The organism is Flavobacterium chungnamense, assembly GCF_039539165.1.
GTDB lineage: Bacteria > Bacteroidota > Bacteroidia > Flavobacteriales > Flavobacteriaceae > Flavobacterium > Flavobacterium chungnamense.
In genome coordinates this window covers 57,384-115,054 of the sequence record NZ_BAABCS010000017.1, presented here as the reverse complement: position 1 = coordinate 115,054, position 57,671 = coordinate 57,384, and the positions used below count along the sequence as shown (strand labels likewise).

53 protein-coding genes and 1 pseudogene (1 of these 54 only partly in view) are annotated in these 57,671 nt (G+C 31.8%); 28 read left to right on the top strand and 26 right to left on the bottom strand.

What is annotated here, in order from left to right; genetic code table 11:
* The first annotated feature begins 62 nt into the window (after window positions 1–62).
* The 3 genes from prfA to ABD771_RS09520 all read left to right on the top strand — a co-directional run bounded on the left by prfA (window position 63) and on the right by ABD771_RS09520 (window position 2,858).
* Window positions 63–1,136, top strand: coding sequence for a peptide chain release factor 1 (prfA, locus tag ABD771_RS09530; protein WP_345093936.1), 1,074 nt, complete (start codon window positions 63–65; stop codon window positions 1,134–1,136).
* A gap of 121 nt (window positions 1,137–1,257) precedes the next feature.
* Window positions 1,258–2,079: an orotidine-5'-phosphate decarboxylase gene (gene pyrF / locus ABD771_RS09525; protein WP_345093934.1), complete on the top strand. Its 822-nt coding sequence runs from the start codon at window positions 1,258–1,260 to the stop codon at window positions 2,077–2,079.
* A complete protein-coding gene (locus tag ABD771_RS09520) occupies window positions 2,076–2,858 on the top strand; it encodes an alpha/beta fold hydrolase (RefSeq protein ID WP_345093932.1) in 783 nt (260 codons plus the stop codon). Before pyrF ends, ABD771_RS09520 begins: the two co-directional genes overlap by 4 nt.
* A gap of 193 nt (window positions 2,859–3,051) precedes the next feature.
* Here ABD771_RS09520 and ABD771_RS09515 read toward each other — a convergent pair whose 3' ends face one another.
* The gene (locus tag ABD771_RS09515) at window positions 3,052–3,705 is read right to left on the bottom strand and encodes a DUF4197 domain-containing protein (protein ID WP_345093930.1); all 654 of its coding nucleotides are present in this window, start codon (window positions 3,703–3,705) and stop codon (window positions 3,052–3,054) included.
* 291 nt (window positions 3,706–3,996) lie between these two features.
* On the opposite strand from ABD771_RS09515, the gene ABD771_RS09510 reads away from it, so the two are divergent.
* The 3 genes from ABD771_RS09510 (at window position 3,997) to ABD771_RS09500 (ending at window position 9,719) form a co-directional block, all read left to right on the top strand.
* Window positions 3,997–7,425, top strand: coding sequence for a methylmalonyl-CoA mutase family protein (locus ABD771_RS09510; protein ID WP_345093928.1), 3,429 nt, complete (start codon window positions 3,997–3,999; stop codon window positions 7,423–7,425).
* A 175-nt stretch (window positions 7,426–7,600) separates the two neighbouring features.
* Window positions 7,601–9,175, top strand: a complete 1,575-nt coding sequence (locus ABD771_RS09505; RefSeq protein ID WP_345093926.1) for a T9SS type A sorting domain-containing protein — start codon at window positions 7,601–7,603, stop codon at window positions 9,173–9,175.
* Between the two features lie 67 nt (window positions 9,176–9,242).
* Window positions 9,243–9,719 (top strand): GyrI-like domain-containing protein, encoded by a 477-nt coding sequence (locus ABD771_RS09500; protein WP_345093924.1) that lies wholly within the window; start codon window positions 9,243–9,245, stop codon window positions 9,717–9,719.
* Here ABD771_RS09500 and ABD771_RS09495 read toward each other — a convergent pair.
* Window positions 9,708–10,151, bottom strand: coding sequence for a hypothetical protein (locus ABD771_RS09495; protein ID WP_345093921.1), 444 nt, complete (start codon window positions 10,149–10,151; stop codon window positions 9,708–9,710). The genes ABD771_RS09500 and ABD771_RS09495 overlap by 12 nt on opposite strands.
* A 145-nt stretch (window positions 10,152–10,296) precedes the next feature.
* Here ABD771_RS09495 and ABD771_RS09490 point away from each other — a divergent pair, with 145 nt between their 5' ends.
* Complete coding sequence (locus tag ABD771_RS09490) at window positions 10,297–10,527, top strand: hypothetical protein (RefSeq protein ID WP_345093919.1); 231 nt, start codon at window positions 10,297–10,299, stop codon at window positions 10,525–10,527.
* Window positions 10,528–10,558: 31 nt separating this feature from the next.
* On the opposite strand, the gene ABD771_RS09485 is transcribed toward ABD771_RS09490, so the two are convergent.
* Genes ABD771_RS09485 through ABD771_RS09475 form a run of 3 tightly spaced genes read right to left on the bottom strand, consistent with a single transcriptional unit; the run spans window position 10,559 to window position 11,649 of the window.
* On the bottom strand, window positions 10,559–10,933 hold the full coding sequence (locus tag ABD771_RS09485) for a YchJ family protein (RefSeq protein ID WP_345093917.1): 375 nt from the start codon (window positions 10,931–10,933) through the stop codon (window positions 10,559–10,561).
* Window positions 10,934–10,939: 6 nt separating this feature from the next.
* Entirely contained in the window at window positions 10,940–11,080 is a 141-nt protein-coding gene (locus ABD771_RS09480) for a hypothetical protein (RefSeq protein WP_345093915.1), read from the bottom strand.
* A 2-nt stretch (window positions 11,081–11,082) separates the two neighbouring features.
* Window positions 11,083–11,649: a DUF1543 domain-containing protein gene (locus ABD771_RS09475; RefSeq protein ID WP_345093913.1), complete on the bottom strand. Its 567-nt coding sequence runs from the start codon at window positions 11,647–11,649 to the stop codon at window positions 11,083–11,085.
* Between the two features lie 90 nt (window positions 11,650–11,739).
* On the opposite strand from ABD771_RS09475, the gene ABD771_RS09470 reads away from it, so the two are divergent.
* Complete coding sequence (locus ABD771_RS09470) at window positions 11,740–12,249, top strand: hypothetical protein (RefSeq protein WP_345093911.1); 510 nt, start codon at window positions 11,740–11,742, stop codon at window positions 12,247–12,249.
* Between the two features lie 67 nt (window positions 12,250–12,316).
* On the opposite strand, the gene ABD771_RS09465 is transcribed toward ABD771_RS09470, so the two are convergent.
* The gene (locus ABD771_RS09465) at window positions 12,317–13,288 is read right to left on the bottom strand and encodes a TerC family protein (RefSeq protein WP_345093909.1); all 972 of its coding nucleotides are present in this window, start codon (window positions 13,286–13,288) and stop codon (window positions 12,317–12,319) included.
* Window positions 13,289–13,583: 295 nt separating this feature from the next.
* On the opposite strand from ABD771_RS09465, the gene ABD771_RS09460 reads away from it, so the two are divergent.
* On the top strand, window positions 13,584–15,773 hold the full coding sequence (locus ABD771_RS09460) for a glutamine synthetase III family protein (RefSeq protein WP_345093907.1): 2,190 nt from the start codon (window positions 13,584–13,586) through the stop codon (window positions 15,771–15,773).
* Window positions 15,774–15,840: 67 nt separating this feature from the next.
* On the opposite strand, the gene ABD771_RS09455 is transcribed toward ABD771_RS09460, so the two are convergent.
* Together ABD771_RS09455 and ABD771_RS09450 are read right to left on the bottom strand one after the other, a co-directional pair.
* A complete protein-coding gene (locus tag ABD771_RS09455) occupies window positions 15,841–16,971 on the bottom strand; it encodes a cadherin repeat domain-containing protein (protein WP_344817266.1) in 1,131 nt (376 codons plus the stop codon).
* Window positions 16,972–16,999: 28 nt separating this feature from the next.
* Window positions 17,000–17,452 (bottom strand): T9SS type A sorting domain-containing protein, encoded by a 453-nt coding sequence (locus tag ABD771_RS09450; protein ID WP_344817265.1) that lies wholly within the window; start codon window positions 17,450–17,452, stop codon window positions 17,000–17,002.
* 114 nt (window positions 17,453–17,566) lie between these two features.
* On the opposite strand from ABD771_RS09450, the gene ABD771_RS09445 reads away from it, so the two are divergent.
* The 3 genes from ABD771_RS09445 (at window position 17,567) to ABD771_RS09435 (ending at window position 20,472) form a co-directional block, all read left to right on the top strand.
* Window positions 17,567–18,421: an OmpA family protein gene (locus ABD771_RS09445; protein WP_344817264.1), complete on the top strand. Its 855-nt coding sequence runs from the start codon at window positions 17,567–17,569 to the stop codon at window positions 18,419–18,421.
* Window positions 18,422–18,425: 4 nt separating this feature from the next.
* Entirely contained in the window at window positions 18,426–19,217 is a 792-nt protein-coding gene (locus tag ABD771_RS09440; protein WP_345093904.1) for an OmpA family protein, read from the top strand.
* 76 nt (window positions 19,218–19,293) lie between these two features.
* Window positions 19,294–20,472, top strand: coding sequence for an AIR synthase related protein (locus tag ABD771_RS09435; RefSeq protein WP_345093902.1), 1,179 nt, complete (start codon window positions 19,294–19,296; stop codon window positions 20,470–20,472).
* 93 nt (window positions 20,473–20,565) lie between these two features.
* Here ABD771_RS09435 and ABD771_RS09430 read toward each other — a convergent pair whose 3' ends face one another.
* Entirely contained in the window at window positions 20,566–21,897 is a 1,332-nt protein-coding gene (locus tag ABD771_RS09430; protein ID WP_345093900.1) for a T9SS type A sorting domain-containing protein, read from the bottom strand.
* Window positions 21,898–21,939: 42 nt separating this feature from the next.
* Window positions 21,940–23,571, bottom strand: a complete 1,632-nt coding sequence (locus ABD771_RS09425) for a pectate lyase family protein (RefSeq protein WP_345093898.1) — start codon at window positions 23,569–23,571, stop codon at window positions 21,940–21,942.
* 297 nt (window positions 23,572–23,868) lie between these two features.
* On the opposite strand from ABD771_RS09425, the gene ABD771_RS09420 reads away from it, so the two are divergent.
* Window positions 23,869–24,297 (top strand): hypothetical protein, encoded by a 429-nt coding sequence (locus tag ABD771_RS09420; RefSeq protein WP_345093896.1) that lies wholly within the window; start codon window positions 23,869–23,871, stop codon window positions 24,295–24,297.
* Window positions 24,298–24,340: 43 nt separating this feature from the next.
* On the opposite strand, the gene bamJ is transcribed toward ABD771_RS09420, so the two are convergent.
* The 6 genes from bamJ to ABD771_RS09390 form a co-directional block, all read right to left on the bottom strand.
* On the bottom strand, window positions 24,341–25,399 hold the full coding sequence (gene bamJ, locus ABD771_RS09415; RefSeq protein WP_345093894.1) for a BamJ family beta-barrel-assembly machinery protein: 1,059 nt from the start codon (window positions 25,397–25,399) through the stop codon (window positions 24,341–24,343).
* A 193-nt stretch (window positions 25,400–25,592) separates the two neighbouring features.
* Entirely contained in the window at window positions 25,593–26,711 is a 1,119-nt protein-coding gene (locus tag ABD771_RS09410) for a peptidylprolyl isomerase (protein ID WP_345093892.1), read from the bottom strand.
* A gap of 11 nt (window positions 26,712–26,722) precedes the next feature.
* Window positions 26,723–27,277 (bottom strand): gliding motility-associated peptidyl-prolyl isomerase GldI, encoded by a 555-nt coding sequence (gene gldI, locus ABD771_RS09405; RefSeq protein ID WP_345093890.1) that lies wholly within the window; start codon window positions 27,275–27,277, stop codon window positions 26,723–26,725.
* A 61-nt stretch (window positions 27,278–27,338) separates the two neighbouring features.
* Window positions 27,339–28,094, bottom strand: coding sequence for a DHH family phosphoesterase (locus tag ABD771_RS09400; RefSeq protein WP_425556470.1), 756 nt, complete (start codon window positions 28,092–28,094; stop codon window positions 27,339–27,341).
* Between the two features lie 155 nt (window positions 28,095–28,249).
* Window positions 28,250–28,621, bottom strand: a complete 372-nt coding sequence (crcB, locus tag ABD771_RS09395; RefSeq protein ID WP_345093888.1) for a fluoride efflux transporter CrcB — start codon at window positions 28,619–28,621, stop codon at window positions 28,250–28,252.
* Window positions 28,621–29,298, bottom strand: coding sequence for a DUF805 domain-containing protein (locus ABD771_RS09390; protein WP_345093886.1), 678 nt, complete (start codon window positions 29,296–29,298; stop codon window positions 28,621–28,623). The genes crcB and ABD771_RS09390 overlap by 1 nt, the downstream gene beginning before the upstream one ends.
* Window positions 29,299–29,705: 407 nt before the next feature.
* Between ABD771_RS09390 and guaA the strand changes: the two genes are divergently transcribed.
* The 6 genes from guaA to yidC all read left to right on the top strand — a co-directional run bounded on the left by guaA (window position 29,706) and on the right by yidC (window position 37,637).
* A complete protein-coding gene (guaA, locus tag ABD771_RS09385; protein WP_345093883.1) occupies window positions 29,706–31,235 on the top strand; it encodes a glutamine-hydrolyzing GMP synthase in 1,530 nt (509 codons plus the stop codon).
* 44 nt (window positions 31,236–31,279) lie between these two features.
* On the top strand, window positions 31,280–33,178 hold the full coding sequence (locus tag ABD771_RS09380; RefSeq protein WP_345093881.1) for a PBP1 and LysM peptidoglycan-binding domain-containing protein: 1,899 nt from the start codon (window positions 31,280–31,282) through the stop codon (window positions 33,176–33,178).
* Window positions 33,178–33,585, top strand: coding sequence for an OsmC family protein (locus ABD771_RS09375; RefSeq protein WP_345093879.1), 408 nt, complete (start codon window positions 33,178–33,180; stop codon window positions 33,583–33,585). The genes ABD771_RS09380 and ABD771_RS09375 overlap by 1 nt, the downstream gene beginning before the upstream one ends.
* A 114-nt stretch (window positions 33,586–33,699) precedes the next feature.
* Window positions 33,700–33,936, top strand: a complete 237-nt coding sequence (locus tag ABD771_RS09370; RefSeq protein ID WP_344817248.1) for a DUF3820 family protein — start codon at window positions 33,700–33,702, stop codon at window positions 33,934–33,936.
* Between the two features lie 126 nt (window positions 33,937–34,062).
* On the top strand, window positions 34,063–35,673 hold the full coding sequence (gene pyrG / locus ABD771_RS09365; RefSeq protein WP_345093876.1) for a CTP synthase: 1,611 nt from the start codon (window positions 34,063–34,065) through the stop codon (window positions 35,671–35,673).
* A 71-nt stretch (window positions 35,674–35,744) separates the two neighbouring features.
* Window positions 35,745–37,637 carry a membrane protein insertase YidC gene (gene yidC, locus ABD771_RS09360; RefSeq protein WP_345093873.1) on the top strand — a complete coding sequence of 631 codons (1,893 nt, stop codon included), beginning with the start codon at window positions 35,745–35,747 and terminating at the stop codon, window positions 37,635–37,637.
* A 67-nt stretch (window positions 37,638–37,704) separates the two neighbouring features.
* Here the strand turns inward: yidC and ABD771_RS09355 are convergent, their stop codons facing one another.
* Both ABD771_RS09355 and ABD771_RS09350 read right to left on the bottom strand, forming a co-directional pair.
* Entirely contained in the window at window positions 37,705–38,664 is a 960-nt protein-coding gene (locus ABD771_RS09355; RefSeq protein WP_345093871.1) for a fasciclin domain-containing protein, read from the bottom strand.
* 284 nt (window positions 38,665–38,948) lie between these two features.
* Window positions 38,949–39,875, bottom strand: coding sequence for a fasciclin domain-containing protein (locus tag ABD771_RS09350; RefSeq protein ID WP_345093869.1), 927 nt, complete (start codon window positions 39,873–39,875; stop codon window positions 38,949–38,951).
* A gap of 200 nt (window positions 39,876–40,075) precedes the next feature.
* Here ABD771_RS09350 and ABD771_RS09345 point away from each other — a divergent pair, with 200 nt between their 5' ends.
* The 6 genes from ABD771_RS09345 to ABD771_RS09320 all read left to right on the top strand — a co-directional run bounded on the left by ABD771_RS09345 (window position 40,076) and on the right by ABD771_RS09320 (window position 47,389).
* Entirely contained in the window at window positions 40,076–40,786 is a 711-nt protein-coding gene (locus ABD771_RS09345) for a toxin-antitoxin system YwqK family antitoxin (protein ID WP_345093867.1), read from the top strand.
* Window positions 40,787–40,890: 104 nt separating this feature from the next.
* A complete protein-coding gene (mnmA, locus tag ABD771_RS09340) occupies window positions 40,891–42,078 on the top strand; it encodes a tRNA 2-thiouridine(34) synthase MnmA (protein WP_345093865.1) in 1,188 nt (395 codons plus the stop codon).
* Between the two features lie 26 nt (window positions 42,079–42,104).
* Complete coding sequence (locus ABD771_RS09335; RefSeq protein ID WP_345093863.1) at window positions 42,105–43,715, top strand: S8 family serine peptidase; 1,611 nt, start codon at window positions 42,105–42,107, stop codon at window positions 43,713–43,715.
* An 18-nt stretch (window positions 43,716–43,733) separates the two neighbouring features.
* Window positions 43,734–44,672 carry an NAD(P)H-dependent flavin oxidoreductase gene (locus ABD771_RS09330; RefSeq protein WP_345093861.1) on the top strand — a complete coding sequence of 313 codons (939 nt, stop codon included), beginning with the start codon at window positions 43,734–43,736 and terminating at the stop codon, window positions 44,670–44,672.
* Between the two features lie 113 nt (window positions 44,673–44,785).
* A complete protein-coding gene (pafA, locus tag ABD771_RS09325; protein ID WP_345093859.1) occupies window positions 44,786–46,411 on the top strand; it encodes an alkaline phosphatase PafA in 1,626 nt (541 codons plus the stop codon).
* Between the two features lie 69 nt (window positions 46,412–46,480).
* Window positions 46,481–47,389 (top strand): YitT family protein, encoded by a 909-nt coding sequence (locus ABD771_RS09320; protein WP_345093857.1) that lies wholly within the window; start codon window positions 46,481–46,483, stop codon window positions 47,387–47,389.
* A gap of 127 nt (window positions 47,390–47,516) precedes the next feature.
* Here ABD771_RS09320 and ABD771_RS09315 read toward each other — a convergent pair whose 3' ends face one another.
* The 3 genes from ABD771_RS09315 to lysA form a co-directional block, all read right to left on the bottom strand.
* Window positions 47,517–48,146 (bottom strand): hypothetical protein, encoded by a 630-nt coding sequence (locus ABD771_RS09315; RefSeq protein WP_345093855.1) that lies wholly within the window; start codon window positions 48,144–48,146, stop codon window positions 47,517–47,519.
* A gap of 261 nt (window positions 48,147–48,407) precedes the next feature.
* Window positions 48,408–49,247, bottom strand: coding sequence for an alpha/beta hydrolase family protein (locus ABD771_RS09310; RefSeq protein ID WP_345093853.1), 840 nt, complete (start codon window positions 49,245–49,247; stop codon window positions 48,408–48,410).
* 279 nt (window positions 49,248–49,526) lie between these two features.
* Window positions 49,527–50,732, bottom strand: coding sequence for a diaminopimelate decarboxylase (lysA, locus tag ABD771_RS09305; protein WP_345093851.1), 1,206 nt, complete (start codon window positions 50,730–50,732; stop codon window positions 49,527–49,529).
* A 278-nt stretch (window positions 50,733–51,010) separates the two neighbouring features.
* On the opposite strand from lysA, the gene sucC reads away from it, so the two are divergent.
* Window positions 51,011–52,204, top strand: a complete 1,194-nt coding sequence (gene sucC / locus ABD771_RS09300; protein WP_345093849.1) for an ADP-forming succinate--CoA ligase subunit beta — start codon at window positions 51,011–51,013, stop codon at window positions 52,202–52,204.
* A gap of 62 nt (window positions 52,205–52,266) precedes the next feature.
* Here sucC and ABD771_RS09295 read toward each other — a convergent pair whose 3' ends face one another.
* The 3 genes from ABD771_RS09295 to ABD771_RS09285 all read right to left on the bottom strand — a co-directional run bounded on the left by ABD771_RS09295 (window position 52,267) and on the right by ABD771_RS09285 (window position 53,867).
* A complete protein-coding gene (locus tag ABD771_RS09295) occupies window positions 52,267–52,473 on the bottom strand; it encodes a YgaP family membrane protein (RefSeq protein ID WP_345093847.1) in 207 nt (68 codons plus the stop codon).
* A gap of 84 nt (window positions 52,474–52,557) precedes the next feature.
* Window positions 52,558–52,998, bottom strand: a complete 441-nt coding sequence (locus ABD771_RS09290) for a DUF1456 family protein (protein ID WP_345093844.1) — start codon at window positions 52,996–52,998, stop codon at window positions 52,558–52,560.
* A 65-nt stretch (window positions 52,999–53,063) separates the two neighbouring features.
* Window positions 53,064–53,867 (bottom strand): alpha/beta hydrolase, encoded by an 804-nt coding sequence (locus ABD771_RS09285; RefSeq protein ID WP_345093842.1) that lies wholly within the window; start codon window positions 53,865–53,867, stop codon window positions 53,064–53,066.
* Between the two features lie 59 nt (window positions 53,868–53,926).
* Here ABD771_RS09285 and ABD771_RS09280 point away from each other — a divergent pair, with 59 nt between their 5' ends.
* The gene (locus tag ABD771_RS09280; protein WP_345093840.1) at window positions 53,927–54,328 is read left to right on the top strand and encodes a tellurite resistance TerB family protein; all 402 of its coding nucleotides are present in this window, start codon (window positions 53,927–53,929) and stop codon (window positions 54,326–54,328) included.
* Between the two features lie 568 nt (window positions 54,329–54,896).
* Here the strand turns inward: ABD771_RS09280 and ABD771_RS09275 are convergent.
* Complete coding sequence (locus tag ABD771_RS09275; RefSeq protein ID WP_345093838.1) at window positions 54,897–55,373, bottom strand: hypothetical protein; 477 nt, start codon at window positions 55,371–55,373, stop codon at window positions 54,897–54,899.
* 165 nt (window positions 55,374–55,538) lie between these two features.
* Between ABD771_RS09275 and ABD771_RS09270 the strand changes: the two are divergent.
* A pseudogene (locus tag ABD771_RS09270) lies at window positions 55,539–56,507 on the top strand (transposase); the annotation flags it as partial.
* A 94-nt stretch (window positions 56,508–56,601) separates the two neighbouring features.
* Here ABD771_RS09270 and ABD771_RS09265 read toward each other — a convergent pair.
* On the bottom strand, window positions 56,602–57,671 hold the 3' portion of the coding sequence (locus tag ABD771_RS09265; RefSeq protein WP_345093834.1) for an energy transducer TonB. It continues 142 nt past the right edge of the window; the window shows 1,070 of its 1,212 coding nt (coding positions 143–1,212); its start codon lies off the right edge, out of view; it ends in the stop codon at window positions 56,602–56,604.

Genomic DNA, 57,671 nt, shown 5'->3' with positions numbered 1-57,671 from the left:
AACTGAACACTGCCAACTGAACACTTTTTTTACTACTTTTGCACTCCAAAATACAGATTACAATGTTAGAAAGACTTCAATATGTAAAACAGCGTTTCGATGAAATTTCAGATTTGATTATTCAACCTGATGTTATTTCGGATCAAAAACGTTATGTGCAATTAAATCAAGAGTATAAAGGACTTAAAGATTTGATGGAAAAGCGCGAAGAATTGATAAATATTACTGGAAATATAGAAGAAGCCAACGAAATTCTTGCTGATGGTTCAGATGCAGAAATGGTTGAAATGGCCAAAATGCAATTGGACGAAGCTAAAGAACGTCTTCCTCAACTAGAAGAAGAAATCAAGTTTATGTTGATTCCTAAAGATGCCGAAGATGCTAAAAACGTTATGGTAGAGATTCGTGCTGGAACTGGTGGTGATGAGGCTTCTATTTTTGCAGGAGATTTATTTAGAATGTACACTAAATATTGTGAAACTCGCGGTTGGAGAACTTCAGTGGTTGATATGAACGAAGGAACTTCTGGTGGATTTAAAGAGGTGATTTTTGAAGTTACAGGTGAAGATGTTTATGGTACTTTAAAATTTGAAGCTGGAGTTCATCGTGTACAACGTGTTCCTCAAACAGAAACTCAAGGTCGTGTGCATACATCAGCTGCAACAGTAATGGTTTTACCTGAAGCTGAAGAATTTGATGTTCAAATTGACATGAATGAAGTTCGTGTTGATTTTTTCTGTTCTTCTGGACCTGGTGGGCAATCGGTAAATACTACCAAATCTGCGGTTCGTTTAACACACATTCCAACTGGATTAGTAGCACAATGTCAAGATCAAAAATCACAACATAAAAATAAAGATAAAGCTTTAGAGGTTTTACGTTCACGTTTATACGAACAAGAATTAGCCAAAAAACAAGCTGAAGATGCTGTAAAACGTACTTCGCAAGTTAGCTCTGGTGACCGTTCAGCAAAAATCAGGACATACAACTACTCTCAAGGTCGTGTAACTGACCACAGAATTGGTTTAGACGTTTTCGATATGGATGGCGTGATGAATGGTAAAATACAAAAATTTGTTGACGAATTGCAATTGGTTAACAATATGGAGAAACTGAAAGAATCTGAGGTTTTTTAATCAAAGAAATTAGAGAATAGAATAAAGAAAAAACAGGCTGAACAATTTATGTTTAGCTTTTTTTTTAACACATAGCGAACTTTGCAAAAAACTTTGCGAACTTTGCAATCAAACAACCACAATGACAACACAACACCTAATCGAACAAATTCAACTAAAAAAATCCTTTCTATGCATTGGTTTAGATGTTGATTTAACCAAAATTCCGCAACATTTACTAGAACTCGAAGATCCAATTTTTGAATTCAACAAAGCCATAATTGATGCGACTCATGATTTGTGCGTGTCCTACAAACCTAATACAGCTTTCTATGAAGCTTATGGAATAAAAGGTTGGCAGTCATTACAGAAAACTATTAATTATATCAACGAAAACCATCCTGAAATTTTCACAATTGCCGATGCAAAACGTGGTGATATAGGAAATACTTCATCAATGTATGCCAAAGCTTTTTTCGAGGATTTGAATTTCGATTCGGTTACCGTTGCACCTTATATGGGAAAAGATTCAGTGGAACCATTTCTAGCTTTTGAAAACAAACATACTATAATGTTGGCTTTAACATCAAATGAAGGTGCTTTTGATTTTCAGACATTAGAAACTAATGGGAAAGAGTTATATAAACAAGTTTTAGAAACTTCTAAAAGATGGAAAAACTCCGAAAATCTAATGTATGTTGTTGGAGCAACCAAAGCTGAATATTTCAAAGAAATTAGAAAAATAGTGCCAAGTAGTTTCCTTTTGGTTCCAGGAGTAGGAGCGCAAGGAGGAAATTTACAAGATGTTTGTAAATATGGAATGAATGATAATGTTGGACTTTTAATAAATTCTTCAAGAGCCATAATTTATGCTTCCAACGGAACTAATTTTGCTCAAAAAGCAAAAGATGAAGCCATAAAAGTGCAAAACGAAATGGAAGAGATTTTAAAAAACAGCTTTTGATTTCCTACACAATATATAAAAACGAAAATTCTAACCAATGGGTAACTTTTGTGCACGGCGCAGGAGGAAGCTCTTCTATTTGGTTTAAGCAAATTAGAGAATTTCAAAAGCATTTTAATGTTTTATTGTTGGATTTAAGAGGTCATGGCGATTCTAATTCACAAATTAAAAAAGCATTCAAACAAAAATATACTTTTAAATCCATTGCTAATGATGTATTAGAAGTTTTAGATTGTTTGCAAATAAAAGCATCTCATTTTGTCGGAATTTCACTGGGAACAATTGTAATTCGACAATTGGCAGAAATGCATCCGAAAAGAGTGAAAAGCATGATTATGGGAGGAGCGATTTTGAAAATGAATTTCCGCTCTCAAATATTAATGCGTTTGGGAAACATCTTTAAATATGTCTTGCCTTATCTGGTTTTGTATAAGTTTTTTGCTTTTGTGATTATGCCTAATAAAAACCACAAACAATCTCGATTACTATTCATAAACGAAGCCAAAAAGTTATACCAAAAAGAATTCATAAGATGGTTCAAACTCACCGCCGAAATAAATCCTGTTTTGAAATGGTTTCGACAACAAGAACTGAATATTCCAACTTTTTATGTCATGGGTGAAGAAGATTATATGTTTTTGCCATCAGTAAGAAAAGTTGTCGAAAAGCATTATAAATCTTCAAAGTTATTTGTAATTGAAAAATGTGGTCATGTAGTAAATGTCGAGCAATCAACTATCTTTAATAATCAAGTTATCGCATTTATTCAAAAGAACTAAAACAAACTTTGCAACTTTAGGACAAAAAAAATGCCAATGCTTTCACAAACATTGGCAATCTTTTTAACTAACCTAAACCAAACAAAATAATAAATCCTCATTTATTACTTTGCAAATATCTTACTATTTTAGCAATCTATATGTTAAGACAATGTTATACTTATGTTATTGATTATTAAAATAATAGCAATTATTATTTATTATCCTGCAAAGCAAAAACTTTTTTCAATAAATCAGAGGTTCTAGAGTTTAAATCTGTTCTAATATTCTTTTCTTCCACTGAAATCATTTTGAAAACACCTTCCATAGCTTTGTTAGTTGTATAGTCAGTTAAATCAGGATTTACTTTTTTAACTAATGGAATCGCATTGTATTTGGTAATAATATTAGCCCAAACTTTGTCAGCTCCAACTTTAGCAAATGAATTTTTAATCACAGGATTAAATTTTGCATACAAAGCTGTTGAAGTTGAACTTTGTAAGTAGGTTGTGGCTGCACTTTCATTTCCCATCAAAATGTTTTTAGCATCTGTAAAAGTCATTCCTTTTATGGCATCAACAAATATTGGAGTGGCTTGCTTTACAGCATCTTCTGCAGTTCTATTTATTGCTCTCAAACCATCATCGGCCAATTTTCCTAAACCAATTTTTCTTAATCCTGCATCTACTTTTTGTAATTCTTCAGGTAACAAAATTTTGACCATTTCGTTTTTATAAAATCCATCTACAGCAGTAAGTTTAGTTACTTGTTTATTGATTCCATTATTTAACGCTTCTTTCAATCCGCCTGCAATATCTACATTTACTTGTTCTAAGACGCCAGGTAGTTGATTGGCTATTTGTTGCATTTCTGCACAACTAGATAAGGTTAATCCAGCTAATAAAAGTAAAATTGTTTTTCTAATGGTGTTTTATTTTCTCATATAGGTTTACAAATATAGTGCCTCAAATGTTTATTTATTTTAAAATTAGGTTAATCCTATTTTTAAAATATTTTTTTAGTTTGTAAATCAGGTAATTGCTTAAAAATGTGTAGTCAAAATGATACAAAAATCTGTTGCTTTTTTTCTCTGTAATAAAATCGTATTAAAATTATTAAATTCGTAAATTGCACTCCTAAATTTGAATAAAAATTACAAATGGAACCACAAACTCCTTATATTCCTAAAAATAAAGTAAGAATTGTAACTGCAGCATCACTTTTTGATGGTCACGATGCAGCAATTAATATCATGAGAAGAATTATCCAAGCTACTGGTGTAGAGGTAATTCATCTGGGTCATGACAGAAGCGTCGAAGAAGTTGTAAATACAGCTATTCAAGAAGATGCTAATGCCATTGCAATGACTTCTTATCAAGGTGGTCACAATGAATATTTTAAATACATGTTCGATTTGCTTAAAGAAAAAGGAGCAGGACACATCAAGATTTTTGGTGGTGGTGGTGGAGTAATCCTTCCTTCTGAAATTTCTGAATTGCACGAATATGGTATAGAAAGAATTTATTCTCCAGATGATGGACGTGCCATGGGTTTACAAGGAATGATTAACGATTTAGTACATCGTTCTGATTATCCAATTGGGGATAAATTAAATGGCGAATTAGCTCATATTGAGGATAAAAATCCAACTGCAATTGCAAGATTAATTTCGGCAGCTGAAAATTTTCCAGAAATTGCAAAAACAGCTTTTGACGAAATTCACAAAAAAAATGAAACCAATAAAATACCTGTTCTTGGAATTACTGGAACTGGTGGCGCCGGAAAATCATCGTTAGTTGATGAATTAGTTAGAAGATTTTTAATTGATTTTCCTGAGAAAACTATCGGATTGATTTCTGTAGATCCTTCAAAACGTAAAACTGGTGGTGCGCTTTTAGGTGATAGAATTCGCATGAATGCTATCAATAATTCTAGAGTTTACATGCGTTCGTTGGCAACTCGTCAATCGAATTTGGCTTTGTCTAAATATGTGAACGAGGCAATCGAAGTTTTAAAAGCAGCTAAATACGATATCATCATTCTAGAAACTTCAGGAATTGGACAATCGGATACTGAAATTATGGATCATTCCGATGTTTCACTTTACGTAATGACGCCAGAATTTGGAGCAGCAACACAATTGGAAAAAATCGATATGTTAGATTTTGCTGATTTAGTAGCGTTAAATAAATTTGACAAACGTGGTGCATTAGACGCTATTCGTGATGTTAAAAAACAATACCAACGAAATCATAATTTGTGGGATGCAGATGTAGAAACGATGCCGATTTTCGGAACAATTGCTTCACAATTCAACGATCCAGGAATGAATACACTCTACAAATCTATCATGGATAAAATTGTAGAAAAAACAGGAGCCGATTTAAAATCGACTTTCGAAATTACGCGTGAAATGAGCGAGAAAATTTTCGTAATTCCACCTCACAGAACACGTTATTTATCCGAAATTGCAGAAAATAATAGAAAATACGACGAAACTGCACTTTCTCAAGTGGAAGTGGCTCAAAAATTATATGGAATTTACAAAACGATAGAAACTGTTTTTGGAAGCAAACCAAATTTGACAAAAGCAGGAATAGAAGAAACTATTTTACATTCTAAGGATGAAAGTAGAAATGAGTTTTTAAATCTTTTGGTTAAAGAATTCGATAGAGTAAAAATGAATCTTGACCCATACAATTGGGAAGTAATTCTAACTTGGGATGAAAAAGTAGCTAAATATAAAAATCCAATTTATAGCTTTAAAGTTCGTGATAAGGAAATTAAAATCGCAACGCACACTGAAAGCTTATCACATTCTCAAATTCCGAAAATTTCATTGCCTAAGTACCAAGCTTGGGGTGATATTTTGAAATGGAATTTACAAGAAAATGTTCCAGGAGAGTTTCCATTTGCATCAGGATTGTATCCATTTAAACGTGAAGGTGAAGATCCAAGCCGAATGTTTGCTGGTGAAGGCGGACCAGAACGTACCAATAAACGTTTTCATTATGTTTCTGCTGGATTACCTGCAAAACGTCTTTCTACAGCTTTTGACTCTGTAACTTTATATGGAAATGATCCCCATATTCGTCCTGATATTTATGGAAAAATTGGTAATGCCGGAGTTTCTATTTGTTGTTTAGATGATGCTAAAAAATTATATTCTGGTTTCGATTTAAGTCATCCGTTAACTTCGGTTTCGATGACAATCAATGGTCCGGCTCCAATGTTATTGGGATTTTTTATGAATGCTGCCATTGACCAAAACTGTGAAAAATACATTATCGAAAATAATCTTCAAACAGAAGTTGAAGAACGAATCAATGAAATTTACAAGAAAAAAGGTACAGCAAGACCAAAATACCAAGGTGCTTTACCAGAAGGAAATAATGGTTTAGGTTTAATGCTTTTAGGTGTAACTGGTGACCAAGTTTTGCCTTTGGAAGTTTATAATGATATCAAAATTAAAACTTTAGCTCAAGTTCGTGGAACAGTTCAAGCTGATATTTTGAAAGAAGATCAAGCACAGAACACTTGTATTTTCTCTACAGAATTTGCTTTAAGATTGATGGGTGATGTTCAAGAATATTTCATCAAGCAAAATGTTCGTAATTTCTACTCGGTTTCTATTTCGGGTTATCATATTGCAGAAGCTGGTGCGAATCCGATTTCACAATTGGCATTTACATTAGCAAATGGTTTCACTTACGTGGAATATTATTTAAGTCGTGGAATGAATATCAACGATTTCGGACCAAACTTATCATTCTTTTTCTCAAACGGAATTGATCCAGAATATGCTGTAATCGGTCGAGTTGCTAGAAAAATTTGGGCGAAAGCCATGAAAAACAAATATGGAGCCAACGAAAGAGCACAAATGTTGAAATACCATATTCAAACATCTGGACGTTCTTTACACGCACAAGAAATTGATTTTAATGATATTCGTACAACGTTACAAGCATTGTATGCGATTTATGATAACTGTAATTCATTACATACAAATGCCTATGATGAAGCGATTACAACACCAACAGAAGAATCAGTTCGTAGAGCAATGGCAATTCAGTTGATTATTAATAAAGAATTAGGTTTGGCGAAAAACGAAAACCCAATTCAAGGTTCGTTTATTATTGAAGAGTTAACCGATTTAGTGGAAGATGCCGTTTTACAAGAATTTGACCGAATCACAGAACGTGGAGGTGTTTTGGGTGCAATGGAAACTATGTACCAACGTTCTAAAATTCAAGAAGAAAGTTTGTATTACGAAACTTTAAAACACACTGGTGAATTCCCAATTATCGGAGTAAATACCTTCTTGAGTTCTAAAGGTTCTCCAACAGTAATTCCGGCAGAAGTAATTCGTGCTACTGAAGAAGAAAAACAATATCAAATCGATATGTTGAACAATCTTCATAAAACAAGTGGTGAAAAAGTTGCAGAACAAATCAATATCATTCAAGATGCAGCTATCAACAATCAAAACATTTTTGAAAAATTAATGGATGCTACAAAAGTTTGTTCATTAGGACAAATAACAAGTGCGTTGTTTGAAGTTGGTGGACAGTATAGACGCAATATGTAAGCGATTCATACAAATCTTAATAAAAAAGTGGCTATTAATTCGTAATTGAATTTAGTAGCCATTTTTTTTATGATATTTTGTTTAATTTGTTTTTAAAAAAGAGGTGTAAATATTTTTTTTTCATATAATTTGTTAAAAACTAGATAATAAATTAATTTTGAGCAAAACAAACAACATGAAAAAAAGTACTTTTATTTTATTTATTTTTATTTTTAATCAAATAGGATTTAGTCAAACTACCTATACATCTACAAATTTTGCTAATGCTGGTGATCAATTAATGGTCAGTACATCTACTCCAGCAGGTTTAACCTTAGATTATGTTCAAACAGGTACAAATATTAATTGGGATTATTCAGCATTAATTCCTGTTAGTCAAGAACCACTTATTTGGCAAAATCCCAATACTGCTGGATATAAAAATATATGGTGTTTATTAAATGGATATTTGTTTAATTGTAATTCTCAATTTAATAATAATTTTAATTTGGCTACCAAACTTACCAATGGATTGCAATTTCAAGGTTTAGGTTTTACAAATGTGATTGATCATTTGAATAAAACAACTGGTCAGTTAGCTAATAAAATGATTGGAGCTCAAATTACATTAAATGGAACTACAATTCCATTTGTTGCATCTTATCAAAGTCCTGATGTTTTATATCAATTTCCTATGAATTATAACGATTCCTATAGCAACCCAATTGCATTGAATGTTAATTTAAATAGTTTTGGAATTCCAATTCAATTAGGAATTAATGGTACTCGTTCAAATGTAGTTGAAGGTTGGGGAACATTAACAACACCTTTTGGAACCTATAATAATGTGTTAAAAATAAAATCTACTTTAGTTCAACAAATTACAATTACAACTCAAGCTGGTCCGCAAGTTGTAGATCAAACTACTGTTTCCTACGAATGGTTTGATCCAGCTTATAAAATAGCTGTCCTTCAAGCAACAGGAACAATAGTAGCAAATCAATGGGTTCCAAATTCAGTTACTTATTTTGATATCCAACGTTGTTTACAGCCTACTGCACTTTTTGTTCCTGCACCAATAACAGCCGATTTTAATCCGACAACAAATAATGCATCAATATCTTTTTTTAATAGTAGTATTAATTATGATACTTTAAGTTGGAATTTTGGTGATGGTTCACCTACAAGTTCACAAGAAAATCCTGTTCATAATTTTTCTTGTCCTGGTACTAATCAAGTAACATTAACTGTTACTAATCTATTTTGCAATCCTGATCAAGTAGATACATTTACAATTCCAATAGTAATTACCGATAGCCAAAATGCATTTACAACCAATGTTACTGTAACTGCTTCAACATTAACTGCCGATAGAACTCTTGCAGGAACAACCTATCAATGGTTAGATTGTGACAACAATAATGCTCCAATAAATGGAGCTACAAGTCAAGTATTTACGCCAACTCAAGATGGGAATTATGCAGTTCAATTAACTACCAATGGTTGTATAAATGTTTCTGATTGTTATCCGTTTTCAACATTAATGACTTCATATTTTAATTGGGAGAATGAAATTAAAGTTTACCCTAATCCAACCAATGGTCAAATTGTTATAAATGGTCAAGTTGATGTTCAATCTGTTGAAATTTATAATGTTTTAGGTGAATTAATTAATAATAAAGCCGATTTATCTGGTTTTTCAAGTGGGTTATATTTCCTAAAGATTAAAACATCCCAAGGAACGACTATTAAAAAAATAATAAAAGAATAAACTTTTTTATCCAAAATGGCATCTTTTAAAATCCAATAAATTGGAGAATTAAAAAATTTATTTAGTAATGAACCCAACCATAAAAACCTTCCCAACCACAAAATTCATAGGTAAAAACCTTTCGTTTACCTACGCGGATTATCGTGTTTTTGAATTATGGAGCAGTTTTATGCCACGACGAAAAGAAATTCAAAATACAATCGGTTCTGAATTATATAATATTCAAATCAATCCTGAGAATTTCGATTTTCAACCCAATACGCCTTTTGTAAAATGGGCAGCAGTAGCTGTTTCAACATTTGATTTTATTCCAGATGGAATGGAAACCTTGGAAGTTCAAGAAGGTTTATATGCCGTTTTTAATTATAAAGGTGATCAAAGCAATGTTGCTGCATTTTTCAACTCAATTTATAAAGAATGGTTGCCTAATTCTGATTATGAATTAGGCAATCATCCACAGTTTGAGGTTTTAGGTGAAAAATATAAAAATAACGATTCGGATTCTGAAGAAGAAATTTGGATTCCAGTTAAATTAAGAAATTGATATAATGGTATTTTCAATTGTTCCAATTGTTATTTTTTCTCCAATTGTTTTTTCTTTAATTGAGTTATAAATAGGTGCTTCTTCGGAAATTGCAATTACATTTTTGCCATTCAACTTAAATTGTTGAAGTGAGATTCCAATAAAAATGTACAAATCTTCAGTTTCTATTAAGCTTCCCAATTCAATTTTAGTTGTTTCTTTATTTTTATAGGTTTCTAAAAAGTCTAAATTGTTTTTGGCTTGAACTAGAATTTGCTCGTAGCGTAATTGCATTTCTTTAGCTTCATCTTGATGTGAAAAATCTTCAGGATCGATACTATCATTTTCGTCAATATCGGAAGCGTTTTTATATTTTGAAACAGAATTTTCTATAGTACTTATAACAACGTTTTGCTCGTTGATGATGCTTTTAATAATTTCATTTTTGTTCATAGTAATCTCTTTTATATTTATACAAAGTTATAGCTTAATGAACGATTGATTTATAACCAAAATCATTGTTTAATTAGAAAAAAAGTGGTAAATATTTTAAAAATTAATATATTGTAAGCCTATTAACCAAAAAAAACTATAAACAATGAAAAATTTCGGAGGTTTTCTGGCATTGCTTGGTATTGCAGCAATAGTTATGAATTATTTGGACAGAGTGCCAAGATTGTTAATGTGGATTTATAAATGGGGTGATGATACAGCTTGGGCAATTAAAATTGGCTTAGTAGTAATTGGAGGCGCAATGTATTTATTTGGACCAAAAGACGAAGAGGATGCTCCAGAAGAAGCTAGTCCAAAAGAACCAACAGAGGAATAAAAAAAAACCGAAGCTTTTGTCTTCGGTTTTTTTATTGAAAGGTTCCATCAACATAAAACCAATTTCCATTTTCAAAAGTAAATGTTGAGTGTTCATAATGGATTTGAGCTTTCAATTCGTAATCTAGATAATATGCTTTAAAAGTAACTGTGGTTTCGGTGGAAGCTAAAACTTCTAATTTTATCCATTGGTTACTTTTACTCCAAGCTAGAATATCAGATTTTTTATGAAATTTTCTTGTGCTTGAATGTGTTGTTGCAACTAAATAATCGGCTTCACCTGTTGCAAAAGCTGAATACCTTGAACGCATTAATACTTCTGCCGATGCAGGTTTTTGAATTCCTTTGATGTAAATTTTACAACAATATTCAAAAGTATCAGAACTTCCACAATAACAATTCTTCATAGAAGACTATTCTTTTTGCTCGTTAAATTTTCGTACCATTGCTTTAAGTTTTTCTTCACGAGCTACTTTTTTTGCTTTGGCTTTGTCTTGTGCCTTATGAAGTTTGTCGTTATGCGCTTTGATGTTTTTATCTGTATTTCTGCTCATAATTAAACAATTTTATCAATTTTTAAATAGCCAATATGTAAAGTATCTTCTTTTAAATCAGTCTCTTTTTTAGAGATTGAAATATCAAAATTATCCTTAAAAATTGGAGACAATATTTCTTTTACATTAAACGCATCATCAATGTCAATTCCGAATTTATCATCAATGTGAGATGTTGCTCCTTTAAAAGTGCAATGTTTATAGAAAGTAGTTGCCTTTGCTTTTTTAGAGGCTTCTGCTAATGTCTCGCCAACAGCTAAGACTTTATAATGATATTCTTCAAATTCATTTTCTTTATAACCACCAAGATTGATAAAAAATAAATTATCAGTAGAAGCAATTGCTTTTCCTTTTGGAAGAATTTCAATTTGAAAATTATCCACATTAGTAACTTCTCTCCAGGCGTCTATATGAATTCTACCTTTTGCTTCTGGCCAAAATGCCTTCATATTTGGAATTAATTCTTTTAATGATGTTCCAATTCCAAAAAAAATATCGTGCTGCTCTGTGTAGCGTCCTTCTGGTCTGCAGCCAAGCATTACCATATAAAGTTTGTATTCATTTTTCATACTCCAAAGGTACAATTTTTTATAAAAAGAATTTTTTGGCACAACAATTGAATAGGATTAAATATCATTAATCATTAAAACCAAAATATCATGAGAAAAATTACTTTATTATTAGCATTTATCGGGATGATAAGTCTAAGCAGTTGTACCGTTAACGAGGTGAGAGATACACCAGTTGATAATGATACTATAAGTGAAGTTTTTGAAGTTACACGTTCATTTACGGCTTCAAATAATTATTACAATTTCATTGTTTTACCTCATAGTACTTACAGTTCTGATATGATTTTAATGTACCGATTGACAAGTACTTCTGGTCCTGATGTATGGAAAATGCAACCAGAAACCTATTTCTTTAATGACGGAACATTAGATTTTGGTTACGATTTTAATTTCACGCAAAATGATATTGAATTATTCATGCACGGAAATGATTTAGGAACAGTTTCAAATAACTTTAGAATAAATCAAGTGTTTAGAATCGTTATCATTCCAGGTTTTTTTGGAAAAAGTGCTTCTAATACTATTGACTTGAATGATTACAATGCTGTTGTAAAAGCATTTAAAATAAATGATACTAAAGTTAAAGTATTAAAATAAAATAGATTTGGTTAGTCTATAGTTTGTTTGTTTGGACAGAGGTTGTGAGAAATTGCAACCTCTTTTTTTATTCTTCGTCTCTAGATGCTTTGTGTTCTTCAACATCTTTTGCTTTGTGTAGCGAATATAAAACACCAGCTATTAAAGCTAACGCAATAAAGGCAAGTGAAGCCCATTCTGGTAAATGAATATAATCGTGGGCAATCATTTTTATACCAACAAAGGTCAAAATTGCAATTAAACTGTATTCTAGATAAGCAAATTTTTCTAACATATTTGCTAAGAAAAAATACATAGAACGTAAACCAAGGATAGCAAAAATATTAGAACTAAAAACAATAAATGGATCAGAGGTAATTGCTAAAATAGCAGGAACACTATCTACAGCAAACAAAACATCCATAACTTCAATAATTATCAAAGCAACAAATAATGGTGTTGCAGCTCTTCCTTTATCAGTTTGCATAAAAAACTTCTCCTTATCATGTTCGGAAGTTATGGGCATTATTTTGCCTAATGTTTTGTATACAAATGAATCTTTTGGTTCAAAATCATCCTCTTCTTTCGAAAAAAACATTTTTACTGCGGTAAATATTAAGAATGCACCAAATAAATAGGTTGTCCAAGTAAATTTATTGATAATAATAACTCCAAACGAAATCATTAAACCTCTAAAAATAATCGCACCAAGAATTCCCCAAAATAAAACTCTATGTTGATATTTCTGAGGAATTTTAAACGAAGCAAATATTACAGCAATAACAAATATGTTATCAACACTTAAAGAAAGTTCAATTAAATATCCTGTTATGAATTTTAATACAGCACCAGTTTGAGTTAAATCAGTTGGATTTTTTATATAATCCGTACCATATAACCAATAGATTACTCCTGAAAACAAAAAGGAAACGGTTACCCAAATAGCAGTCCATTTACTAGCTTCTTTTGTGCTAATAATGTGTGGCGTTTTATTAAAAACACCCAAATCTAAAGCTAAAATTATAAAAACTAGTGCGAAGAATAATATCCAAACAATCATAATCAATTATGAATTAAAAATTACTAACTAAAAACTAAATAGTTTCAATTTCTACAAAGATAACTTTCCAAAAATCAATATCAAAATTCAATGTCAAACTTCAACTAAAAAAAAATTAAGAGTAAATATTTTAAAATCAAAAAATGAAATTTTGACATTGTAATTGAAATTACAATTGAATTTTGATATTTTAATGATTTTACCCCTAAAAAAATAGGGTATATTTATTTTTTAATCAAAATAGTATTATATTTGCATCAAAATACTAGGGTATAACTTTTAAAATTTAATTTTTATGTCAACTTTACGTTTCCAAGCATTAAAAGATGCATCAGGCAGAAAGCCAGTAAAATTTGAAGAAGCAGGAAGAAAATCAGCTCTTTTTGGTTCAAATGTGTTCAATGATAAAGCAATGAAGCAATATTTAACTTCAGATGCTTACAAAGGAGTGAAAGATGCTGTACAGCATGGAACTAAAATTGACAGAAAATTAGCCGATTATATCGCAATGGGTATGAAAGAATGGGCTTTAAATAAAGGCGTAACTCATTATACACACTGGTTTCAACCATTAACAGGAACAACTGCCGAGAAACATGATGCTTTTTTTGAAACTTCTTACGATGGTTCTGATGCTGTTGAAAAATTTGGTGGCGGACAATTAGTGCAACAAGAGCCAGATGCTTCTTCTTTTCCAAATGGTGGAATTAGAAACACCTTCGAAGCTCGTGGATATACAGCTTGGGATCCAACTTCTCCAGCATTTATTTTTGGAACAACATTATGTATCCCAACAGTTTTCATCTCTTATACTGGTGAAGCTTTAGATTATAAAACACCACTTTTACGCGCATTAAATGCTGTTGATGAAGCAGCAACTGAGGTTTGTAAATATTTTGATAAAAATGTTAAAAAAGTAACGGCAACTTTAGGTTGGGAACAAGAATATTTCTTGGTAGATGCTTCTTTAGCAAATTCTCGTCCTGATTTAGTAATGACCGGAAGAACATTACTTGGACATACTTCTGCAAAAGGACAACAATTAGACGACCATTATTTTGGATCGATTCCTTCTCGCGCTCTTAATTACATGAGAGAGTTGGAAGAAGAATGTATGTTGTTAGGAATTCCAGTAAAAACTCGTCACAATGAAGTGGCTCCAAATCAATTTGAATTAGCTCCAATTTTTGAAGAAACTAATTTAGCTGTTGACCACAACTCTTTATTGATGGATGTGATGTCTAAAGTTGGTGAACGTCATGATTTTAAAGTGCTATTTCACGAAAAACCTTTCAAAGGCGTAAACGGTTCTGGAAAACATAATAACTGGTCGTTGGCAACAGATACTGGAGTAAATTTACTTTCTCCTAGTAAAACACCTATGAGTAATTTACAATTCTTATCGTTTTTTATCAATACAATCAAAGCGGTAAATGAATATGAAGAATTACTTCGTGCAGCTATTGCTACTGCAAGTAATGACCATAGATTAGGTGCAAATGAAGCGCCACCGGCAATTATCTCTGTTTTCATTGGAGAACAATTGACAAAAGTTTTAGCTGAATTAGAAGGTGTTTCAAAAGGAAAATTATCTCCAGAAGAAAAAACCGATTTAAAACTAAATGTTGTAGGTAAAATTCCAGACGTAATGTTGGATAATACTGATAGAAATAGAACATCTCCATTTGCTTTCACAGGAAATAAATTTGAATTTAGAGCCGTAGGTTCTTCTGCAAACTGTGCTAACGCGATGACAACTTTGAATTCTATCGTTGCAAAACAATTGAAAGAGTTCAAAAAAGAAGTAGATGCTTTAATTGAAACTAAAGATTTAAAGAAAGACGAAGCAATTTTCAATGTATTAAGAGAATACATCAAAGAAACTAAAAACATCCTTTTTGAAGGTGATGGATATAGTGATGCTTGGGAAAAAGAAGCTAAAAAACGAGGTTTAAGTAATCACAAAACTACTCCAGCGGCTTTGAAAGCTAAAGTTTCTAAAAAAGCATTGGATTTATTTAAAGACTTAAACGTAATGAACCACGTTGAGGTAGAAGCACGTTACGAAATCGAATTGGAAGAATACACTAAAAAAATTCAAATTGAAGGAAGAGTTTTAGGTGATATCGCAAGAAATCACGTGATTCCAACAGCTATTCGTTACCAAAATACGTTAATTGAAAATGTTCGTGGTTTAAAAGAAATCTTCGGAAAAGATTTTGAGAAAATTGCAAAAGAACAAATCTCTTTAATCAAAGAAATTTCGGCTCACATTGAAGGAATTAACTCAAATGTTGAAGCTATGACAGAAGCTCGTAAAAAAGCAAATGCTTTAACCGATGCTCAAAAAATGGCAGAAATGTACTGCGATAAAGTAAAACCATATTTCGAAGTTATCAGAGAACACTGTGATAAATTAGAACTTTTAGTTGATGACGAAGTTTGGACGTTGACTAAATACAGAGAGTTATTGTTTACGAGGTAGAGTTTAAAACTTAAAAAAATCCCATTTCACTTTATACGAAATGGGATTTTTTGTTAGTTAAAAATTTTTATAATTGGGTTATTGTATAGGTTCCAGAACCATTAAAATTTAAGATTAAATCTATTCTATAATTTTTTGGAATTGAATTCGCTCCTGGAAAATTTATTACCGATGATGAAGCAGCTAAATCTAGAGTTCCATCATTAAATTGATCTCCCATAAGTTCAGAACCAGACGCGAAAGGTATTGGTACATCAAAATAAAAACTACCATTTTGATTGGTTATACCATTAAAAAAATAGGATATTGTATTGGTTGCTACATTGTAGGATATTTGAGAAGGGTTTACAAAAGAGCCTTGGATACTTATTTGTGGTACTCCATCAGATATAAAAAAAGTGTAATCTGATATATTATGTGGTGATTGTTCATCTCCTAAACCAACAAGATAAAACCCACTTGAAGCTACAGTATAAGAATTTCCATTAGGCGTTAAATTTAATGATCCGTTTAACCCAAGTACTTGTGCAGAAGAATTATTAGCAGGTAAAAATTTTAATTGTGTTCCTGCAGTTAAATATTTGTAACCATAAAATATAGAGCCTAAATAGGTGCTGATTTGAAATTGAAGTGCATTAGACGCATTAAAACTATTAAAACTGCCATACATGTAAAGTGAGTTTGGGCCAGTTCCTGAGGCTGAGGAAGTTGGCAACGATAACTGCCCACTATCATTAACGGTTAATTGATATGGCGTTCCATTTGGCGAAACCAAAGTAATACCTTCACCAGGTGAAGTTATTAAACTGTCTGCTGCAAGTGCATAAGGTACACTCAAAAGTTGCGTAGTTCCAACTAAAACATAACTTGTTCCGCCTGCAACATCCATTTCAACTTTTAAAAATTTTGCATTTGCAGACCAATTTATCGTATTAAAAGTTCCAGTTGTAGGTGTTCCTTGTCCAATTACTAAATTGAAAAGCCCTTGAGCATTAGTGGTTTTGGTGTGAGTTTCGGTATATAAAACTGTTCCAGTTGCTGAATTATTTAAAATAGATAATCGTATCCCAACATTTGAACTAACAACTGGATTTCCTGAGTTATTTAAGGCAATTGCTTGATAAGAAATTCCTTGTGGTACTTGTGCAAATATTGCTGTAGAAATTAAAAAAATATAAAGGCTAATTATTCTTTTCATACTTGTTTTGATTTTAAAATTGTTTTTTCTAACGTTTGATTATTTTGAAGGAGTTGAATTTTTTATTTGAAAATTGAATCAAGTAGATACCACTTGATAATTTATTTAAATCTAAAGAATTATTATTTTCAATCTTACTTTCCAAAACTAATTGTCCAGTAGTATTGTAAATTGATACATTTTCGTTCAAAAGATTTTCAGAAGTCTTAAAATAAATTGTTGCAATAGTTGGATTAGGATAAACCACAATATTTTCCGAAATTTCAAATTGCGAAACTTCTAATTGTTGTTGATTTACTTGTGTTAAAATCCCTATTAACCCAGAGTTGGATTGATTTTGAGTAGGAACAATAACGATTTCCCCAACTGATAGAGAAGTATTTGATGCAATTAAACTACCTGAGTTAACAGATTGTATTAAAGTTTGTGATTTACAAATAGTTGTAATAAACACAAAAAGTAAAAATAATTTATTTTTCATTTTTTCATTTTTTTCCAAATTAGTAATTTTTTTTTCAAAATTAGTAAAAATTATTATTCCATTAAGATAGATAGCTAAAATAAAATAAATATTCTGTATTTTCGTTTCATGAATATGAAGAAACTTTTACTCTACACTCTGTTTTTAGTTTTTTTTCAAAATGCTAAAGCTCAATTACAATTTGTTGTTTATTTTGACAACAACAAATTTCAACTGAATAAAACTGAACAGGCAAAATTAGATAAATGGATACTAGAAAATAAAACCTCTAAAATTTTATCAATTACTGGTTCTACTGATGAAGTTGGTTCGTCAGGATTTAATGATACGCTTTCTCAAAAACGTGTCAACTCTATTTATTCTAAAGTGAATGGGAAGATAAAAATAAGAGAAGATTTTAAAAGTATTTCTCTTGGCGAAAAAGGAGCAACTTCTCCAAATAAAGCTGAAAATAGAAAAGCAATAATTCATTATATTCTTGAAAAAGACTTAGCTCGAGAAAACGAAATATTAGGAATTAAACCCAAAGTTGTGGTCGAAGAGGAAATTATTCCAATAGAGGAAGAAAACATGAATTTTCCGGAAGGAGCAACTTTAGAGGATAAGATTGAACTTTCTACCAAAGGAACCTTAATCCGATTGGAAGATATTAATTTTCATGTCAATACATTTGCTATAATTCCATCGTCTAAAAAATCTATCGATGAATTAATTTATGTTTTAAAAAAATATCCAAAGCTAAAAATTGAAATTCAAGGACATATTTGTTGTGTAAATAAAGACGCAAGAAATCTTTCTCTAGACAGAGCGCGTCAAGTAAAACGAATCTTAATGTCGGAAGGAATTGACGATAAAAGAGTGAAAGTAAAAGGATTTGGAGTATCAAAACCTAAGTTTGCTATTCCAGAGAAAAGTGAATTTGAAGCTGCTCGAAACAGAAGAGTTGAGATAATGATTTTAGACAAATAATCTTATGAGAAAATATCTATTTCTTATTGTTTTCTTTACCTTTTTTGCTCAAGCACAAGAGAAACTCAACGTGTATTTTGATTTTGACAAATACAATTTGAATGACGAAGCTATCAGAAAAATTAACTCTTGGATTGCAGAAGGAAAAAACTATCAAGTAACCAAACTTTATGGTTTTTGCGATTGGAAAGGATCGAATTCCTACAATGATACGCTGGCTTTAAAAAGAGTAAATGAAGTCTATAATTTTTTGAAAGAAAGTGATATTGAAGTCAAAAAAGATATAGAAATTCGTGGTTTTGGAGAAGATTTTGAACAGTCAAAAAATCAAGGAGAGAATAGGAGAGTTACCATCATTTTTCAAGAAAAAAAGGAAATTATTGTAGCAGATAAAAAGCCAGAAATTCCAAAAGAACCTCTTAAAGACAAAGTGAAATCAGCCAAAAAAGGCGATTTGATTAAATTAGATAATATTTATTTCTATAATAATTCGGCTAAAGTAGTGCCCAAATCGGAACCAGTTTTATACGAATTACTTTGTATTATGGTCGATAATCCTAAGTTGGTGATTGAAATTCATGGACATATTTGTTGTAAGTCGCCAACACAAGAAGATCCAATTTCTTCGGCTCGTGCAAAAGCGGTTTACAATTATTTGATTCGAAATAAAATTGATAGAAAGCGAATGACTTTCAAAGGATATGGTGTTTCAAGACCTATTTATCCAATTCCAGAGAAAAATGCTTTAGAAGAAGACGAAAATCGTAGAGTTGAAATTCTAATTGTTGAAAATTAAATATAAAAATTCTCCTCCGAAATCGGCTTTCTGCAATCTTTGAATTATCTTTGCCCAACAACGCAACAACTACACAATGAGTTCTGATAATAGCCAACGCTACGCCATGCGCGGAGTTTCTGCCTCTAAAGAAGATGTGCACAACGCCATCAAAAACATAGATAAAGGATTATTCCCAAAAGCATTTTGCAAAATTGTTCCCGATTATTTAACCAACGACGAAGACTATTGTTTGATAATGCACGCCGATGGTGCTGGAACAAAATCCTCTTTGGCTTATATGTATTGGAAAGAAACTGGCGATATTTCGGTTTGGAAAGGCATTGCTCAAGATGCTTTAATCATGAACATTGACGATTTACTTTGCGTAGGAGCAACCGACAATATTTTACTTTCATCAACTATAGGAAGAAATAAAAACTTGATTCCGGCTGAGGTGATTTCAGCAATTATCAACGGAACGGAAGAATTGATTCAGGAGTTAAAATCGTTTGGTGTAACCATTCATTCTACTGGTGGAGAAACAGCTGATGTTGGTGATTTGGTAAGAACGATAATCGTTGATTCAACAGTTACGGCTCGAATGAAACGCAGAAAAGTTATTGATAATGCCAATATAAAACCTGGCGATGTAATTGTTGGAATGGCAAGTTTTGGTCAAGCCAACTATGAGAAAAGTTACAATGGCGGAATGGGAAGCAACGGATTGACTTCGGCGCGACATGATGTTTTTGCAAACTATTTGGCAGACAAATTTCCAGAGAGTTTTGACAGTTCTGTTCCAAAAGATTTGGTTTATTCAGGTAACATAAAATTGACTGATGCAGTTGAAAATTCACCAATTGATGCCGGAAAATTAGTGCTTTCACCAACTCGTACGTACGCACCAATTATCAAAGCTATTTTAGATAAATATACTTCAAGTGACATTCACGGAATGGTGCATTGTTCTGGCGGAGCACAAACTAAAGTATTGCATTTTGTAGAAAATGTTCATGTTATCAAAGATAATTTATTTCCAGTGCCACCATTATTTCAATTGATTCAAGAGCAATCTAAAACCGATTGGAAGGAAATGTACCAAGTGTTCAACTGTGGTCACCGTATGGAAGTTTACGTTCCTCAAGAAATTGCCAACGATATTATAGCTATTTCAAAATCTTTTGGTATTGAAGCTCAAATTGTAGGTAGAGTAGAAGCAAGCGAAACTAAAAAACTAACAATCGAAAGTGAGTTTGGGAAGTTTGAGTATTAGTTATTTGTAAGAATGGAAATTAATACGCAAAGTCAGGAGAAATTTGTGAAACATTTATAAAATAGAAATCTTTGCATAGCTTGGTGGCAGTGTTTATTTTTTTACGATTTTGTAGTTGTATATTCTATTATCGGAACTTATTTTTAAGATATAAATTCCAGTTTCAAAATTCTCCATATTCATTTTAGAAAAGTTATTATTCTCTTCTAATATAATTTTGCCAGTTATGTCTGTTAAAGTAATTTTGTCAATTGTACTATTTGAGCTATTTTCAATAATCAAAATTTCATTTGTTGGATTTGGATAAATTACAATTTTACTCGATGTATTTACTTCTTCAATATTTAAAAATGCTGAACAATTTAATTGAGTAGGAATAGTAGTTCCCTGTATAGAGCTACCAAGGCCAAGTTGTCCATAATCATTTCCGCCTTGTCCCCATAACGTTCCATCGGTTTTCATAGCAAAAAAATGTGCCTCGCCAGAATCAATCCAATTCCAATCGGTATCAGTGCCAATTTGATAAAAGCCTGTTGCTGAACTCATCCATAATGTTCCATCAGTTCTAATAGCTATTGTCGAATAATAACCTGTTGCAACTTTTGACCAATTATTTGCTGTTCCTATTTGAGTTGGTGTTGTTATATAAGGTACTGTGGAGGGTAAGCCTTGCACATTATTCAAATTAGAACCCCAACCCCAAAGAGTTCCATCAGTTTTTATTGCAAATGAATGTTTGAATAGAAAACCTGTCGCTAAATATAACCAATTATTATCTGTGCCAATTTGAACAAAATTAAATCTATTGGTATTTGTACCATCACCAAGTTGTCGTTTGTCATTTAAGCCACAAGCCCAAAGAGTTCCATTTGTCTTTATAGCTAATGTAAAATTTGAACCTGCGACAACTTTCATCCAGTCAGTTTCTGAACTTATTTGAATAGGAGTTAACTGTACGCTTGCGGCTCCTAAATTTAATTGACCAAATACATTAGAACCCCAACCCCAAAGAGTTCCATTAGTTTTTAATGCTATAGTTCCTGCTCCTGCTGTTACAAAATCCCAGTTATTATCTGTCCCAACTTGAGTAAGAACATAAGCATTACCTTGTATTCCAGTTCCTAACCTTCCACCTGTTCCATCTCCACATGCCCAAAGTGTTCCGTTATTTTTAATTACAAATGATGCACTACTTTGTGCAAAAATTTCTGACCAATCTGTTGCATTTCCAATTCTTTGAGGAGTATATGAATTTAAAGTTGAACCTGAACCCAACTCACCAGCATCATTACTACCCCAAGACCAAAGTGAACCGTCAGTTTTTAGTGCTAATGAATGTTGATAATGTGTTGAAACAGATTGGAAACATTGACCATTTAAAAACAATGAAAATAAAGATATGAATATTGATAGAATAGTTTTCATAATTTTTTCTGTAAAGTTAGTAAATAAATGATTAGCAATATATTAAATTACTTCTCTCATTATTGAAACGAGTTGATAGGTTTCATAAATTGAGGGAGAAATAATATTATCAATTTTAACAAATGTTACTATTTGTCCGTTATCAATTGAAAACGAATTATCTGTGTTTGGAGTCACAAAAAAGATATTATCCGTATTTACGAACGTAATCTTTCCTTGGTCTGCTCTAATAGTTAGATATTCTCCTGCATTTATTGAAGATTTGATTATTTTGATTGGTGTTTTGGACGTATTTACAAATAACAATTTGTGTCCGGAGCAGTCAATAGAATTATCGATTGCATTTACATCTATAATTTGCATTATGCCGAAAGTTCTACCTAATTTATTGACTGAAAATGTATTTCCTAGCGCAGAAACTCCGCCAATGGTGTTGTTATAAGCAATTATAAAAACAGCATTTTCATCTAAGAACACACCATTTGGGTCAGTAACAACAACAAAATTATTATTTACGTTAACAAATGAATTTGAAACATTTACACATTGCCCATCTTTTATATTATTTGGAGCATTTAATGATCCAAAACCAGCGGCATTGGCAAATCTATTGTTTACAACATTTATACTTTTTGAAGGTTGAAAACCACTTTGCGATGATATTTGATTGCTTTTTACTGATATCGCAACTCCCAATTGTTCAAACCAGCAATTATCTATAGTAATGTTTTCTGCCCATTCTATTACAAATCCATAATCAGCATATTGGCATGTGCAGTTTATAAATGAAATCACAGCTGGATTATATTCTTTCACGTTTCTTATCAAAATATTGACCCCTCTTTTAAATGTATAAACATCATTATTATCTCTTATTGGATTACCATCAAATTCACAATTCAAGAAAGTTAGTTGACCATTTTGACCAGTTATTCGCAATGAATTATTAAATTCACTAAAATTAAAAACTCGAACATTTTCAAAAACATTAAATTGGTGAGGAAGCAATCCTTCTGAAAATTCTCGTCCGCCTTCAAGAAAAATACCATGACCAAAAAAACCAAATATAACAATGTCACTAATTTTAGAGTTTTGTAACCCACCCAAAAAAGGTGGTCCTAATGGGAAATCTGACTTAAAATGAAAAGCACCTCTTTGGGATTTTTGACCAGACAGATATAAGTTTGATATGTTTATGATAACTAAACCTCTTTCCATTTCAAACATATATTCATTTTCAGTACCTTGTGTTGCATAAAGAATAGTTGATGTAATAGATTCTCCTAAAATAGTTATGCTATTTTTTAAAATAATATTTGAAATAACATAGCTACCATTAGGAATAAAAACAGTTGAACCTTTGAGAGTTGGATTGATTTTACTGTTTAAACTAGCAAAATCTATAGCATTTTGTAAATTTATTGTATAATCATTTCCAAAGCCAAATGCACCAAAGTAAAGAACATTAATAAAACCATCATATTGTCTAATCCAACGACCATCATTATTGGGAATACCATTTACAATAGATTGTATAATTGTTCCATTATTGTCGGTGCTATAAATACCAATAGTTGGGTTTGTGGAAGTGAAAATATCTAATGTTCTCCAAATAAATATTCCGCCACCACCATCACCCGAGCTAGAATGACCTTTTACATATCTAATTTCCACTCCATCATTTAATAAACCTGATCCTCCTACAATTGTTTTAATTCTAGTAAATTTGTTACCTCAGTCATAATTTTAATTTTAAAGATTGAACGTTGTTTTTTGGTGTTTCCATGGGTTACTAAAAGTGTTTAATTTTTAGTCAACCTATTTTAGGACGATACGTTTTGTGACATTGCCACCAACTCATAAATAGTCGCTATAAAAGTAAAAAACCCCACAACTACTTCCGTAAAAATACCAAAACTTCTTTAACTTCTTAAAAAAACTTTGCGACCTTTGTGGTTAAATACAAATGAGATGAAACTAAACCCAAAAAACGGAATTGATACTTTGCTTTTCGGAATGAAGCAGCAAGATGTAACAGCACTTTATGGCGCTCCAGATAAGAAGTTTGAAGACGATGATAACAACACAATCTTTTTGTACAACCAACATAAACTGCGTTTAACGTTCTATGAAGATGAAGATTTTCGTTTGGGTTATATTATCACTTCCAATGAAAATGCAACCTTGTTAGACAAAAAAGTAATAGGATGTAATGTAAAAAGTCTAATTGCTGATTTGCCTTTCAAATCTTGGGAGAAAGAAGATTTCGATTCTACAGAAAATCATTTTAATGAAAGCAATTGGCTCACATTACAATCGGAATATGATGTAATACTTCGTATAGAACTTGGAGCCATCATCAATGACAAAGACGAATTTGATTGGAAATTTAAAAAGTAAAAGCAATAAAAAACCCTCAATAAATGAGGGTTTTTGTATTTTGTTAGTTATTGATTTTTAGTAATTCTACTTCAAAAATCAAATCGGTTTTTGGAGGAATAACACCACCAGCACCTCTTTCACCATAAGCTAATTTATAAGGAATAAAAAACTTGTATTTAGCACCTTCTTTCATCAATTGAACACCTTCTGTCCAACCAGGAATAACTTGGTTCAATCCAAAATCAATTGGTTGACCTCTTTGAACACTACTGTCAAAAACTTTTCCATCAAGGAAAGTTCCAGTATAATGTACTTTTACATTACTTGTAGCCGTTGGGTTTGCACCAGTTCCTTCTTTAATAACAATATATTTTATTCCGCTTGCTGTAGTTTTTCCTTTTTCGTCAAATTCTTTTAAAAGTAAAGCATTGGCAGCAGCTCTTTCAGCAGCTTCTTTTGCTTCTTCAGCCGCTTTATTGGTAAAATATTCTTCAAATACTTTAGGAGCATCAAACTTTAAAGCTTCATCACCTTTTCTTACGATAGTCATTTTTGTAATAACATCGTTTTGCTCAATAGCATTCACAACTTCCATTCCAGATACAATTGAACCAAAAACCGTGTGAACTCCATTTAAATGTGGTGTTTCTTTGTGTGTAATGAAGAATTGCGAACCATTAGTTTTTGGTCCAGAATTAGCCATAGAAAGAATTCCTCCTTTGTCATGTTTTAAATCGGTAAATTCATCTTTAAAAGCATATCCAGGTCCACCAGTACCATTTCCAAGAGGATCACCACCTTGTATCATGAAATCTTTAATTACTCTGTGGAATTTCAATCCATCATAGAATTTTTTTCCTTTGTAAGTTTCAGAAACCTTTGGATTAGTACCTTCCGCCAAAGAAATAAAGTTAGCAACGGTTACTGGAGTTTTTTTGTACTCTAATCGAAGTACAATTTTACCTTTAGTAGTTTCAATCTCTGCAAAAATTCCATCATTAGGATTGGTAGCTTTAGCTATTACTTCAGTCGTAGCTTTTTTAGCAGTTTTCTTCTTTTTAGTTTGAGCATTCGAAATTGTTAATCCTAAAAAGAATAACAACATGATTTTAAATTTCATTTTCATTGTTCTAGTTTTAATCGGTTTTAATTGAAGTGGTTTATACTTTTTTGATTGAAGCGAAAAATTAGGGTTTTTGTTTCAGATTTTAGCTTTTTTTTATTGCATAGTTGGACTACGGAATTAAAAAAAGATGAAATATGGGATAAAAATACAATTTTGTAGCCAATTGAAAAAAGTTTAAACAACTTCATTATAGTTTTTCTAATATTTCGACTTCAAAAATAATATTTGCGTTCGGTGGAATTACATCTCCAGCACCATTTTCTCCATAACCTAAATTAGAAGGAATAAATAAAATGGCTTTATCTCCAATATTTAATAACGACAATCCTTCTTCAAATCCCGGAATAGCAGCACCTTTAGAACCACATTGAAATGGCAATGGACTATAACCATTTTGTGAAGCCCGTTGCGGATCTAATTTTCCAAAAGCATTTGCTATTTCGGCTGAACTGGTATCAAATAATGTTCCATTCTCTAAAAATCCGGCATAATTTACATATATTTCAGAGCCAGCAATTGGTTTCTTACCTGTTCCTTTTTTTAATATTGCATACTGTAAGCCTGAAGGTAATTTTGTTGAAGCTGCTTTTTGTTCTGCAAAAAAGGCAATTTTATCAGTAACAGATTTTTTAAGTGCTGCTGCATCAATAGCGGCTTGCTTTTTCAGTTGTTCAGATTCTACTTTAAAGTAATCACTGAAAACTTTTACAGCATCAAACTTTTTAGCAGCTTCTCCTTTGCGTATGATTTTTACAGAATTTATAGCATCGTTTTGAACTACAGTATTCACGACTTCCATTCCGTTTTCTACAACATGACCAAAAATAGTGTGTTTTCCATCCAACCAAGGAGTTTCTTTGATAGTGATAAAAAATTGGCTGCTATTTGTTGCAGGACCAGAATTAGCCATTGCCAATAAACCACCTTTATTGAATTTTAAATCGGTAATTTCATCTTTAAATTTGTAACCGCAATCACCAGAACCATTCCCAAGTGGATCGCCACCCTGAATCATAAAGTCTTCGGCATCACCATTACATTTAGAGATAACTCTGTGAAATAATAAATTGTCATATAATGGTTTGTCTTTCAAATTTTCTGAAACAAACGAATTGGTTCCTTCTGCTAAAGTCACAAAATTAGCTACAGTAATAGGCGTTTTTTCATATTCCAATGCCACTAAAATAGTTCCTTTTGAAGTTTCAATTTCTGCGTATAATCCGTCTTTTAAGTTGGTGTGTTCGTCTTTACATCCTACAAAAAACGTTGTAATAACTGCTAATAGTAAAATTATTCTCTTTTTCATTTCTGTTTAATCTATTGTTTGTTTTCGGGTTTAAAATCGTTTAAAGTTACAGTGCATATTAATGGTTCGTTGGTTCCAATTCTTCTCTCATCACCATGATAGCCAAAAGCTAAATGTGATGGAAATAAAAAAGTTACCTTTTCGTTTTTGTGCATTTGTTTTATTCCAAGACGCAAACCAGACATGATGTTTTGTTTGTCAACAATATAGGTTTGTGGTTTAAGCTCAAGTTGCGAATAAATAATATTTCCTGAAATGTCTTTAATCTCATAATCAAAAAAAGCAACGTCACCTTTCTTTGGACGCAAAGTATCAACATCATTTTTCACTTCATAATGGTACCAATATCCTTTTTGGGAAGTCAAATACTTAATTTGAGGATTGCTTTTGATAATAGAATCGATCTGCTTTTCTTCACCTTTAATCAATTTTTTATTGCGTTCCACAGATTCATTCATGAAAGCTCCAGAATTTCTTGAAATTGGCATTCTTGCTTGTTGCTCTTTACAACCAATTAAGGTTAAAAGAACAAAGATAAAAACAACGCTGATTTTTATATTTCTCATAATTTATAGTTCAATTTTAGAAATGATTTGTTCAAATTTCTTTATTGTATTTGCTAATGAATCATACGATTTTCCTCCAGCCGCATNGTTCGATGAAAATTACTGCAAAAACGATACCTTTTATACTCAAGCCATAATTTACGATGCCTTCAGTATCACCTTTTACATAGTTGAATTCGTCTAATTCCTTTTGAGATAACGAAATATATGAAGTTTTCTTATCGAAAAGCACTTTCATATTTTGCAAAGCTCTTCCCAATAATTGCAATCTATCATAGGAATTATTATCGAAAAGTAAATTCGGAATTTCTGTATTTTCAACACCTAGATCGATAAATTCAGCAACAATTCGGTGCGTAGTTCCTGTTGTTTTTGGAAACTTAAATCCGCCAGAATCCGTTAGAATTCCTGTATAAAGACAAGTTGCAATGGTTTTATCGATTAGGGCTTTTTGATTCAAATCCCCAATAAAATTATAAATCATTTCACAAGTAGAACCAAATGAAGTGTCTGAATAAGTGAAAGTTGCATATGAATCAGGCAATTGATGATGGTCAATCATTATCATTGGAGCAGAAAGTTTGCTTAAAACTTGCTCCATTTCTCCAGTTCTGTGCAAAGCATTGAAGTCTAAAGTGAAAACCAGTTCAACTTCATTAAGAATTTGTGTGCAATTTGTTCTATCATTTTCATAAACCAAAACTGTTTCTGAAGATGGTAACCATGCCAAAAATTCAGGAAATTCATTGGGTGCAATTACTACTGGTTGATGGTTTAATTTTAATAAAAAATGATATAAACCAAGCGTCGAACCCATGGCATCACCATCAGGACTTCGGTGTGGAATAATTGCAATTTTCTTTGGAGAAGCCAGTAATTCTTGAATGGCTAAAATGTCTTTTTCGTTCATAGGTTGCGAAAATACTAAAAATTAACACAATCACTATACAGATTAACACAGAATTTAAAGTTTTATTTAGAAACAAAAAGTCCTAACCAAACCGCAAAAAGCCCTAACAAAACACTTAAAGCAATATAACCAAAAGCTAACAAGGAATTATTGTTTTGAAATAAAGTATAATTTTCAAAACCAAAGGTGGAAAAAGTAGTATAACCACCACAAAATCCAGTGATTAAAAACCATTTTAAATTGCTATTAGCCAAGTTGTTTTTCTCTAAAATTCCAATCAAAATTCCAATTAAAAAACAACCTAAAACATTGGTAATAAATGTTGCCAAAGGAAAATGATTTGCCCAATATTTATTGACAAAAACAGATGTTAAGTAGCGTAAAACACTACCAATGGCACCACCAATAGCAATATAAAGAATTGTTTTAATCATTAAAATTGAAAATCATTAGAACTTAGCATGAAGGATTTAATAAATTCGTAAAATCCATATAACATATAGCCTACCGAACAAATAAGTAGTATAATTTTCCATTTGTAGTTTCTAACGGATAAGGACAAGATAATAGGTATAAACATCCATATAAAATTACTGAACACATTAAAATATTTATAGATCGGATTTTCATAAAACCTTTCTGAAGAACTTACAATGAAAGTCCAAATAATTTTACTAGTAAAAATCCAAAGTAAAAACGATATAAGAATAGTTGATGAGGTTTTGCTATCTAAAATGAAATCAGCAATATCAGAATTTACAGGTTTATCACCATAATCGTTTTCTTCTTCTTCACTTTCTGTACAATATAATGCAATAAGATATAGACCAGCTAAAGGAATTAATCCTAAAAATAAATAACTACCGCTTTTACCAACGTCATGTAATCGTCTTACGGCCATTGAAAGTGAAGGAATGATGCTAAAAAGGAAATAAAGAATATAAAAAGGACCAATTAAATGTCCATCAAAATTAATTTTAAAGGATAAATCAATGCAAAAGAAAAATAAAGCAAACGTCAAGTTAAACAAACTGAACATCCAGTATTCTGTGCGACTGGCACGATCATCAAAGTTGGCGTAATTTCTAATTGCGTGTAAATACCATTTCATAGTTTAGGTTTTTGGTTGTTTTCAAAAGTAGTAAAACAGGAAGAATTAGTAATAAAAAATGTAATTTAATTTTTTTAAAGGTTATTTAACTAGTTCCATTTAATACTAAATAATTAGTTCTAGTTTCCTTCGTAGTTTGTTCGTGGTTGTGGTACCCTATGTTTTTATTAAAATAGCTTGTATTAACAAAAAATAAACCTTTTCTCGAACAAAGTACGAACAAAGTACGAACAAAGTACGAACAAAATAGGAAGGAAGTAATAGTTAGAGTACTCTCAAGTATGGAAACGGTATAGTAACAGTATATCAACGGTTAGGTTGTGGTACCCCAATTGTTATTATCAAAAACTTCAAACTTTTTCCACTTTCCACTTTTTATTTTCTACTAAAAAATAGTACTTTTGCACATGCAACACAACGTACTTATTTTAGATTTCGGCTCGCAATACACACAACTTATTGCACGCCGCGTTCGCGAATTAAATATATTCTGCGAAATTTTCCCTTACAACAATTTTCCAACTGATTTATCGTCTTACAAAGCGGTTATTCTTGGCGGAAGCCCTTACTCGGTGCGCTCAGAAGATGCTTTGCAAATCGATTTGTCCGAAATTAGAGGTAAATTACCTTTGCTTGCCGTGTGTTATGGCGCGCAATATTTAGCTCATTTTTCAGGTGGAGAAGTAGCTGCTTCCAATATCAGAGAATATGGAAGAGCCAATTTATCCTATATAAAGGAAGACGAAGTTTTCTTTGAAAATGTAAACCTCAATTCACAAGTTTGGATGAGCCACAGTGACACCATTAAACACTTACCAACCAACGGTGTCAAACTAGCAAGTACCAACGACGTTGAAAATGCAGCTTACAAAATTGAAGGCGAGACTACTTACGCCATTCAGTTTCACCCTGAAGTTTATCATTCAACTGATGGTAAACAAATGCTGGAGAATTTCTTAGTAAAAATCGCAGAAGTTCCTCAAAATTTTACTCCAAATGCTTTTGTAGATGATTGCGTTAAAGATTTACAAGAAAAAGTTGGAAATGATAAAGTAGTTTTAGGACTTTCTGGCGGAGTAGATTCTACCGTAGCAGCAGTTTTATTGAACAAAGCTATTGGTAAAAATCTATATTGTATTTTCGTTAATAATGGTTTGTTGCGTAAAAATGAATTCGAAAACGTTCTTCACCAATACAAAGACATGGGATTAAATGTCAAAGGCGTTGATGCTTCGGCACGTTTTTTGGAAGCATTGGCTGGAGTTGATGATCCAGAAACAAAACGTAAAATCATAGGAAATGCTTTTATAGAAGTTTTTGATGATGAAGCGCACAAAATAGAAGATGTAACCTGGTTAGCACAAGGAACGATTTATCCTGATGTAATAGAATCGGTTTCGGTAAAAGGTCCAAGTGCAACAATTAAATCACATCACAATGTTGGCGGTTTACCCGATTTTATGAAATTGAAAATTGTAGAACCACTTCGAATGTTATTTAAAGATGAAGTGAGAAGAGTTGGAGCCACTTTAGGAATCGATCCTGAATTATTAGGAAGACATCCTTTTCCAGGTCCAGGATTATCGATTAGAATATTAGGCGATATTACACCAGAAAAAGTGCGTATCTTGCAAGAAGTTGATGCAGTGTTTATTAACGGATTAAAAGAACACGGATTGTACGATAAAGTATGGCAAGCAGGAGCAATTTTGCTTCCAGTTAATAGTGTAGGAGTAATGGGTGATGAGCGTACTTACGAGAAAGTAGTAGCACTTCGAGCAGTAGAATCTACCGACGGAATGACCGCTGATTGGGTACATTTACCATATGAGTTTTTGATGAAAATCTCTAACGAAATCATCAATAAAGTGAAAGGTGTGAATAGAGTTGTTTATGATATTAGCTCAAAACCACCAGCAACTATTGAATGGGAGTAAGAAAGTTGGCAGTCTCAGTCTGAATTTGAAATAAATTAAAAGATATGTTTAAAAAAGGTATTTACATTGTAGTATTGATGTTTGCGACTTCTGTTTTAGCACAGAATTATACTAAGCACAAAGTGGCTAAAGGAGAGACCATTACTCAAATTGCACAAAAGTACAAAGTGACACCTTACGACATCTATAAGTTAAATCCAGATTCGCAAAGCGGAATTCAACCAGATGCTATTTTACTTATTCCTAAAAGTATTGAAAAAGAGGTAAAAAATGATGAAGTAAAAACAGCATCTGCTAAGATTCATGAAGTGCAACCCAAGGAAACATTGTATAGTATTTCAAAAGAATATAAAGTTTCAATTGAAGAATTGGAAGAAGAAAATCCTTTTCTAAAAACTGATGGATTGCAACCAGGACAAAAATTAACAATTCCATCAGAGTTCAAATTTGTTATTCATAAAGCAAAAATTAGGACTACTCATGAGGTAGTTGCAGGTGATACAAAATATAGTATTTCCAAAAAATACGGAATTTCAGTAGAAGAACTTGAAAAGCAAAATCCAGAGATAAAAGACAATCTTCCTGTTGGTTTCAAATTGAAAATAAACAGCAGTGAGAAAGCTGTTACAACTGCTGATGTTGTAAAACCAAAAACAGAAGCTTATCAAGGAAATACTTTAGAATATACTGTAAAATCAGGCGAGACAATGTACAGTCTTACCAAACTTTTAGGATTATCTGAAGCTTCATTAATCGGATTAAATCCAAGTTTGAAAGAAGGTGTTAAAGAAGGAATGATTTTAAAAGTTCCAGCAACTCTTTCATTTTCTAAAGAAACTAAAAACAGTTTGAAAGACTTGACAAAATCTATTTCCAATCAAAAAAGAAAAGAATTAGTCTTGTTTTTACCATTCAATGCTTCTAAAATTCAAAACGATACAGTTACTTCAATTTCTGAACGATTGAAAAAGGATAAATTTCTAAACATGACTTTAGATTTTTATGCAGGAGCTTTAATGGCAATAGATTCTGCCAAAGTTCTCGGAATGAATTTGGATATTAAGATTTACGATTCTCAAGAAACTAAAAATTCAACTAGTGCTCTTTCGGTTATTTCTAATAATGATTTTTCATCAACAGATGCAGTAATTGGTCCGTTCTATCAAGTAAATGTTGAAAAAGTAGCTGATGCTCTAGAGAACAAAAACATTCCTGTAATTTCACCATTGTCAAGAGACGAAGGAAAATCATATAAGAACTTGTTTCAATCAATGCCTCATGCCGACGCAGTTAAAGGTGCAATGTTCAGCTACATGCAATCCAAAAACGGAAATATAATCGCAGTAATCGATCCTAAAAAAACTTCAATAAAAGAGTATATTCAAGATTTTCAAAAAGATGTTAAGGTAGTTGGAGTTACTGACAAAGGAGGATTTGTAGCCGATAGTATCAAAAAGCATTTTGTAAAAGACAGAATAAATTATGTTGTAATGGCTTCAGAAAAAACCGGAACTATTTTTACAACAACATCTGCAATGTCAAGCGTTATGAAAGACTATCAAGTGCAATTGGTAATTTTAGAACCCAACGAAACTCTTGATTTTGAAGAAATTGCTTTGTCTCGATTGACAAAATTAAAAATGGCTTATCCTTCAGCAACAAAAGACAACGATTCTGATGAAGCACAAAAATTTGAGAGAGCTTTTAAAAAGAAAAATAAAATACTTCCAAATCAGTACGCTGTTCGTGGTTTTGATTTAACTTTTGATACAATGTTGCGATTAGCACAAGACAAACCTTTTGAAGAATCCATCAATGATGATGCTACCGAACAAGTAGAAAGTAAGTTTGATTACGCTAAGAAAATTTCAGGCGGTTACACTAATAATGGTATTTATATTCTTTATTACGACGAAGACTTAACAATAAAACAAGTACAATAATGGCAACTTCCAAAGTAACTTATTTAGGAGATTTACGAACTTCTTCCATTCATTTTCAATCAGGCTCTGAGATTATGTCAGATGCGCCAATTGATAATAATGGAAAAGGTGAAGCATTTTCTCCAACAGACACCGTTGCCAATGGTTTAGCCAGTTGCATGTTTACCGTTATGGGAATAAAAGCACGCGATTTAGAGATAGATTTTTCAAATTCAACAGCAGAAGTAACCAAAATCATGGGAACCGAACCAAGAAGAATCACAGAAATTCACGTTACTTTCAATATGAATTTAATTGCTGACGATAAAACCAAAACCGTACTAGAAAGAACAGCAATGACTTGTCCAGTTTTTTATAGTTTGCATCCAGATATTAAGAAGGAAATTGTTTTTAATTGGAAAAAATAAGATGTAAGACCGCTTTGCTGAAAGAAACAAGACCACTTCGTTACTAGAATGATTTTATCTTTGCTCTTTTTTATCTTTGCTCTTTTTTTTCTTTCTTTCTTCTTTTCTCTAAAAATGGACGACCAACAAAAATCTCTAATCAAGCTAGCTCACACCAAAATGCCTTTCGGTAAATACGAAGGCAAATACCTTATTGACTTACCAGAGTATTATTTAGTTTGGATTCACAACAATCGTTTACCAAATGGTCAGCTTGGCGAACAACTCAAACTCGTTTACGAACTCAAATTAAACGGTTTAGAAGAGCTAATTCGCAATATTAAAAAGCAATATCCGAAGACAGATCGTTAGATTATTTGATTACTAGATTTTAGGATTTTTTTCTAACAATCCAATAATCTAAAAGTCTAATAATCCATTTTAAATTCTTATTTTTGCATCGTTTTTTACAACAACACAACTACAACAAACAATAAAATGAATCAAACGAAATACATTTTTGTTACTGGCGGTGTGACTTCTTCTTTAGGGAAAGGAATTATTGCGGCATCTTTAGCAAAATTATTACAAGCACGAGGTTACCGAACAACCATTCAAAAATTTGATCCTTATCTAAATGTCGATCCAGGGACTATGAATCCTTATGAGCATGGCGAATGTTATGTTACAGATGATGGAGCCGAAACCGATTTAGATTTAGGTCACTACGAACGATTTTTAAACGTTCCAACATCACAGGCAAATAATGTAACTACAGGAAGAGTTTATCTTTCAGTTATTGAAAAAGAACGTCGTGGTGAGTTTTTAGGAAAAACAGTTCAAGTTGTTCCTCATATCACCAATGAGATTAAAGAACGCATGCAATTGTTAGGAAATTCAGGTGATTTTGATATTGTAATAACTGAAATTGGTGGTACAGTTGGTGATATTGAATCATTACCTTATATCGAATCGGTTCGTCAATTGGTATGGGAATTGGGAGAAAGTAACGGAATTGTAATACACCTAACGCTTGTTCCATATTTGGCTGCAGCAGGTGAATTGAAAACAAAACCAACACAGCACTCAGTAAAAACATTGATGGAAAGCGGTATCAAAGCTGACATTTTAGTTTGTAGAACCGAACACGAATTGTCTGATGAGATTCGTCAAAAATTAGCTTTGTTTTGTAATGTAAAACGCGAAGCAGTTATTCAATCCATCGACGCTTCAACAATATATGAAGTGCCTTTGTTGATGCTTGAAGAAGGTTTGGATGTTGTGGCTCTAAAAAAATTAGATTTACCTCAAAAAAATACTCCAGATTTAGAAAATTGGAACACCTTTTTACACCGATTAAAAAATCCAAAACATACGATTAATGTTGGTTTGATTGGAAAGTATGTAGAATTGCAAGATTCTTATAAATCGATTTTGGAAGCATTTATTCATGCTGGTGCATCTAATGAAACTAAAGTAAACATTATCAGTATTCATTCAGAATATATTGACAGTGAAAATATCGCCGAAAAACTAAAAGGAATCGATGGAATTCTTGTGGCTCCAGGTTTTGGAGAAAGAGGAGTCGAAGGAAAAATTGAAGCTGTTCGTTACGCACGTGAAAATAATTTACCATTTTTCGGAATCTGTTTAGGTATGCAAATGGCTGTTATAGAGTATTCTAGAACTATTTTAGGATTAGTCGATGCCAATTCAACTGAAATGAATCCAAACACAACCAATCCAGTAATCGATTTGATGGAAGAACAAAAGACCATCACCGACAAAGGAGGAACAATGCGTTTAGGTTCATGGAAATGCGATTTGAAAGAAAACACTTTGGCACATCAAATTTATGGTAAAACACAAATTTCAGAACGTCATCGTCATAGATATGAGTACAATAATAAGTATGCAGCCGAACTAGAAAATGCAGGTTTAATAAGCTCCGGAATCAATCCAGACACAGGTTTGGTTGAAATTGTAGAGATTAAAAATCATCCATTTTTCATCGGTGTGCAATACCATCCAGAGTACAAAAGTACTGTTGCCAATCCACAGCCAATTTTTGTTAGCTTTGTGGCCGCAATGGTAAAGAATAAAAAATAATTTTCAGAATAATTTGAAAATTGGAAACAAAACAGTCAAAACAACGACTGATGTATAAATTATAAAGAGTAATGGAAGAAAAGAAGTTTGACAAAAATTCGATTATTGGTTTCGCCTTAATCTTCGGGATTATTATGTGGATGATGTACAATAGTCAAAAAACATCACAAGAAGAACAAGCTCAAAAAAGCAAGCAAGAAAAAATCGATAAAGCTAAAAAAGCTAAGGAAGTTACTACAAAACAAGTTTTACAAACAGTTGTAGACACTACAGTTAATGATACAGTTAAACTTCAAAAATTAGCTGGTGCTTTAGGAAGTTTTGCTTATTCAGCAACATTGCCATCAGCAAAAGAAAATTTCACTACTATTGAAAACGAATTAGTGACTTTAAAAATCGCTAATAAAGGTGGATATATTGCTGAAGCAGTTCTAAAAAACTACAAGAAATTTGAAAAGAATTCAGGACAATTAGTTGAATTAATCAAAAATAATAACGCTAATTTCAATCTTGAACTTCAAACTAAAGACAATCGAGTTCTAAACACTAAAGATTTATTCTTCGAACCAACTTTAACTAAAAACGGAAAAGATCAAATCCTTTCTATGAAGTTAAAATCAGGAGCAAATGAGTTTTTAGAATACAAATATGTGTTAAAAGCTAACGATTATATGTTAGATTTTGACGTTCGTACTCAAGGATTAAGCAAGGTTTTAAACACTTCAAAAGCGGCTGATTTGCAATGGGATTTGAAAGCCTATCGAAATGAGAAAAGTGTTTCTTACGAAAATCAATATACAGAACTCTATTTTGAAAATGATCAAAAAGTGGATTATTTGGGACGTGGAAAACAAGAAGATGAAGTTGCAGAAAAAGCTACTTTCATAGCTTACAAGCAACATTTTTTTAGTTCTATTTTACTATCTCAAGCACCAATTGCTAATGTAAAAGTTAGTTCTACAGATTTAGTTAACGATGCTAAAATTGATACTGTTTTTACAAAACAATTTAAAACTACTTTGCCATTGGCATTTAAAAATGGCGAGTTAGATTACAAAATGAATTGGTATTATGGTCCAACGGATTATAAGTTGTTGAATAAATATGATAAAAATATTGAAGATATTGTTCCACTTGGTTGGGGTATTTTTGGTTGGATAAACAAACTAATTTTCATTCCGCTTTTCGGATTTTTGAGTTCGTTTATGGGATTAGGAATTGCTATTATTGTATTTACAATCATTATCAAGATTGCAATGTCGCCAATTACTTTCAAGTCGTTTTTGTCACAAGCTAAGATGAAAGTTTTGCGTCCAGAAATTACTGAATTGGGAGAAAAATTCGCAAAAGACCCAATGAAGAAACAACAAGAAACAATGAAATTGTACAATAAAGCTGGAGTAAATCCAATGGCTGGTTGTATACCAGCATTAATTCAGTTACCTTTTATGTATGCTTCATTCCAGTTTTTTCCATCAGCAATTGAGTTAAGACAAAAAGGATTCTTATGGGCAGACGATTTATCATCATTTGACCAAATATTCAAGTTGCCATTCAATATTCCTTTGTATGGTGATCACGTGAGTTTGTTTCCAATTTTGGCTGCAATAGCTATTTTCTTCTATATGAAAATGACTTCAGGTGATCAAGCTATGGCGCAACCGCAACAAGAGGGTATGCCAGATATGGGTAAAATTATGAAAATCATGATTTATGTTTCTCCTGTAATGATGTTGATTTTCTTCAATACTTATGGTTCAGGATTGAGTTTATATAACTTTATTTCTAACTTAATTACTATTGGAATTATGTTAGTTATCAAAAAATACTTTATCGATAGCGATAAAATTCATGCTAAAATTCAAGAGAATAAAACTAAACCAAAAACAGAAAGTAAGTTCCAAAAGAAAATGAGAGAAATGATGGAACAAGCCGAAGAACAAAAGAAATTAAATAAGAAATAAAAGTTTTTTATAAAGCAAATAAAGCCGTTTCAATTGAGACGGCTTTATTGTTTTTGTATGCAGATTATTAAGGTACACTATTTGGTAAAAGTACTTTGTTTACCGCGTGAATAACACCATTTGCACATTGTACATCAGTTAAAACAATATTCGTTTGTCTGTTTTGCTCATCTGTAATAACTGTTCCTGATACTGTGAACGTTCCTGATTCAAAAGTTGTTACCGGTGTTGTAGGAATCGCATTTGATAAAACATTTGCACCTGCCACTACATGATATGTTAAAACTGCTGTTTTTTTGGCACTACTTAAACCTCCATACAAAGTTGTTGTAGCTGTATCAAAAGCACTATTTAAAGGAGCAAATACTGTAAACGGTGAACTTACAGTTCCACTTAAAGTTGGAATTAGATTTTGATCAGTTAATAACTGTGCAAGAGTACTAAAATTTGAATTAGCAGTAGCATGAGTCACAATAGTTGGTAATGTAATTACTGCATTAACTTTATGGATAACTCCATTTGTAGCAATAATATCAAATGTTGAACCAGCTGTTGTTGTGATTACTGATGATACACCATTCAATCTCACACCAGATGTAGTATTAACATACATACTTAAAGTGTTTGTTGTTGATGCAGTTCCTTTTGCTAAAGTTTTGATGTAAGAATTATTTGTTAATCCAGTAGACTGAACTGAACCACTTACAACATGATTTAACAAAATTTGTTTAAGTCCTGGAATATCTGCAACTGGTAAATTATCAATTACTGAAGCAGTATACCCAGCATTAATAAAAGCTTGATCGGTTGGGGCAAAAACGGTGAATGGTCCAGCGCCTTGTAACGTTGTAGCTAAATCAGCTTTTTTAAGCGCTTTTACTAGTAATGTTAAATCACTGGCTTTAGAAGCAATACCTGTAATTGTATTGTCTACTGTTGGTTGTGGATTGTCATCATCACTACAAGAAGTTAGCATTAATCCTAAAAAAGCAAAAATTGCGATTAATTTGGTTTTGTTTGTGTTCATAATAATTTTATTTAGAGTTATTTCGTTTAGCTAAGTAACAAAATGATTAAACAAAATATTAAATTTTTTAATAGGTTTAACTTTTTTGTTGAACCCTTAAAATCAATTAGTTGTATTTTTTTTCTACTAAATATTGAAAATTTTTGTTTATTATAGTAAAATAAAGATTAAACAAAATACATAAATATATGGATTAATTTACAGTATTTTTCTTATACAAATTTTACTACAACAAAAAAAAGCTGCCAAAAATTTGACAGCTTTAGATATAATAGTTAATTATATTATAAGTTTGGACGTAATGCTTGACTTAATACATGAATTACTCCATTAGTACATTGAATATCAGTTATGATAATACTGCAATTTCTGTTGTTAGCGTCTTTTAATTTAGGACCAGTGCTTAGCAATACTTTTATAGATTGAGGTGTTTCTAATGTAGATAAAACTTGTCCTTCAGATAAATCAGAAGCTAAATAGTTTCCACTTACAACATGATAATTTAAAATTTTTGTTAATTGTGCTGAGCTTAAAGCAGCAACACCACCTGGTAATTCATTATTTAAAGCTGTCAATGCAGTATTATATGGCGCAAATAATGTAAAAGAACCAGAACCAGATAACGTAGTAAGATAATCAGGTTGACCAGTAGTAGTCAATAAACTTGATAATGAATTGAAATTTGGATTTGCACTAACATGTGTTACTATTGTAGGTAATCCAATTACAGCATCAACTACATGAACAATTCCATTACTTACATTGTTATTTGCAGCAGTAACTTCAGAGATACCATTTAAAACCACACCATTAGTTTTATTTATAAATAAACTTAAGTTGTTGTCAGAAACATTTCCTACGGCTAATGTTTTTAAATAACCAGTATAAGGTAAATCATTTGCAGTTTTTACTTGAGTTACAACATGATTTAAAAGAATTTCTCTCAATGTTGTTGTTGGAACAGCATTAATGTTTGCAAAACCATTGTCTAATAAAAAGGAATCAAAAGCTTCATTGGTTGGAGCAAAAAGTGTATATTTTGTATCGCCATTTAGTGTTGCAAGTAAATTAGTTCTTTCTAATGCTATACCTAATGTAGTTAAATTAGTTTGAGCTTGAACAAAATTTGAGATGCTTAATTTTTGAGCATTAATGTCATCTTCTTGACTACAATTTACAAAAAAAAGTTGAAATTGATAAAAAAAGTGCAATTAAAAGTGGTTTTTTTAGGGTAGGTAAATGTTTCATAATTTTATTTAAAGGGTTTTCTTAAATACTAATAATCAGTAACAAAAGTATACAAATATTTTAATTTTCAAATAATTTTTTTGCACTACACTTTTTTTGGAACTAAATTTGCCATAATAAAATACTATTAATATAGTTATACAGATAATAGAAAGAATTACATATGAAATATTTACTACTGAGTTTATTTTTTACAATTTCAATCTTTGCTCAAGACATCAATAAGTTGGATGAAAAAGGTAAAAAGCATGGAATATGGAAAGGTATTTACGAAGAATCTAAGCGTCCCAGATACGAAGGAACATTCAATCATGGAAAAGAAACAGGAATATTCAAGTTTTTTGATGATACTAAAGATGGAATCGTAATAGCTACAAGAGAGTTTAATGCAAAAGATAATTCTTGCTACACTATTTTCTATAATCAAAAAGGAAATAAAGTTAGTGAAGGTAAAGTGGCAAATAAAAAGTATGAAGGTGAGTGGAAATATTATCATGAAGATTCCCCACAAATTATGACTCAAGAATTTTACAAAAATGGAAAGTTAGAAGGAGTTAGAAAAGTATTTTATGTAAGTGGAAAAATCGCAGAAGAATGCAATTACACAGCAGGCATCAAAAATGGAGCTTACAAAAAATATACAGAAACCGGAATCATCATTGAAGAAAGTAACTATAAAAATGGAGAATTCGATGGTCCTGCGGTCTTTAAAAGTTCTGACAATGTAGTAATGGCAAAAGGAAATTTTGTAAATGGAAAAAAAGAAGGAATATGGGAATTTTTCAAAAACGGAAAAAGAGTAAAAGAAAACATGAGCAAACAAAAGGTTAGAAAGTTTGTAAAAAAACCAATGACTCGAGAGGAAGATAGATAATTTGATAATAAATAATATTTACCAAAGTATATGTTTTAACAATTAAAGCATATACTTTTTTTGTTTTTATTAATGTAAATTTGCATTTAAATAAAAGTATTAAAATGAAACGTGTTGTCGTCGGACTTTCTGGTGGTGTAGATTCTAGTGTTGCTGCTTATCTTTTAAAGGAGCAGGGCTACGAAGTAATCGGTCTTTTTATGAAAAATTGGCACGATGATTCTGTTACAATATCTAACGAATGTCCTTGGTTGGAAGATAGTAATGATGCACTTTTAGTAGCTGAAAAACTTGGAATTCCTTTCCAAACAGTAGATTTAAGCGAACAATACAAAGAAAAGATTGTAGATTACATGTTCAAAGAATATGAAAACGGACGAACTCCAAATCCAGATGTTCTTTGCAATCGAGAAATTAAATTTGATGTTTTCATGAAAATTGCTCTAACACTTGGTGCCAATTTTGTGGCAACAGGTCATTATTGCAGAAAAGGAGAAATCGAAGTCGATGGAAAGCCTGTTTATCAATTACTTTCAGGTAAAGATGATAACAAAGATCAATCTTATTTTCTTTGTCAATTATCTCAAGAACAATTAGCTAAATCTTTATTTCCAATTGGTGAATTAACTAAGCCTCAAGTCAGAGAAATAGCATTGCAATTGGATTTAGTAACTGCAGAAAAGAAAGATTCTCAAGGACTATGTTTCATAGGAAAAGTTCGCTTGCCCGAATTTTTACAACAACAATTGCAACCAAAAGAAGGTTTGATTTATGAAATTCCTGCGGATAGCGAAATTTATAACACTTCAAAACCTACTTTTAATTCATTAGAAGAAGAACTAATTTTTGAATCAACTTCAATTAAATATAATTCAGAAAGTGGAAAAGCAGTTGGAAAGCATCAAGGTGCTCACTATTTCACAATCGGTCAACGAAAAGGATTAAATGTTGGCGGTACAAAGGAAGCACTTTTTATAATAGCTACCGATGTTAAATCCAATGCGATTTATACCGGACAAGGACACAATCATCCTGGTTTATTTAAGAAAGCTTTGAAAGTAAATTCCTCTGAAATTCATTGGGTAAGAGAAGATTTAAAACTTAAAAATGGCGAGTCAATGCAAGTAATGGCTCGTATTCGTTATAGACAAGAATTGCAACAAGCAACCTTATATCAATTTGAAAGCGGACTTTATGTTTACTTCGACCAACCACAATCAGCAATAACAGAAGGACAATTTGTTGCATGGAATATTGAAGATGAATTAGTTGGTTCGGGAGTAATTTCGTAATTTAGTACTTTCTAAAAATAAAAGCTATGAAGAAAATCCTACTATTAATTGCTTTATTTGTGTCATTTGCCTCTTTTTCCCAAGAAGATGCATGGGTGTATTTTAGTGATAAACCCAACGCACAAACTTATTTGAACAATCCGTTAACGATGCTAACCCAAAGGGCATTAGATAGAAGAACGGCTCAAGGAATAGCATTAAATGTTAATGATGTTCCAGTTGCACAAACGTACATAGATCAAGTTGATGCTGCCACAGGAATTATGGTTAAAGCCAAATCAAAATGGCTTAATTGTGTTCATGTGAGAGGTACAGAAACTGATATTAACGCTTTAGAAAGTCTTCCTTTTGTAAGTCAAGTAGTTTTTGCAGACAATTCTCTAAACGCAAAAGCTGCAATCAGAAAAAAAAATAAACCAGTCAATAAGCAAATGAATGTGCAAACAACTTTTGCTTATGGGAATTCAGCCAATCAAATAGAAATGCTTAACGGACATTTGTTGCATCAAGCAAATTATACTGGTACTGGTAAAATAATTGCAGTTCTTGATTCAGGTTTTTTAAATGTAAATACGGCGCAACCTTTTCAGAGACTATTCAACAATAATTTAATACTTGGCGGATACAATTATGTTAGTCAAAATACTAATGTTTATTCTTTACACAATCATGGAACTATGACGCTCTCATGTATGGGTGGATTTACAGATGGTCAACTAGTAGGAACAGCTCCAGATGCTCAATATTATTTATTCGTAACAGAAGATGTTTCTGAAGAAAATCCAGTTGAGGAAAGTTATTGGGTGGAAGCAGCAGAAGAAGCCGATAGGCTAGGAGCTGATATTATTTCTACTTCTTTAGGTTACTTTGGCTATGATAATCCAAATTATAGCTATACTTACTCTCAAATGACTGGAAACATTGCTTTTGCTTCTAAAGGTGCTAATATTGCTTTTACTAAAGGAATGGTAGTAGTTGCTAGTGCAGGTAATTCTGGTAACTCTGCAGATCCACATATTGGAGTTCCAGCTGAAGCTACAAATGTTCTTGCTGTTGGTGCTGTAAGATTTGACGAAAGTTATGCTACTTTCAGTTCCATCGGACCTTCATTTGATGGAAGAGTAAAACCAGATGTTATGGCCAAAGGTCAAGCGACAACTCTTTCTAATACCGATGGAGATATTGTAACAGCAAGCGGTACGTCATTCTCATGTCCAGTTATGGCTGGAATGATTGCTAGTTTTTGGCAAGCTGTTCCCAATCTAACTAATCAACAAGTTGTAGATTTTGTAAAACAATCTGCGGATAGATTTACCAATCCTACCACACAATTTGGCTATGGTATTCCAGATTTTCAATTGGCTTTGCAAAATGCTTTGCTTAATGTTGGTGAAAATCAAATTGAGCAATTTCAATTTTTTCCAAATCCTACAAATGCTAATGTAACTTTCGTTTCACCAGATGTTGTTCTTGGTTCTTCAGTCAAATTTTACAATAATTTAGGACAATTAGTTTTGTCAAAAAATATTGAGAATCCGATTCAAAATCTTTCTCTTGAAAGTCTAAATGCTGGAATTTATTACTTTACAATTTCAACTTCAGAAAAAGTACTTCAAGGAAAAATTATCAAAAATTAATTTCTGAATTTCGATTCAATGAATAGAATAACACAACTTTTCAATATACAATATCCTATTATTCAAGGTGGAATGATATGGAATTCTGGTTACAAGTTAGCAAGCGCCGTAAGTAATGCTGGCGGATTAGGATTAATTGGCGCAGGTTCAATGTATCCAGATGTTTTGCGAGAACACATTCAAAAATGCAAAAAAGCAACGGACAAACCTTTTGGTGTAAATGTTCCGATGTTGTATCCAAATATTGAAGAAATTATTCAGATAATTATTGAAGAAGGTGTAAAAATAGTCTTCACTTCTGCAGGAAACCCAAAAACTTGGACTTCACATTTAAAAGCCAACGGAATTACAGTAGTTCATGTTGTGAGTAGTTCAAAATTTGCTCTTAAAGCACAAGAAGCAGGAGTTGATGCAGTAGTTGCTGAAGGATTTGAAGCAGGAGGACACAATGGAATAGAGGAAACAACTACGTTAACTTTAATTCCGATGGTGAAAGAAAATATTTCTATTCCACTAATTGCAGCTGGAGGAATTGCAACTGGTCGTGGAATGTTAGCAGCAATGGTTCTTGGTGCTGACGGAGTTCAAATGGGAAGTCGTTTTGTGGCTTCTACAGAAAGTTCAGCACACGATAATTTTAAGAAAACAGTTATCGAAACTGGTGAAGGTGAAACACAATTAACCTTAAAAGAATTAGCTCCAGTTCGTTTAATTAAGAATAAATTTTATAACGATTTACAAGAATTGTATACCAAATGTCCAACCAAAGAAGATTTGGAAACGCTTTTGGGAAAACGAAGAGCTAAACGAGGAATGTTCGAAGGTGATTTAATTGAAGGTGAACTAGAAATAGGTCAAATAGCTGGATTAATTCACGATATAAAACCAGTAGATGAAATTATAAAAGAAATTATTACTGAGTTTGAATTAGCCAAAAAAGAAGTTACTACATTTTAATAATAAAGAAGAGGTTCTAATTTAGAATCTCTTTTTATTTTACAGAATTCTTAAGAATTACTTCACGTCTATTTCCTTTCAAATCCCTATTTTTGTACAAATAATTTAAATCCATGAAAAAATTACTTTTACTTATTGTTTTTATTCTAGTTTCTAATTTGCAAGCACAACAAAGACCTAAGCTTGTAGTTGGTGTTGTTGTAGACCAAATGCGAATGGAATATTTATATCGTTTTAAAAATGATTTTTCAGAAAATGGTTTTAAACGAATTATGAATAAAGGATATGTTTTTCATAATGCACATTTCAATTATATGCCAACTTATACAGGGCCAGGTCATGCCTCTGTTTATACAGGAGCAACACCATCGGTTCACGGAATTGTAGGAAATGAATGGTTTAGTAGAACAACTGGTAAGGAAAGATATTGTACTGATGACGAATCGGTTCAAACCCTAGGAGACGGAACAAAAGCAGAAGGTGAAATGTCTCCTAAGAACTTATTGTCAACTACTATAACTGACGAACTTAGAATGGGAACCAACTTCAAAGGAAAAGTTATTGGTATGAGCATTAAAGATAGAGGCGCCATTTTACCAGCTGGTCATTTTGCCAATTGGGCTTTTTGGTATAGTAAAACTGGAGCTTTTATCTCAAGTACTTTTTACGGAGAAAAATTACCAGATTGGGTAACTGAATTCAATTATCAAAAGAACTATTTAAACTACATTAATCAAGGTTGGAATTTATACAAACCTGCTGCAACATATAATGAAAGTGACGCAGATGATAGTCCTTATGAGGGAAAATTATATGGAGTTGATAAGCCAGTTTTTCCATATGATTTAAAAAAAATGTATGAGAAAAATGATGCTGGAGTTTTAAGAGTTACACCATTTGGAAATAATCTTTTGGCTGATTTTGCTATGAAAGCCATCGAAAAAGAAGAACTTGGAAAAGATGAAAACACTGATTTTTTAGCCATAAGTTTTTCATCAACAGATTATGTTGGACATGTACTTGGGCCACGTTCTATGGAATTGCAAGACACTTATTTGCGATTAGACCAAACCATGGCTGACTTGCTTGCTTATTTAGATAAAAATGTGGGTAAAGGAAATTATTTACTTTTTTTAACTGCAGATCATGCATGCGCTGAAAATGCTAATTTTCTTAAAAACAATAAGTTGAATGTAAAAAACATTGAATACAAAGAAATTTCTAAAGCCATCAAAAAGTTCTCTACTGATACTTATAACGAAGATTTTGTGACTAATTATTCTAATTTTAATTTGTATTTGAACAAAACAAAAATCAAAGAAAAAGGACTTGAATATTCAAAAGTGGAACAATCTTTCAAAGATTTTTTAATGACACAAGAGCAAGTTAAAAAAGTTTATGATGAAGAGGAAATCACACATTCTTGCGGAAATGATTATTATTTAGATATGATTGCAAATGGCTACGATGCAAAAGAAGATGGCAATTTAGTGATATTAGATAAACCTGGTTACATTCAATATGGTCCAACAGGAACTTCTCACGGAACGCCTTATGCTTATGATACGCACGCACCATTATTGTTTTTTGGTTGGAACATTCCGGCAGGTGAAAGTCATGAAAAGAAATACATCACACAAATTGCTCCGACTTTAGCACAGAAATTAGGAATTACTTTTCCAAATGGCTCCGAATGTGAAGTTTTAGAAGAGGTTTTTGTAACTAAAAAAGCAAAATAATAGTTAATTTAAAGCATTTCATTTTTCTTTCTTTTTAAATTTTTGTATCTTGTTATAAAATGAAGATATATGAAATTGATATTTGATTCCTTATTTAGAAAAAGTGCTAGCATTCCACAATTAGTTTACACACGTTACATAAAAGATTTTATCTTGATATGTATTGGTGTAGTCATGGCGAGCATTGGCTTGAAAGAATTTCTTTTACCAAACGACTTTTTAGATGGTGGCGCAATGGGATTATCACTTCTAACAGAGATAATGACTGGTGTTGAATTATCATTTTTGATTGTTTTAATCAATTTACCTTTCATCATTATTGGAGCTAAGCAAATATCAATGGAATTTGCAGTTAAAAGTGCTTTAGCCATTTTAGCGTTATCACTTTTGGTACATTTCATCACTTTACCAGCTATTACTAATGATAAATTATTAATATCTGTTTTTGGTGGATTTTTTCTTGGTGCTGGAATTGGTTTTGCCATTCGTGGTGGCGCAGTCATTGACGGAACAGAGGTTTTAGCAATCTATGTAAGCAAAAAAACGAGTTTGTCTGTAGGCGATTTTATTTCGGTTTTCAATGTGATTTTGTTTTCCTTTTCTGCTTTGTTAGTTAGTGTTGAAACCGCAATGTATTCGATGTTGACTTATTTCGCTGCATCCAAAACAGTTGATTTCATTATTAATGGTATTGAAGAATACATTGGTGTAACCATAGTGTCAAGAAACGCAACCGAAGTCAAGCAAGCCATAATCGATAATTTAGGTCGTGGAGTAACAGTTTATAATTCAGAAAGCGGTTATGGAAAAACAGGTGTAAATTTTAATGAAAATAAAATCCTTTTTTGCGTAGTAACTCGTCTAGAAGTAACAAGATTACTACTTGAAATTGATAAAATTGACGAAGAAGCCTTCGTAGTGCAACATTCCATAAAAGATACCAAAGGCGGAATGATTAAAAAACGACCGTTGCATTAGAATATAAAATCCACTAATAATTTTAGTGGATTTTTTTATCTTTATCAGTATCGATTAGTTATTTGGAAATCAATTCTATAAATACTAAAGTAGAAAATTTATAAAAAATCTTCTGTTAGCAAATTACTTATTCTATAATACGATTAGTGTTTCTAAATGCGGAAACTAATTCAGAATATTGATTTAAATTACACAAAGTCGGTTTCCATTTTTCATAACCTTCATTTTGTCTAATAACAAAGTGCTTATCGTGAATAGTAGCAATTTTATGCTCAAAATAGTCATAGCCAATATAATTCCAGTTATAAATATTTGATGAAATATTGCTTCTAAAATATCCAGTTAAGTAAGGTTGTTTGTTAACGCAAATAACAAATTGAATTCCAGATTTCATGTTTGGTTTCAGTTGAGTTATTTTTTGTTTACCAATTTCTGAGAGTATAAACTCATTTTTCTTAAGATTTAATTTTAGAATGTCTTCGTCTGCTATTAACGGTTTACTTTCAATATTTTCTTTGTTAACAGTAAATTTTCCGCCATAAATGAATTGTTTTGATATAGAATCATAATTGCAATCTTTTACATTTTCTAAATTCTTATTGTATTTGATGTTTTTTAGTTTTACATATTCTAAGACTGGAATTCCTTCGGTTGTTCTTACTCTATTTTTCAATAAATAAATCTCTATCTTTTCTTCATGATTTTTACAAGAAAATAGAAATGATACAAATAATAAAATTGAAAGTATTTTCTTCATTGTCAAGTTGATAAAAGTTTATCCGATAGCACACATTTGCAATCCGTGCCCACAAACAAAGTCAAACCAAAAATACAAATTTAAACTTCAAATCATGCGGAATGATTAAAAAACGTCCGTTACATTAAAAATAAAAAATCCACCAAAAATATTAGTGGGATTTTTTTATCTTTATCAGTATGGATTAGTTATTTGGAACTCAATTTCAATAATTATCGATGTTGGCAATTTCATTAAACGATGTTTGATGAAGGTATATCATTAATGACTATTAATAAAGTTATTAAATTCAGTCTTAGCCGTTGGACTTTCAAATAGAGAGCCGTGTTCACCACCAACAATCTCAACAAACTGACTATTTTGACAATTTGTACAACTTAGCACATCTTGTTTAAAAGTTGGCCAAGAATACATTTGAATAGGCGAGTCATTTAATCCTTGAACAAATAAAATGTCAGACTTGAATCCATTTGTGAAATTAAGTAATGACCTTTGAAAGTAGGCATTCGGATTGTTTGTTGTCGTTCCATACACATTTTTAAGTTTATTACAAACAGCACCCGATTGGATTTGTCCATTTTCCTCCAATTGACATCTATAAACAAGGTTTAATGGACCTGGCGCATTAGCAATAACACCATTTGTTTGATGCATTGTATTAAGTCTTGTTACCATGTATCCTCCTTGAGAGTGTCCGCCTAAAAATATTTTTTTTACAGTTATTCCTAATTCTTGGCTTGCTTTATTTTTCAACCATAACAAAGCAGCTTCGCCTTGAACAATATTATCGCCAAATAAAACATTTTCTTGAGGATATGCAACACTTACAATCATCATATCATTTCTATCTAAAATACCTTTGAATTTATCTAGAGTTGTATTAGCTGCAGTCATTAAGTTGGAGTCATATAAAACAGTTCCGTGAAACACTAACAAGACATCAACTTCATTCAATGCTGGTTTGTCTATTACAACATCAACATTTATATTGTTATAACTAATAGACTTTGTTATTCTATATGCCACAGGTGAAGTTTGTTCTGTACTATTGTCTTTGTTACACGAGAAAAATAACAATGCAAAAAATATAAATAATCTCATAAAAATATAATTTAAATATTTATTTAGACTGTTCACTTTTAATAAGGTTTAACCCCGAAAGCACACATTTGCAATCCGTGACCAAAAACAAAGTTATACCAAAAATACAAATTTAAACTTCAAATCATACTGAATGATAAAAAAACGTCCGTTACATTAAAAAAAAATCCACTAAAATTAATTAGTGGATTTTTTTAAATATGAAATTTGTGACAATTTGAGAATTGAAAATCATCGAATACCAAAAAAAATAAATCGAATGAGATAAATTCGTGGCTTTTAAACTTCAACCACAACCTGATTCTTAATCAAATCTTCAAAAGTTTCTCTTTTACTAATTAAGTGACTTTTTCCGTCTTTCCATAAAACTTCTGCTGGTTTAAATCGCGAGTTGTAGTTAGATGCCATTGAGAAGCAATAAGCACCAGCATTTTTGAAGCATAAAACATCGCCTTCTTTTATTTCGGCAATTCTTCTGTTATTGGCAAACGTATCGGTTTCGCAGATGTAACCTACAACGGTGTAAAAACGCTCTTTTCCTTTTGGGTTAGAAATGTTTTCAATTTGGTGTTGCGAGCCATAAAACATTGGTCGAATTAAATGATTAAAACCACTATCAATTCCGGCGAAAACTGTTGAGGTTGTTTGTTTTACCACATTTACTTTGGCCAAGAAAAATCCAGCTTCACTCACAAGGAATTTTCCTGGTTCGAAAGCTAAAGTTAATGTTCTTCCATATTCTTTTTCAAAAGCTAGAAAGCGTCTCGTTAGTTTTTTACCCAATTCTTCTATGTTGGTTTCGATGTCGCCTTTTTTGTAAGGAACTTTGAATCCTGAACCAAAGTCAAGAAAATCTAATTCTTTGAATTGTTTTGCAGCATCAAATAGAATTTCTGCAGCATAAAGAAAAACTTCAATATCTAAAATATCAGAACCGGTGTGCATGTGAATTCCGTTGATGTGCATTTTGGTATTTTCAACGATGCGCAAAACGTGCGGAATTTGATAAATTGAAATTCCGAATTTACTATCAATATGACCAACAGAAATATTCTCATTTCCACCAGCCATAACGTGTGGATTGATACGAATGCAAACAGGAACTTTTGGATATTTAGTTCCAAAATGTTCTAAAACCGAAAGATTATCAATGTTGATTTGAACGCCTAATTTGGCAACTTCTTCAATTTCTTCAAAAGAAACTCCGTTAGGTGTAAATATAATTTTATCTGGAGTGAAACCAGCGTGTAAACCAAGTTGTACTTCTTGAAAAGAAACGGTATCTAAACCAGAGCCACACTTCTTTAGCAACTTCAAAATTGTGATGTTTGACAAAGCTTTCATTGCATAATTTATTCGAAGGTTTTCCACCTTAGAAAATGCAGCTGTCAAACGGTTATACTGATGCTCAATGGTTGTAGCGTCATAAACGTACAACGGACTGCCAAATTCTTCGGCAAGCGTAAGTAACTCTTTTGGTTGCATGATAAATGTTGTTATATTAAGTTGGCAAAGATAAGTTATACTACAAGCAATACAAAGCGAGTTAATATTTCTACGAATTTGGTAATTTTTGTATTGATTTTTTTCAATACCATAACAATATAGCATTGATAATAGCGGTATCTTTTACATCTGTAAGGATTCAAAAACTTAACAGTTATAAAAACTAAAATAAAGTTACTAAATTGATATACATTTCTTTTAGGTTTCATTCTATTTAATTACTTTTGTGAAACTTTTTAAACGACAAACTAATACTTATGAATATACACGAATATCAAGGTAAAGAAATTCTAGCAAAATACGGTGTACGCGTTCAACGTGGAATTGTTGCTAATAATCCTGTAGAAGCGGTTGCTGCTGCAAAACAATTGACTACTGAAACAGGTACACAATGGTATGTTATAAAAGCTCAAATTCACGCAGGTGGAAGAGGAAAAGGTGGCGGTGTTAAGTTGGCTAAAAACTTAGAACAAGTAACTACAATTTCTGAACAAATTATTGGAATGCAATTGATTACTCCGCAAACTCCACCAGAAGGAAAAACGGTTCATAAAGTTTTAATTGCCGAAGATGTGTATTATCCTGGCGAAAGTGAAACTTCAGAATTCTATATGTCAATTTTATTGAATAGAGCTACAGGAAGAAACATGATTATGTATTCTACAGAAGGTGGAATGGATATTGAAGAAGTAGCAGAACACACACCACATTTAATTTTCACTGAAGAAATCGATCCTCAAGTAGGTTTACAAGGTTTTCAAGCAAGAAGAGTAGCTTTTAATTTAGGACTTTCTGGAAATGCTTTTAAAGAAATGGTGAAATTTGTTGACTCATTATACAATGCTTACATTGGTTCTGATTCATCAATGTTTGAAATTAACCCAGTTTTAAAAACATCTGATAATAAAATTATGGCAGTTGATGCCAAAGTAAATATTGATGATAACGCTTTATACCGTCAGCCAGTTTATGCTGAAATGCGTGACGTTAGAGAAGAAAATCCAATTGAAGTTGAAGCTAAAGAAGCTGGATTAAACTATGTTGACCTTGACGGAACTGTTGGTTGTATGGTGAACGGTGCTGGATTAGCAATGGCTACAATGGATTTGATTAAATATGCAGGTTTTGAGCCAGCTAACTTCTTAGACGTTGGTGGAACTGCAGATGCAAAACGTGTGGAATTAGCTTTTAGAATTATCTTAAAAGATCCAAACGTAAAAGCAATTTTGATTAACATCTTTGGAGGAATCGTTCGTTGCGATCGTGTTGCTCAAGGTGTTGTTGATGCTTACAAAAATATGGGTGACGCAATTAAAGTGCCAATCATCGTTAGATTACAAGGTACAAATGCTGAAATTGCTAAAGAGTTAATCGATAATTCTGGAATGCCAATTTTATCTGCAGTTCAATTTCAAGAAGCTGCTGATCAAGTTCAAAAAGCGCTTTCTTAATTAGATAGAAATTATTTTATATTGAAAATCCCGAGTTTTTAGCTCGGGATTTTTTATTTAATTTACTTTTTTACCGGACAAGTATTAATTCCTAACAAAGTATATAACGGACAAAAACTTACTAGACTGGTTAAGGCAAAAACTGCTGCAATTACTACTGCTACAATTCCTAAAGTTCCATAAATTGTTCCGTTGTAGAATAAGAAAGCTAACACTGCAGCAACAATCAATCGGATTATTTTATCTGCTGTACCCATATTTTTTTTCATAACTAGTTGTTTAGTTGATTATTATAAAATAAAGGTACGCTTTATAAAATTGATACTTTGTTACATAAGTTACAAATCTATAATTTAATCCTTTTTATTCTTACCGTTTTTGTATTGTACTTTCTCTACAATTTCAACTTTTTTTACTGGTTTTTTAGCAGCGAATTTAGGTTTAGCAGCTGGCTTTTTCTTGAAATCACCTGGCTTAAACTCTTTTTTTGGAGCAGTTCCTTCTGATTTTTTAAATTCTTTTGGTTGTGCTTCTTTTTTGTGAATTGCAATTACATCCATAGGATTCTTCGGATTTTCTTTTGTTCCACGTAAGTGAATTACCAATCCGTTTAGGAAATTACGCAATACTTGATCGCCACATTCCATAAATTTTGGATGGTCTTCACTTCTAAAAAAGTTGCCAATTTCACCTTTCGACATTCTGAAATCTACCAATTTTAAGATTTCTTCTATTTGGTCGTCACGAAGCATTAAAGCTACACGTAGTTTTTTGAAAATATCGTTGTTGTTCATTTTTTACTGTATTTGAATCAAAATAGAATGTTGAATATTCAACAAGGAATTTTGAATTATGAAATTTAAAACAGCCAAAGGTACGCTTTTTTGAAACCTTCACGCCATAATTTTTCGTTGTGTTGACCATTTTTCACAATGATTTTTTTGTTCAGCATTTTACATTCACAACGTTTTGTATTCACTTGATATTCCATATTGTCTAAATCACGAACCATATCATCATCGCCTTCTTTGTCGCCGCATAGGAAATAAACTTTGGTTTTGAATGTTTTAGTTTGCTCCATTAGTTCGAAAATTTCTTTTCTGTTGAACCAAAAAGAAGGAGAGAAGCAACCTACTTTTCCAAAGATTTTAGGATATTTTAATGCGCCATAGAATGAAACCAATCCGCCGAGTGAACTCCCAAAAAGAGCTGTATTGTTGGCATTTGTTTTGGTTCTGTAGTTTTTGTCAACATAAGGTTTTAATGTTTTAACAATAAAATCTAAGTAATTATCGGCATTGCCTCCACCATATTTTTCGTGCTTGAATGGTGTTAGTTCTTCCATTCGTTTTTCGTTGCCGTGTTCGATTCCGATGACGATTACTTGTGCCGAAATACTGTCTAAAGTTTCATCAACATTCCATTCACCAACGTAGGATGTTTTGGCATCAAATAGGTTTTGTCCATCGTGCATGTAAATGACAGGGTATTTTTTCTTTGAATTACTATCATAGTCTTTTGGTAAATAAACCCAAATTTTCTTAATTGTTTTTAATTGTGGTGCTTCTATTGAAAATGATGAAACTTGTCTACTAGCAGTACTTTCTTGCGCATTTGAGGTGCAAAAAAGGATTCCAAATAAAAGGGTTAAAATGAATTTCAAGCGAATTAATTTTTAGAATTTAACAAATAATTATATTTTAGCTAAAAATAATCATTTTGATGAACACTAAGGAACAAAAATTAAGTTTATTAGCAGACATGATTGCATTTGCAATTGTTGATGGCGAATTGCACGAAAGAGAGTACATGTTTCTTTCGATAATTGCGATAGAACTAGGCATAAACAAAGACGAGTTGAAACAACTTTTTCATGAAGAAAACCGTAGTGAAATCATTAAAAGTGAGTTTGAACGCATTCAGCAATTTTATAGATTGGCACTTTTAATGCATTGCGATGGAGTTTTGCACGAAAGAGAGCAAATCAAAATACACGAAATAGGCATCAATATGGGATTGAATCCATTTGCTATGAAACGTGTTTTAAAAGCCATGGAACAATCACCAACACGAATGGTTTCACCAGATTATTTATTAGAAGTTTTTCAAGAGCAGTTGAATTAAGTACTGAAAAATGGCGAGTACCATAAACAGCTTTTAACGGCATGTATAAGCATAGTGCAGGACTTAGAAGCACTAACTTTCAATTTACCGTAAAGTTCGTTGCTTGTAAGGTGTTCATCTTTAATGCATTACGCTTATATAATGTTATCGGCTTTTTTCTTTTTCATTTGTTATAGAAATATACGTACGATACAGCAAAAACAATTAAATATGATAATGCACTAATGATATAGTGTTTAAGAGTCCTTTCAAGACTTAGTTCAAAAAATTCTTTTGTCATTCCGCTTTCTTCATCAATTAGGTGATCAAATGCTGAGTTGGCTTTTTTCTGCTTATTATAGTTGATGTAAAAAAAGACTAAGAAAAGAGGTAGATGCCAGAGAAAAAAGTGGTGTAGGTCAAAATAATAAAGTAGGTATCCATTTAAGATGGCATAACCAATAATGAAAAATACAGCATACTTGAAGTATTTATGATAGGTTGAAAATCGAAATATCTGCATCAATAATAACCATGAAAACAATGCGAAAATAACATAGTAAAGAACTTGCATATGATTGTATCTGTTTTATTGAAAATATTTATCAAGTCCCATTACGAAAGACTCTACATCTTTGTCTATGAAGTTAATAAGTTCATCCTGATTCAATTGTTTATCTTGCTCTATAACGAGTTGTGCCGAGCTATTGAATAATTTATTCATTCGTTCTGGACCTGAACCTTCCATGCTCATGAGCCTAGATAATCCTTTCATGATAATTGGGTTTAAAGTTTGGTTTCCTGTTCCTTCTTGAATGCCTTGTTCAATACACGTGGTTACAAAGTTCAAAGTTGCCCAATCGTACTCTCGGTGGAATTTTCTGTTAAACACAAAAACAAGTGCATGAATCCGTTGTAACATCACTTCAGTACAGAGATATGAAGCCGCGTTTTCATTGGAAGTCATATTCCCACATATTGTTGCTAAATTCCTGTCTGAAACAACGTCTTTTGTTGCGCGTTGAATTACTTTTGCTGTTTTTTTCTTCTTTGATGTAAAAATCATAGTTCATAGTTTTAATTACCGCTAACTTCAGACTGTGAAAAAACTTCACAATCTCATTAACAAATATATCAAAAAACTTGTACTAAAAATAGAAATGTTGTAATTTTAGTCATGCACCACATCCAAGGAATTTCTCGCCATCAGCTACAAATGAATAGCTTAGAAGACAAGATAGACGAATTTGGGAATATCATCCGACCAAAATATTTGTCAAATCACACGCATTATTCGCCTATAGATAGCGATGCGAGAGTAAGTGTAAAACCAGGCAAAGCACGCCAACTGAATTATTTTGGACAAATCGCTGTAGACGATGCGCACCACGTTATAACAGGTGCATGTTCTGACTTTGCAGACAAACGCGATAGTCAGTGTATTGAAAAAATTGTAGCACTTACCGAGGAAAATCTAAATGAAAACGATATTCAACTAGAAGAACTTTTAGCCGATGGTGGTTACAGTAGCGGCGAAGCCTTGGAATATTTACACAAAAAAAACATTGATGCCTACATCCCAAATTTCGGACAATACAAACCTTTTAGAGAAGGCTTTGTTTTTAACAAAGAACTGCATCAGTACGAATGTATAAAAGAAGGTGGCAACAACGCCATTTTGCTATTTAAAGGCGAAAAGACAGATAGTAAAGGCTATACCAAACGCACGTATCGAAGTAGCGAAAGCGATTGTAAACACTGTCCATTAAGAGAACAATGCTGCGGAAAAACCACCAAATTTAAGAAGATAGACGACAGCATACACAAAGAACATTACGATAGAATGCACCAAAAACTCACCCAAAACCCACATTATGCCAAGAAAATGGTACGTGTGCGAAGCAAAACAGTAGAGCCTGTAATTGGAACCTTGGTCAATTTCACCAACATGAAACGAATAAACACACGAGGCATACAAAACGCCAACAAACACGTGTTGATGGCAGCATTAACCTATAACCTGAAGAAATACCTGCGCTTTGTTGTGAAAAAACCATCTATTTTGAGCCAAGTTCTTTCCCTAAAACAAGGGAAGAACATCGCTTTTATAAAAACCCTCTTTTTAGACTTAAAACCCTCGATTGTCAGCTATTTAAATTTTGCAATTTGGAATTGTAGCCCAAAAAATAACCTCGCCTAAATCATCTAAAACGAGGCCGATTTTTAGAATTATCTTGATAAATTATTTTTTTTGGAGGGTTGTGCAACAGCTACGGCTGTTGTGCGTTCGTTGTTTATTTTCTTACGATATTAATTGGAATATTATATTTAACTTCTACTATTTTACCTTCTTTTATTCCTGGTTTCCATTCAGGTGAATTATTTAAAACTCTTCTTATTTCCGTTTCTGAAATACTCCCTGTTGTTCTAATTGTTAATATATTTAATTTTCCGTTCTTGTCTATAATAAATTCTATTATAGCTTTTCCTGAAACTTCATCAAAACCCCGATAATTTTCGGTTATATATTTTATAAACTTGTCATTTCCATTTTTAAAAATTGGTTTTTCATCAACTGATTTATTGTCGAAAAAAATATCTAACCCATTATCAGATGACTTTTTTTCAGAAATAATTTTATTAGGTATTGTTTTTTGAGAATTTAGGTAAAGGAAATTGGGATTAACTTTAAGTTCAATTCGTTGAAGAAATTCCCAGCCTATATTATCATAAGTTTCTGCATTAAACTTACTAATTATCTCGTCAAAAAAATTATTGAAAAAAAGTTCTTTTTCAAGATATTCCGTATCAAGACCATCTAATTTTACTTGATTAATTCCATAAATTTTATCAACATCAAATTCTCCGCTCATCATTCTAAAATTCCAATCTAAATTATATTCTTTTTTTACAATTGAATTATTTTTATCAAGGATAGCTTGGAAGTCGAATTTGTAAATATTTGGACTATAAATTCCAAGTAATGACCCATTTTTATATCTATTTTCAAGATATGTTAAAATATTTTTAATAAATTTTGCTTTGTAAACTGTATTTTCATTGTCGATTTTCCAATCGTCAACAAATTCACCATTTTCATCAAACTTTCCTTTTAAACCATTAAATTCAATTTCTCCAATTATTGTATCATTTTTAAAATTTATAGAATACTCTTTCTTTAAACCATTTTCGGATAAGCTAAATAACCATTTATCATTTTTTAGATTATTCTTATAATTTCCAGAAATTTCAACTGTAACATATTCATTTTTGTGAAAATATTGCCAAAATCCTATTTTAGAATTATTAGCAAAAGTTCCTTTTTCAAAGTGTTTTTTATCAATTGAATAATTAAATTTTCCAC

What these genes read in the sequence shown, in the direction of transcription:
- prfA (WP_345093936.1), top strand. Translation starts at nt 63, where the DNA reads ATGTTAGAAAGACTTCAATATGTAAAACAGCGTTTCGATGAAATTTCA.
- pyrF (WP_345093934.1), top strand. Translation starts at nt 1,258, where the DNA reads ATGACAACACAACACCTAATCGAACAAATTCAACTAAAAAAATCCTTT.
- ABD771_RS09515 (WP_345093930.1), bottom strand. Translation starts at nt 3,705, where the DNA reads ATGCAACAAATAGCCAATCAACTACCTGGCGTCTTAGAACAAGTAAAT.
- ABD771_RS09510 (WP_345093928.1), top strand. Translation starts at nt 3,997, where the DNA reads ATGGAACCACAAACTCCTTATATTCCTAAAAATAAAGTAAGAATTGTA.
- ABD771_RS09505 (WP_345093926.1), top strand. Translation starts at nt 7,601, where the DNA reads ATGAAAAAAAGTACTTTTATTTTATTTATTTTTATTTTTAATCAAATA.
- ABD771_RS09500 (WP_345093924.1), top strand. Translation starts at nt 9,243, where the DNA reads ATGAACCCAACCATAAAAACCTTCCCAACCACAAAATTCATAGGTAAA.
- ABD771_RS09495 (WP_345093921.1), bottom strand. Translation starts at nt 10,151, where the DNA reads ATGAACAAAAATGAAATTATTAAAAGCATCATCAACGAGCAAAACGTT.
- ABD771_RS09490 (WP_345093919.1), top strand. Translation starts at nt 10,297, where the DNA reads ATGAAAAATTTCGGAGGTTTTCTGGCATTGCTTGGTATTGCAGCAATA.
- ABD771_RS09485 (WP_345093917.1), bottom strand. Translation starts at nt 10,933, where the DNA reads ATGAAGAATTGTTATTGTGGAAGTTCTGATACTTTTGAATATTGTTGT.
- ABD771_RS09480 (WP_345093915.1), bottom strand. Translation starts at nt 11,080, where the DNA reads ATGAGCAGAAATACAGATAAAAACATCAAAGCGCATAACGACAAACTT.
- ABD771_RS09475 (WP_345093913.1), bottom strand. Translation starts at nt 11,649, where the DNA reads ATGAAAAATGAATACAAACTTTATATGGTAATGCTTGGCTGCAGACCA.
- ABD771_RS09470 (WP_345093911.1), top strand. Translation starts at nt 11,740, where the DNA reads ATGAGAAAAATTACTTTATTATTAGCATTTATCGGGATGATAAGTCTA.
- ABD771_RS09465 (WP_345093909.1), bottom strand. Translation starts at nt 13,288, where the DNA reads ATGATTGTTTGGATATTATTCTTCGCACTAGTTTTTATAATTTTAGCT.
- ABD771_RS09460 (WP_345093907.1), top strand. Translation starts at nt 13,584, where the DNA reads ATGTCAACTTTACGTTTCCAAGCATTAAAAGATGCATCAGGCAGAAAG.
- ABD771_RS09455 (WP_344817266.1), bottom strand. Translation starts at nt 16,971, where the DNA reads ATGAAAAGAATAATTAGCCTTTATATTTTTTTAATTTCTACAGCAATA.
- ABD771_RS09450 (WP_344817265.1), bottom strand. Translation starts at nt 17,452, where the DNA reads ATGAAAAATAAATTATTTTTACTTTTTGTGTTTATTACAACTATTTGT.
- ABD771_RS09445 (WP_344817264.1), top strand. Translation starts at nt 17,567, where the DNA reads ATGAAGAAACTTTTACTCTACACTCTGTTTTTAGTTTTTTTTCAAAAT.
- ABD771_RS09440 (WP_345093904.1), top strand. Translation starts at nt 18,426, where the DNA reads ATGAGAAAATATCTATTTCTTATTGTTTTCTTTACCTTTTTTGCTCAA.
- ABD771_RS09435 (WP_345093902.1), top strand. Translation starts at nt 19,294, where the DNA reads ATGAGTTCTGATAATAGCCAACGCTACGCCATGCGCGGAGTTTCTGCC.
- ABD771_RS09430 (WP_345093900.1), bottom strand. Translation starts at nt 21,897, where the DNA reads ATGAAAACTATTCTATCAATATTCATATCTTTATTTTCATTGTTTTTA.
- ABD771_RS09420 (WP_345093896.1), top strand. Translation starts at nt 23,869, where the DNA reads ATGAAACTAAACCCAAAAAACGGAATTGATACTTTGCTTTTCGGAATG.
- bamJ (WP_345093894.1), bottom strand. Translation starts at nt 25,399, where the DNA reads ATGAAATTTAAAATCATGTTGTTATTCTTTTTAGGATTAACAATTTCG.
- ABD771_RS09410 (WP_345093892.1), bottom strand. Translation starts at nt 26,711, where the DNA reads ATGAAAAAGAGAATAATTTTACTATTAGCAGTTATTACAACGTTTTTT.
- gldI (WP_345093890.1), bottom strand. Translation starts at nt 27,277, where the DNA reads ATGAGAAATATAAAAATCAGCGTTGTTTTTATCTTTGTTCTTTTAACC.
- crcB (WP_345093888.1), bottom strand. Translation starts at nt 28,621, where the DNA reads ATGATTAAAACAATTCTTTATATTGCTATTGGTGGTGCCATTGGTAGT.
- ABD771_RS09390 (WP_345093886.1), bottom strand. Translation starts at nt 29,298, where the DNA reads ATGAAATGGTATTTACACGCAATTAGAAATTACGCCAACTTTGATGAT.
- guaA (WP_345093883.1), top strand. Translation starts at nt 29,706, where the DNA reads ATGCAACACAACGTACTTATTTTAGATTTCGGCTCGCAATACACACAA.
- ABD771_RS09380 (WP_345093881.1), top strand. Translation starts at nt 31,280, where the DNA reads ATGTTTAAAAAAGGTATTTACATTGTAGTATTGATGTTTGCGACTTCT.
- ABD771_RS09375 (WP_345093879.1), top strand. Translation starts at nt 33,178, where the DNA reads ATGGCAACTTCCAAAGTAACTTATTTAGGAGATTTACGAACTTCTTCC.
- ABD771_RS09370 (WP_344817248.1), top strand. Translation starts at nt 33,700, where the DNA reads ATGGACGACCAACAAAAATCTCTAATCAAGCTAGCTCACACCAAAATG.
- pyrG (WP_345093876.1), top strand. Translation starts at nt 34,063, where the DNA reads ATGAATCAAACGAAATACATTTTTGTTACTGGCGGTGTGACTTCTTCT.
- yidC (WP_345093873.1), top strand. Translation starts at nt 35,745, where the DNA reads ATGGAAGAAAAGAAGTTTGACAAAAATTCGATTATTGGTTTCGCCTTA.
- ABD771_RS09355 (WP_345093871.1), bottom strand. Translation starts at nt 38,664, where the DNA reads ATGAACACAAACAAAACCAAATTAATCGCAATTTTTGCTTTTTTAGGA.
- ABD771_RS09345 (WP_345093867.1), top strand. Translation starts at nt 40,076, where the DNA reads ATGAAATATTTACTACTGAGTTTATTTTTTACAATTTCAATCTTTGCT.
- mnmA (WP_345093865.1), top strand. Translation starts at nt 40,891, where the DNA reads ATGAAACGTGTTGTCGTCGGACTTTCTGGTGGTGTAGATTCTAGTGTT.
- ABD771_RS09335 (WP_345093863.1), top strand. Translation starts at nt 42,105, where the DNA reads ATGAAGAAAATCCTACTATTAATTGCTTTATTTGTGTCATTTGCCTCT.
- ABD771_RS09330 (WP_345093861.1), top strand. Translation starts at nt 43,734, where the DNA reads ATGAATAGAATAACACAACTTTTCAATATACAATATCCTATTATTCAA.
- pafA (WP_345093859.1), top strand. Translation starts at nt 44,786, where the DNA reads ATGAAAAAATTACTTTTACTTATTGTTTTTATTCTAGTTTCTAATTTG.
- ABD771_RS09320 (WP_345093857.1), top strand. Translation starts at nt 46,481, where the DNA reads ATGAAATTGATATTTGATTCCTTATTTAGAAAAAGTGCTAGCATTCCA.
- ABD771_RS09315 (WP_345093855.1), bottom strand. Translation starts at nt 48,146, where the DNA reads ATGAAGAAAATACTTTCAATTTTATTATTTGTATCATTTCTATTTTCT.
- ABD771_RS09310 (WP_345093853.1), bottom strand. Translation starts at nt 49,247, where the DNA reads ATGAGATTATTTATATTTTTTGCATTGTTATTTTTCTCGTGTAACAAA.
- lysA (WP_345093851.1), bottom strand. Translation starts at nt 50,732, where the DNA reads ATGCAACCAAAAGAGTTACTTACGCTTGCCGAAGAATTTGGCAGTCCG.
- sucC (WP_345093849.1), top strand. Translation starts at nt 51,011, where the DNA reads ATGAATATACACGAATATCAAGGTAAAGAAATTCTAGCAAAATACGGT.
- ABD771_RS09295 (WP_345093847.1), bottom strand. Translation starts at nt 52,473, where the DNA reads ATGAAAAAAAATATGGGTACAGCAGATAAAATAATCCGATTGATTGTT.
- ABD771_RS09290 (WP_345093844.1), bottom strand. Translation starts at nt 52,998, where the DNA reads ATGAACAACAACGATATTTTCAAAAAACTACGTGTAGCTTTAATGCTT.
- ABD771_RS09280 (WP_345093840.1), top strand. Translation starts at nt 53,927, where the DNA reads ATGAACACTAAGGAACAAAAATTAAGTTTATTAGCAGACATGATTGCA.
- ABD771_RS09275 (WP_345093838.1), bottom strand. Translation starts at nt 55,373, where the DNA reads ATGATTTTTACATCAAAGAAGAAAAAAACAGCAAAAGTAATTCAACGC.